Source organism: Mesorhizobium sp. WSM4846 (assembly GCF_055811415.1).
Genome location: NZ_JBVVPZ010000041.1, coordinates 1 through 57,671 on the forward strand (window position 1 = coordinate 1; position 57,671 = coordinate 57,671).

51 protein-coding genes and 1 pseudogene are annotated in these 57,671 nt (G+C 62.0%); 26 read left to right on the top strand and 26 right to left on the bottom strand.

Annotated elements, in window-relative coordinates; translation table 11 throughout:
* Positions 1-69 precede the first annotated feature (69 nt).
* The 4 genes and pseudogenes from AC0L15_RS26210 to AC0L15_RS26225 form a co-directional block, all read left to right on the top strand.
* A pseudogene (locus AC0L15_RS26210) lies at positions 70-1,041 on the top strand (nitrite/sulfite reductase domain-containing protein); the annotation flags it as partial.
* Positions 1,041-1,376: a nitrite reductase small subunit NirD gene (nirD, locus tag AC0L15_RS26215; RefSeq protein ID WP_208602492.1), complete on the top strand. Its 336-nt coding sequence runs from the start codon at positions 1,041-1,043 to the stop codon at positions 1,374-1,376. The pseudogene AC0L15_RS26210 and the gene nirD, both read left to right, overlap by 1 nt.
* Before the next feature lie 2 nt (positions 1,377-1,378).
* Positions 1,379-4,216 (top strand): nitrate reductase, encoded by a 2,838-nt coding sequence (locus tag AC0L15_RS26220; RefSeq protein ID WP_473497576.1) that lies wholly within the window; start codon positions 1,379-1,381, stop codon positions 4,214-4,216.
* Positions 4,217-4,307: 91 nt separating this feature from the next.
* A complete protein-coding gene (locus AC0L15_RS26225) occupies positions 4,308-4,793 on the top strand; it encodes a hypothetical protein (RefSeq protein ID WP_287246654.1) in 486 nt (161 codons plus the stop codon).
* A gap of 29 nt (positions 4,794-4,822) precedes the next feature.
* Here the strand turns inward: AC0L15_RS26225 and AC0L15_RS26230 are convergent, their stop codons facing one another.
* On the bottom strand, positions 4,823-5,854 hold the full coding sequence (locus AC0L15_RS26230; protein WP_473497578.1) for a hydroxyacid dehydrogenase: 1,032 nt from the start codon (positions 5,852-5,854) through the stop codon (positions 4,823-4,825).
* A 262-nt stretch (positions 5,855-6,116) separates the two neighbouring features.
* Here AC0L15_RS26230 and AC0L15_RS26235 point away from each other — a divergent pair, with 262 nt between their 5' ends.
* Positions 6,117-7,553 (top strand): aldehyde dehydrogenase family protein, encoded by a 1,437-nt coding sequence (locus AC0L15_RS26235; protein ID WP_287246956.1) that lies wholly within the window; start codon positions 6,117-6,119, stop codon positions 7,551-7,553.
* Between the two features lie 188 nt (positions 7,554-7,741).
* On the opposite strand, the gene AC0L15_RS26240 is transcribed toward AC0L15_RS26235, so the two are convergent.
* The 3 genes from AC0L15_RS26240 to AC0L15_RS26250 form a co-directional block, all read right to left on the bottom strand.
* Positions 7,742-9,082 (bottom strand): glucoamylase family protein, encoded by a 1,341-nt coding sequence (locus AC0L15_RS26240; protein WP_287246652.1) that lies wholly within the window; start codon positions 9,080-9,082, stop codon positions 7,742-7,744.
* A 45-nt stretch (positions 9,083-9,127) separates the two neighbouring features.
* Positions 9,128-9,880: an SDR family NAD(P)-dependent oxidoreductase gene (locus tag AC0L15_RS26245; protein WP_287246651.1), complete on the bottom strand. Its 753-nt coding sequence runs from the start codon at positions 9,878-9,880 to the stop codon at positions 9,128-9,130.
* Between the two features lie 224 nt (positions 9,881-10,104).
* On the bottom strand, positions 10,105-11,034 hold the full coding sequence (locus AC0L15_RS26250) for a TIR domain-containing protein (protein ID WP_287246650.1): 930 nt from the start codon (positions 11,032-11,034) through the stop codon (positions 10,105-10,107).
* Positions 11,035-11,102: 68 nt separating this feature from the next.
* On the opposite strand from AC0L15_RS26250, the gene AC0L15_RS26255 reads away from it, so the two are divergent.
* Positions 11,103-11,378, top strand: coding sequence for a hypothetical protein (locus tag AC0L15_RS26255; RefSeq protein WP_287246649.1), 276 nt, complete (start codon positions 11,103-11,105; stop codon positions 11,376-11,378).
* Positions 11,379-11,484: 106 nt separating this feature from the next.
* Positions 11,485-12,747, top strand: coding sequence for an O-antigen ligase family protein (locus tag AC0L15_RS26260; protein WP_287305641.1), 1,263 nt, complete (start codon positions 11,485-11,487; stop codon positions 12,745-12,747).
* A 135-nt stretch (positions 12,748-12,882) separates the two neighbouring features.
* Here AC0L15_RS26260 and AC0L15_RS26265 read toward each other — a convergent pair whose 3' ends face one another.
* From AC0L15_RS26265 to AC0L15_RS26275, 3 genes are all read right to left on the bottom strand, one after another.
* Positions 12,883-13,641 carry a class I SAM-dependent methyltransferase gene (locus AC0L15_RS26265; protein WP_287066174.1) on the bottom strand — a complete coding sequence of 253 codons (759 nt, stop codon included), beginning with the start codon at positions 13,639-13,641 and terminating at the stop codon, positions 12,883-12,885.
* 204 nt (positions 13,642-13,845) lie between these two features.
* Positions 13,846-15,054 carry a polysaccharide biosynthesis/export family protein gene (locus AC0L15_RS26270; RefSeq protein WP_128168406.1) on the bottom strand — a complete coding sequence of 403 codons (1,209 nt, stop codon included), beginning with the start codon at positions 15,052-15,054 and terminating at the stop codon, positions 13,846-13,848.
* Positions 15,055-15,226: 172 nt separating this feature from the next.
* Positions 15,227-15,901, bottom strand: a complete 675-nt coding sequence (locus tag AC0L15_RS26275; protein ID WP_023796749.1) for a sugar transferase — start codon at positions 15,899-15,901, stop codon at positions 15,227-15,229.
* A gap of 554 nt (positions 15,902-16,455) precedes the next feature.
* Here AC0L15_RS26275 and AC0L15_RS26280 point away from each other — a divergent pair.
* The 8 genes from AC0L15_RS26280 to AC0L15_RS26315 all read left to right on the top strand — a co-directional run bounded on the left by AC0L15_RS26280 (position 16,456) and on the right by AC0L15_RS26315 (position 24,431).
* Positions 16,456-16,776, top strand: a complete 321-nt coding sequence (locus AC0L15_RS26280) for an exopolysaccharide production repressor exox (RefSeq protein WP_287246648.1) — start codon at positions 16,456-16,458, stop codon at positions 16,774-16,776.
* A 414-nt stretch (positions 16,777-17,190) separates the two neighbouring features.
* Entirely contained in the window at positions 17,191-18,204 is a 1,014-nt protein-coding gene (locus AC0L15_RS26285; protein WP_287246647.1) for a glycosyltransferase family 2 protein, read from the top strand.
* Positions 18,205-18,465: 261 nt separating this feature from the next.
* Positions 18,466-18,864: a hypothetical protein gene (locus AC0L15_RS26290; protein ID WP_473497582.1), complete on the top strand. Its 399-nt coding sequence runs from the start codon at positions 18,466-18,468 to the stop codon at positions 18,862-18,864.
* Between the two features lie 146 nt (positions 18,865-19,010).
* Complete coding sequence (gene exoK, locus AC0L15_RS26295) at positions 19,011-19,880, top strand: endo-1,3-1,4-beta-glycanase ExoK (protein WP_287246645.1); 870 nt, start codon at positions 19,011-19,013, stop codon at positions 19,878-19,880.
* Positions 19,881-19,941: 61 nt separating this feature from the next.
* On the top strand, positions 19,942-21,273 hold the full coding sequence (locus AC0L15_RS26300; RefSeq protein WP_287246644.1) for a UDP-glucose dehydrogenase family protein: 1,332 nt from the start codon (positions 19,942-19,944) through the stop codon (positions 21,271-21,273).
* A gap of 91 nt (positions 21,274-21,364) precedes the next feature.
* The gene (locus tag AC0L15_RS26305; RefSeq protein WP_287246643.1) at positions 21,365-22,825 is read left to right on the top strand and encodes a GMC oxidoreductase; all 1,461 of its coding nucleotides are present in this window, start codon (positions 21,365-21,367) and stop codon (positions 22,823-22,825) included.
* Entirely contained in the window at positions 22,822-23,271 is a 450-nt protein-coding gene (locus tag AC0L15_RS26310) for a hypothetical protein (RefSeq protein WP_473497585.1), read from the top strand. Before AC0L15_RS26305 ends, AC0L15_RS26310 begins: the two co-directional genes overlap by 4 nt.
* Before the next feature lie 80 nt (positions 23,272-23,351).
* Positions 23,352-24,431, top strand: coding sequence for a glycosyltransferase (locus tag AC0L15_RS26315; protein WP_287246641.1), 1,080 nt, complete (start codon positions 23,352-23,354; stop codon positions 24,429-24,431).
* 64 nt (positions 24,432-24,495) lie between these two features.
* On the opposite strand, the gene AC0L15_RS26320 is transcribed toward AC0L15_RS26315, so the two are convergent.
* Positions 24,496-25,518, bottom strand: a complete 1,023-nt coding sequence (locus AC0L15_RS26320; RefSeq protein ID WP_287246640.1) for a phosphoribosyltransferase family protein — start codon at positions 25,516-25,518, stop codon at positions 24,496-24,498.
* Between the two features lie 38 nt (positions 25,519-25,556).
* Positions 25,557-27,053, bottom strand: a complete 1,497-nt coding sequence (locus tag AC0L15_RS26325; RefSeq protein ID WP_473497586.1) for a lipopolysaccharide biosynthesis protein — start codon at positions 27,051-27,053, stop codon at positions 25,557-25,559.
* Between the two features lie 234 nt (positions 27,054-27,287).
* Between AC0L15_RS26325 and AC0L15_RS26330 the strand changes: the two genes are divergently transcribed.
* The 6 genes from AC0L15_RS26330 to AC0L15_RS26355 all read left to right on the top strand — a co-directional run bounded on the left by AC0L15_RS26330 (position 27,288) and on the right by AC0L15_RS26355 (position 34,980).
* Complete coding sequence (locus AC0L15_RS26330) at positions 27,288-28,460, top strand: glycosyltransferase family protein (protein ID WP_128168342.1); 1,173 nt, start codon at positions 27,288-27,290, stop codon at positions 28,458-28,460.
* A 25-nt stretch (positions 28,461-28,485) separates the two neighbouring features.
* Positions 28,486-29,484, top strand: coding sequence for a glycosyltransferase family 2 protein (locus AC0L15_RS26335; protein ID WP_287246638.1), 999 nt, complete (start codon positions 28,486-28,488; stop codon positions 29,482-29,484).
* Positions 29,484-30,434: a glycosyltransferase family 2 protein gene (locus AC0L15_RS26340; RefSeq protein WP_287246637.1), complete on the top strand. Its 951-nt coding sequence runs from the start codon at positions 29,484-29,486 to the stop codon at positions 30,432-30,434. Before AC0L15_RS26335 ends, AC0L15_RS26340 begins: the two co-directional genes overlap by 1 nt.
* Positions 30,424-31,392, top strand: a complete 969-nt coding sequence (locus AC0L15_RS26345; protein ID WP_091592817.1) for a glycosyltransferase family 2 protein — start codon at positions 30,424-30,426, stop codon at positions 31,390-31,392. Before AC0L15_RS26340 ends, AC0L15_RS26345 begins: the two co-directional genes overlap by 11 nt.
* Positions 31,393-31,450: 58 nt before the next feature.
* On the top strand, positions 31,451-32,347 hold the full coding sequence (locus AC0L15_RS26350; protein WP_128168340.1) for a UTP--glucose-1-phosphate uridylyltransferase: 897 nt from the start codon (positions 31,451-31,453) through the stop codon (positions 32,345-32,347).
* 251 nt (positions 32,348-32,598) lie between these two features.
* Positions 32,599-34,980: a polysaccharide biosynthesis tyrosine autokinase gene (locus tag AC0L15_RS26355; protein WP_287246636.1), complete on the top strand. Its 2,382-nt coding sequence runs from the start codon at positions 32,599-32,601 to the stop codon at positions 34,978-34,980.
* 298 nt (positions 34,981-35,278) lie between these two features.
* Here AC0L15_RS26355 and AC0L15_RS26360 read toward each other — a convergent pair whose 3' ends face one another.
* From AC0L15_RS26360 to AC0L15_RS26425, 14 genes are all read right to left on the bottom strand, one after another.
* Positions 35,279-36,361: an acyltransferase family protein gene (locus tag AC0L15_RS26360; RefSeq protein ID WP_473497589.1), complete on the bottom strand. Its 1,083-nt coding sequence runs from the start codon at positions 36,359-36,361 to the stop codon at positions 35,279-35,281.
* A 134-nt stretch (positions 36,362-36,495) separates the two neighbouring features.
* Positions 36,496-38,403 (bottom strand): propionyl-CoA synthetase, encoded by a 1,908-nt coding sequence (locus tag AC0L15_RS26365; protein WP_287246635.1) that lies wholly within the window; start codon positions 38,401-38,403, stop codon positions 36,496-36,498.
* A gap of 197 nt (positions 38,404-38,600) precedes the next feature.
* A complete protein-coding gene (dhaK, locus tag AC0L15_RS26370) occupies positions 38,601-39,587 on the bottom strand; it encodes a dihydroxyacetone kinase subunit DhaK (protein ID WP_287246634.1) in 987 nt (328 codons plus the stop codon).
* Positions 39,588-39,622: 35 nt separating this feature from the next.
* Entirely contained in the window at positions 39,623-40,054 is a 432-nt protein-coding gene (locus tag AC0L15_RS26375; protein ID WP_023796729.1) for a hypothetical protein, read from the bottom strand.
* A gap of 8 nt (positions 40,055-40,062) precedes the next feature.
* A complete protein-coding gene (gene ptsP, locus AC0L15_RS26380; protein ID WP_473497592.1) occupies positions 40,063-41,649 on the bottom strand; it encodes a phosphoenolpyruvate--protein phosphotransferase in 1,587 nt (528 codons plus the stop codon).
* The gene (locus tag AC0L15_RS26385; protein ID WP_023796727.1) at positions 41,633-41,935 is read right to left on the bottom strand and encodes an HPr family phosphocarrier protein; all 303 of its coding nucleotides are present in this window, start codon (positions 41,933-41,935) and stop codon (positions 41,633-41,635) included. Before AC0L15_RS26385 ends, ptsP begins: the two co-directional genes overlap by 17 nt.
* Positions 41,936-41,956: 21 nt before the next feature.
* A complete protein-coding gene (gene dhaM, locus AC0L15_RS26390; RefSeq protein ID WP_027151568.1) occupies positions 41,957-42,346 on the bottom strand; it encodes a dihydroxyacetone kinase phosphoryl donor subunit DhaM in 390 nt (129 codons plus the stop codon).
* Entirely contained in the window at positions 42,343-42,945 is a 603-nt protein-coding gene (gene dhaL / locus AC0L15_RS26395) for a dihydroxyacetone kinase subunit DhaL (RefSeq protein ID WP_287246953.1), read from the bottom strand. Before dhaL ends, dhaM begins: the two co-directional genes overlap by 4 nt.
* 83 nt (positions 42,946-43,028) lie before the next feature.
* Positions 43,029-44,048, bottom strand: coding sequence for an ABC transporter ATP-binding protein (locus AC0L15_RS26400; protein ID WP_023796724.1), 1,020 nt, complete (start codon positions 44,046-44,048; stop codon positions 43,029-43,031).
* The gene (locus tag AC0L15_RS26405; RefSeq protein WP_287246632.1) at positions 44,041-45,153 is read right to left on the bottom strand and encodes an ABC transporter ATP-binding protein; all 1,113 of its coding nucleotides are present in this window, start codon (positions 45,151-45,153) and stop codon (positions 44,041-44,043) included. Before AC0L15_RS26405 ends, AC0L15_RS26400 begins: the two co-directional genes overlap by 8 nt.
* 3 nt (positions 45,154-45,156) lie before the next feature.
* The gene (locus AC0L15_RS26410; RefSeq protein ID WP_473497595.1) at positions 45,157-45,363 is read right to left on the bottom strand and encodes a hypothetical protein; all 207 of its coding nucleotides are present in this window, start codon (positions 45,361-45,363) and stop codon (positions 45,157-45,159) included.
* The gene (locus AC0L15_RS26415) at positions 45,360-46,310 is read right to left on the bottom strand and encodes a carbohydrate ABC transporter permease (RefSeq protein ID WP_287246631.1); all 951 of its coding nucleotides are present in this window, start codon (positions 46,308-46,310) and stop codon (positions 45,360-45,362) included. The genes AC0L15_RS26410 and AC0L15_RS26415 overlap by 4 nt, the downstream gene beginning before the upstream one ends.
* Entirely contained in the window at positions 46,307-47,254 is a 948-nt protein-coding gene (locus tag AC0L15_RS26420; RefSeq protein ID WP_128244752.1) for a carbohydrate ABC transporter permease, read from the bottom strand. Before AC0L15_RS26420 ends, AC0L15_RS26415 begins: the two co-directional genes overlap by 4 nt.
* Positions 47,255-47,380: 126 nt before the next feature.
* Positions 47,381-48,712 carry an ABC transporter substrate-binding protein gene (locus AC0L15_RS26425; RefSeq protein WP_023796720.1) on the bottom strand — a complete coding sequence of 444 codons (1,332 nt, stop codon included), beginning with the start codon at positions 48,710-48,712 and terminating at the stop codon, positions 47,381-47,383.
* Between the two features lie 403 nt (positions 48,713-49,115).
* On the opposite strand from AC0L15_RS26425, the gene hrpB reads away from it, so the two are divergent.
* The 4 genes from hrpB to nhaA all read left to right on the top strand — a co-directional run bounded on the left by hrpB (position 49,116) and on the right by nhaA (position 55,043).
* The gene (hrpB, locus tag AC0L15_RS26430; protein WP_473497597.1) at positions 49,116-51,731 is read left to right on the top strand and encodes an ATP-dependent helicase HrpB; all 2,616 of its coding nucleotides are present in this window, start codon (positions 49,116-49,118) and stop codon (positions 51,729-51,731) included.
* Positions 51,732-51,763: 32 nt separating this feature from the next.
* The gene (locus tag AC0L15_RS26435) at positions 51,764-53,089 is read left to right on the top strand and encodes an ActS/PrrB/RegB family redox-sensitive histidine kinase (RefSeq protein ID WP_287246952.1); all 1,326 of its coding nucleotides are present in this window, start codon (positions 51,764-51,766) and stop codon (positions 53,087-53,089) included.
* 63 nt (positions 53,090-53,152) lie between these two features.
* A complete protein-coding gene (locus AC0L15_RS26440; RefSeq protein ID WP_023796717.1) occupies positions 53,153-53,716 on the top strand; it encodes an ActR/PrrA/RegA family redox response regulator transcription factor in 564 nt (187 codons plus the stop codon).
* A gap of 130 nt (positions 53,717-53,846) precedes the next feature.
* Positions 53,847-55,043 (top strand): Na+/H+ antiporter NhaA, encoded by a 1,197-nt coding sequence (gene nhaA, locus AC0L15_RS26445; protein WP_287246628.1) that lies wholly within the window; start codon positions 53,847-53,849, stop codon positions 55,041-55,043.
* 226 nt (positions 55,044-55,269) lie between these two features.
* Here the strand turns inward: nhaA and AC0L15_RS26450 are convergent, their stop codons facing one another.
* Positions 55,270-55,770, bottom strand: coding sequence for an MmcB family DNA repair protein (locus AC0L15_RS26450; RefSeq protein WP_473497599.1), 501 nt, complete (start codon positions 55,768-55,770; stop codon positions 55,270-55,272).
* Between the two features lie 226 nt (positions 55,771-55,996).
* On the bottom strand, positions 55,997-56,293 hold the full coding sequence (locus AC0L15_RS26455; protein WP_287246627.1) for a hypothetical protein: 297 nt from the start codon (positions 56,291-56,293) through the stop codon (positions 55,997-55,999).
* A gap of 537 nt (positions 56,294-56,830) precedes the next feature.
* Here AC0L15_RS26455 and AC0L15_RS26460 point away from each other — a divergent pair.
* Entirely contained in the window at positions 56,831-57,013 is a 183-nt protein-coding gene (locus tag AC0L15_RS26460) for a hypothetical protein (protein ID WP_353813041.1), read from the top strand.
* Positions 57,014-57,052: 39 nt separating this feature from the next.
* Here the strand turns inward: AC0L15_RS26460 and cueR are convergent, their stop codons facing one another.
* Positions 57,053-57,475 carry a Cu(I)-responsive transcriptional regulator gene (gene cueR, locus AC0L15_RS26465; protein WP_287246626.1) on the bottom strand — a complete coding sequence of 141 codons (423 nt, stop codon included), beginning with the start codon at positions 57,473-57,475 and terminating at the stop codon, positions 57,053-57,055.
* Positions 57,476-57,671: the final 196 nt, after the last annotated feature.

Genomic DNA, 57,671 nt, shown 5'->3' on the forward strand with positions numbered 1-57,671 from the left:
AATGGTCAAGGTCACCGGTGGCCAGCGCATCGACATGCTCGGCATCCGCAAGGAGGATCTGCCGGCGGTGTGGGCCGGCTGATCAAGGCCAAGGGCCTGAAGACCATTCCCGCCGTCATGCAGGAACTGGAATGGACCACCTCCTGCGGCTGTGCCAAATGCCGGCCGGCGCTCAATTACTATCTCGTCTGCGACTGGCCGGATGAGTATGCCGACGACTACCAGTCGCGCTTCATCAACGAACGCGTACACGCCAATATCCAGAAGGACGGCACCTATTCGGTGGTGCCGCGCATGTGGGGCGGCGTCACCAATGCCGCCGAACTGCGCGCCATTGCCGACGTCGTCGACAAATTCGAAATTCCAATGGTCAAGGTCACCGGTGGCCAGCGCATCGACATGCTCGGCATCCGCAAGGAGGATCTGCCGGCGGTGTGGGCCGATCTCGGTCAGGCCGGCTTCGTCTCCGGCCACGCCTATGCCAAGGGACTGCGCACGGTAAAGACCTGCGTCGGTTCGGACTGGTGCCGCTTCGGCACGCAGGATTCCACGGGGTTCGGCGTCCGCATCGAGAAATTCATGTGGGGCTCGTGGACGCCGGCCAAGGTCAAGATGGCGGTGTCGGGCTGCCCGCGGAACTGCGCCGAGGCAACCTGCAAGGATGTCGGCGTGATCTGCGTCGATTCAGGCTACGAGATCCATTTCGCCGGGGCAGCCGGCCTCGATATCAAGGGCACCGAGGTGCTCGGCCTGGTCAAGACCGAGGACGAGGCACTGGAGCATATCGTGGCGCTGACGCAGATGTATCGCGAGCAGGGCCGCTATCTCGAGCGCATCTACAAATGGGCCAAGCGCATCGGCATCGCCGAGATCAAGCGCCAGATCATGGACGATGGCGAGAAGCGCAAGGCCTATTTCGACCGCTTTGTCTTTTCGCAGAAATTCGCGCAGGTCGACCCCTGGTCGGAGCGCGTTTCCGGCAAGGACAAGCACGAATTCCGGCCGATGGCTTCGGTCGGCTTCGCGCAGGCGGCGGAGTGATGATGATGAACTGGATTGCTGTCGGCACGCTCTCAGACATTCCGCGCCGCGGCGCGCGCTGCGTCGCCACGCCTCAAGGCAAGATCGCCGTCTTCCGCACCGCTGACGATCAGGTCTTCGCCATAGAGGATCATTGCCCGCATAAGGGTGGACCGCTCTCGCAGGGGATCGTCCATGGCGCGGCGGTGACCTGTCCTCTGCACAATTGGGTGATCTCGCTGGAAACCGGCAAGGCGCTTGGCGCTGACGAAGGTGCGGTGCGCACCATTCCGGTGCGGATCGAGGGCGAGCGCCTGTTCATTGCGCTGGAAGCGCTGGCCAGTCGCGCGGCTTGAGCATGAAGATCGACGAAGCGAGCGAGGTGAGGACCACCTGCCCCTATTGCGGGGTGGGCTGCGGCGTGCTGGCGAAGGTCGCCGCGAACGGAGAGGTAACCGTTCGCGGCGACCCTGACCATCCGGCGAATTTCGGCCGGCTCTGTTCCAAGGGCTCAGCGCTGGCCGAGACGATCGACCTAGACGGACGGCTGCTCTATCCGGAGATCCACGGTCGCCGCACGGACTGGGACGAAGCGCTCGACCTCGTCGCCTCGACTTTTTCGCGGACCATCGCCGAGCACGGTCGCGACGCGGTCGCCTTCTACGTCTCCGGTCAGTTGCTGACCGAGGATTATTATGTCGCCAACAAGCTGATGAAAGGCTTTATCGGCTCGGCCAATATCGATACCAATTCGCGCCTGTGCATGGCCTCGTCGGTTGCCGGCCACCGCCGCGCCTTCGGCTCTGACACGGTGCCGGGCAGCTACGAGGATCTGGAACTCGCCGATCTGATCGTGCTGGTCGGCTCCAATCTCGCCTGGTGCCATCCGGTGCTCTACCAGCGCATTGCCGCTGCCCGGGAAAAACGGCCCGACATGAAGGTGGTGCTGGTCGACCCACGCCGCACGATGACCGCCGATATTGCCGACATGCACCTGGCGATCGCGGCGGATGGCGACGTCGCGCTGTTCACAGGGCTGCTCGCCTATCTCGGCCAGCACAACGCGCTGGACCGCACCTATATCACGGCGCACACGACCGGCTTCGGGCAAGCCCTTTTTGCCGCCTCCGCGCTCGACCTTGCCGGCGTTGCCGCTGCCACGGGCCTCGGCGAGGACGAACTTGTCCGCTTCTACAGCCTGTTCGCCGCGACGGCGAATACGGTGACCGTCTACAGCCAGGGCGTGAACCAGTCGTCCTCGGGCACCGACAAGGTCAACGCCATCATCAACTGTCATCTCGCTACCGGCCGCATCGGCAAGCCCGGCGCCGGACCGTTTTCGGTGACCGGCCAGCCCAACGCCATGGGCGGTCGGGAGGTCGGCGGCCTGGCCAACATGCTGGCCGCCCATATGGAGATCGAAAACCCCGAGCACCGCGATCGCGTGCAGCGGTTCTGGAGTGCGCCGGCCGTCGCCGAAAAGCCCGGCCTGAAGGCGGTCGAGATGTTTCAGGCGGTAGCCGATGGGCGCATCAAGGCGCTGTGGATCATGGCTACCAACCCGGTCGACTCGATGCCGGACGCCGATGCCGTCGAGGCGGCGATCAAGGCCTGCCCGTTTGTCGTGGTGTCGGACGTGTTGGCCAAGACAGACACGGTCCGCCACGCCCACGTCCGGCTGCCCGCCGCCGCATGGGGCGAGAAGGACGGCTCGGTCACCAATTCGGAGCGCCGCATCTCGCGCCAGCGCGCCTTTTTGGCCACGCCCGGAGAGGCAAGGGCCGACTGGTGGATCGTCGCCGAAGTCGCCAAGCGGATGGGTTTTGACGAAGCGTTTTCGCATCCGTGGCCAGCCGATATCTTCGCCGAGCACGCCGCGCTGTCGGCGTTCGAGAATGACGGCGCCCGCGATTTCGACATCGGTGCGTATGCCGGGGTCGATGCAGAGACCTATGAGGAGTTGGCGCCATTCCAATGGCCGGCGCCGAGCCAAGGCACCCCCCTCTGGCCTGCCGGCCATCTCCCCCCCAGGCGGGGAGATCAGCCGTCATCGTGGCCTTCACTATTTGTGAACGTCGCAGAAAGAGCGCCGTCGGTGGAACTGCCAATCTCCCCCCTTGAGGGGGAGATGGCCGCCAGGCCAGAGGGGGGTGTTCAAGCTGGACATAGCTCAGCCAGCACCCGCTTCTTCGCCAACGGCAATTTCTACACACCCGACGGCAAGGCGCGCTTCATCCCGATCCGTCCAGTTCCGCAAATCCGCACGAACGAAAAATTCCCGCTGGTGCTCAACACCGGGCGGGTTCGCGACCACTGGCACACCATGACGCGGACGGGAAAAAGCCAGCGGCTGTCGCAGCACCTGGCCGAGCCGTTCGCCGAAATCCACCCGGCGGACGCGCAGCACTTCGGCATCGGCGATGCCGACATCGTCCGCGTCTCAACCGAGCATGGCGAGGTGCTGCTTCGTGCGCTGGTGACGGCGCGGCAGCGGCCAGGCTCGGTCTTCGTGCCGATGCATTGGACGGACCAGTTTTCCGCGCGGGCTCGTGTCGATGCGCTGGTGGCGCCCATCACCGATCCGATTTCAGGACAGCCGGCCTCGAAGAATGTTGCCGCCCGGGTGGAACGCTTCGCTGCCGTCGCGTTCGGCTTCGCGGTGCTTGCCGAACGGCCAGCCTCGATCGACGCCGACTATTGGAGCCTCGCCCGCTGCGCCGCCGGCTGGCGTCTCGAGCTTGCGCTGGAAGCCGACCGGGACTGGCCGGGTTTCGCGGCCACGCTTTTCGGGGCGGACGCGCCAGGCGAGACGCTCGCCTATCATGATGTCGCCGGCGGGCACTATCGCTTCGCCCGCTTTGCGGGCAGCCGGCTGACTGGCGCGCTCTATCTTGCGCCCAGGCCGGTCGCGGTGTCGCGCGGCTGGGCGGTCGAGCAGTTAAGTGCGGACCATGCCGATCGGCGCGGGCGACTGGCGATCGTGGCGGGGCGGCCGGGCGGCAATAGCGTCGATCGCGGTGCCGTCGTCTGCTCCTGTTTCGGGGTCGGCGCCCATCAGATCGCCGAAGCGGTGCGCGGAGGCTGCGTAAGCGTCGAAGCGATCGGCGCCACCTTGCATGCCGGCACCAATTGCGGCTCCTGCCGCGCCGAGATCAGGACCATCATCGAGGCGCGACGCCTTCACGCGGCGGAGTGAGGGCGTCCAAAGCGCGTCGCGACGCTTACCAGCAATTTACAAACCGTGGGCTACCAACGTCCTTATTCGATTCGTTCCGAGCAGGACCCTTATGAGCAAAGCCCTCACTTCATTCGCATTGGTGGCCATATTGACGGGTTTGCTGATGGCTCTCAGCCTGGCAGTGGCCAGACATGGCTATCCCTTTGGTGCGATCGGCGCAGAACGCCTGGACGACGTCGCCGATGCCGGGACGTTTATCCCACTCGCGGCCGTGTACTTCTTCAGCGCGCTGCTGATGATGATCCTGCCGATCAGGGTCGCCGGCATCGTCCTGACACATGCTGCGGATGCGATCTTCTGGACAGTCATCGTGTTGTTCGCGGCCATCATTGGCGGCCTCGCCGCCAGATGGGCTTTCGATCGAAGCAATGTCTTGCCGGCACTGCTGAATTGGCGGTTCCTGTTTGTCGTGGCCGTCGTCGGCTGCCATCTCTTCATGAACGAGCTGCGCCGCAATATCCTGCTGAGAAGCCTGTTCTTTGTCGTCTTCGCCGCAGCGACGCTCGCCTGCCTGTTCTGGTCGTTCACCATCTGAGAAACCTCGCAGCCGCTGGGCCTGACGGCTCAGTTCTTGTCGACCGGCTTCGAGCGCATGCGCGAAACGGTCTCGCGTTCGGCCCGCTTCGAACGCATTGGCGGCAGGCCGCGGTCGATCAGGTCCATGTCTTCCAGCACCATGTCGCCCATGCGCTTGAAAGCGATGTCGAGCGCGCCGGCCCGGTGGGCGGAGCGCAGGAAGCCGGGCAGCGTGCGGACAGGATGGTCCTGCGCCAGCGGCTCTTGCGGAAACACATCGCTGGCGGCGACGATATGGCCGCTGCGAACTGCATCCATCAGCGCCGGAAAATCGACCACGCCGGCACGGCTGAGCAGGATGAAGGCGGCTCCTTTGCGCATCCTGGCAAAGGCCTCAGCGCCGAGAAAACCCTGGTTTTCGCTGGTCACCGAAGCGACGACGAAGACGAAATCGCTACTCGACAAAACCGTGTCGAGGGAGGCCGGCTCGACGCCGTTCTCGATCAGGATCGAGGGCGGCAGCCACGGATCGAAGACCTTGGTCCGCGTGCGAAAGCCCGACAGCAGCCGGTTGAGCGCACGGCCGAGATCGCCGAAGCCGATGATACCGACATCCGCGCCGGAGAGAAGCCGCGCCGCCCGGTTACCCTCGCCGCCCCACAGCTCCTTGCCCTGACGAAACGCAAGATCGGCGTCGACGATGTCGCGGGCGAGGTTGAACGCCATGGCAAGACCGAGCTCGGCCACCGGCTCGGCAAACACCATGCCGGTGGTGACGACATGGATGCCGCGCGAAAACAGCGTTTCATACGGCATGTTGTTGATGAGATTGCTCTCGACATTGAAGACACAGCGCAGCGCCGGCATCCTTTCCAGCGTCTCCGGCGCGATCGGCGGCTGGCCGACGATGTAGCGCGCCTCGGCGAGCACATCGTGTGGCAGGGCCGCGACGCCTTCTGGCGACGTTTCGACGATACGGTATCTGGCGCGGAATCTCGCCAGTGCCTCGGGCGTGAAAATCAGGTCGAGCGTGCGTGGCTCGGGCGCGCTGATCACCAGCGGCAACGCGCTGTCGGACATGGCAGCCTCCTCCTGGCGCGATCCGCGTCGCGCCGCACTAGAATCATGGTTTACCACCTCGACACCCAAGCAGGCTTGCCGGGCTTCGCCTGCCGGGCTTGTGTTTGTCGCAGGTTTTTATCGGAAAACCATCGAACACTTTTCCGAAACCTGCTTAGCACATGCCTGTCGAGGAGCAGAACTTTGCCTCCGGCGGCCTTGCGGTGTGGCAGCCGGTGGTCCAGATAGACGGCAATCGAAGGACAAGGAAGACAGCGACATGATCCCGTTTCGAAAGAACCTCATCGATGGCGAGTGGGTGGGCGATGCCGGCTCCCGCAACATCAACCCTTCCAATCTCGACGACGTGGTCGGCGAATATGCGTCGGGCGACGCCGAGCAGGCGCGGCAGGCCATCGCGGCGGCGAAAGCGGCGTTTCCGGCGTGGTCCCGATCGGGCTTGCTGGCACGCCATGCGGTGCTGAGGAAGGCGTCGGACGAGATCACCGCGCGGAAAGATGAAATCGGCCGGGCGTTGGCGCGCGAGGAGGGCAAGACGCTGGTCGAGGGGATTGGCGAAACCGTGCGGGCCGCCCAGATCTTCGATTTCTTTGCTGGTGAGACGCTGCGCCTGTCAGGCGAGCTGGTTCCAAGCGTGCGGCCCGGCGTCGGTGTCGAGATCACACGCGAAGCGGTCGGCGTCGTCGGCATCATCACACCGTGGAATTTCCCGATCGCCATCCCGGCGTGGAAGATCGCTCCTGCCCTGGCCTACGGCAACACCATCGTCTTCAAGCCGGCCGAGCTGGTTCCGGAGAGCGCCTGGACCATTGTCGACATATTGCACCGTGCCGGCCTGCCTAAGAGTGTGCTCAATCTCGTCATGGGCAAGGGTTCGGTAGTCGGCCAGGCCATGCTCGACAGCCCTGACCTCAATGCCATCACCTTCACCGGCTCGGTCGGCACCGGCAAGCGCGTGGCCGCCGCCAGCGTCGAGCACATGCGCAAGTACCAGCTCGAAATGGGCGGCAAGAACCCGCTCGTCGTGCTCGACGATGCAGATCTTGCCGTCGCCGTCGACTGCGCGATCAATGGCGCATATTTCTCGACCGGCCAGCGCTGCACGGCGTCGTCCCGCCTGGTTGTGACGGACGGCATCCATGACCGCTTCGTCGATGCGATGAAAGATCGCCTCGCCAAGCTGGTCGTCGGCGACGCCCTCGATGCGAAAACCCAGATCGGACCCGTCGTCGACCAGAGCCAGTTGAAACAGGACGAAGACTATATCGCCATCGGCCGCCAGGAAGGCGCCGATCTCGCCTTCGGCGGCGAGCGACTCGATCGCGAAACCCGCGGCTTCTACCTGCAACCGGCGCTGTTCACGCAAGCCACCAACGCCATGCGCATTTCACGCGAGGAGATTTTTGGTCCGGTCGCCAACGTCATCCGCGTCAAGGACTATGACGAGGCGCTGGCGGTAGCCAACGACACGCCGTTCGGGCTGACGTCGGGCATCTGCACGTCGAGCCTCAAGCACGCCACGCATTTCAAGCGCAACTCGGAGGCCGGCATGGTGATGGTCAATCTGCCGACGGCGGGCGTCGACTTCCATGTGCCTTTCGGCGGACGCAAGGGATCGAGCTACGGCCCGCGCGAGCAAGGCCGCTACGCAGCGGAATTCTACACTACGGTAAAGACCGCCTACACGTTCGTCGGCTAAGTAAATCAAGCCAGACGAAATCGAACGGCCTTCCCAGTGAGCGCGAGTTGCTGGGAAGGCGAAAGTCTTCGTGCCCGAAACGACAGCAACCACCACTGGGCGCTAATGCATGTCGCGCACATGCATGAAACAGCAACCTAAAGCGCGTCGCAGGAGGCCGGTCAAACGCGGCGCGCTTTAGCCGTCATTCAGCAGGGGTCCTTGCGAGGAGGGCTCGCCGGCTGCGACAGCCAGCCGCCGGAGAACCCGGCCTTGCACAGGCCGCGACGGATATGCGGGCTCGACCGCATCAGGTCCCAGATCAGCCGCGAGCGGTGGTTTTCAATCATCAGCACGACGATGCCTTGGTCCAGTCCATAGCGCGCATCCGATATCCAGCCGCTCGGCCCGAACTTCCGCCGGTTCGCCAGCGTCGGGTTGAAGCCGCTCGGCATCCTGAAACTGTCGACCACCTCAGGGTGGCGTTCCCTGAGGTGGCGCAGTGCCGGCAGGCAGATTTCAGGCGCGAAGGGCAGCGATGCGAGATACGACCACGGCGCGATCGTTCCGTCATCGGGGCCGAACGGTGCGCCGCGCGCCGCATAGCCGGAAAATTTGCGCGGCCGCCGCTCGATCCGCGCGCGGAATTTGCCGGGTCCGTCACCCGCCGAAAGTCCCCAAAGTGCTTCGCCGTAGCCGTCGTAGCCAGAGGGGTTGTGCCGCGCATAATCCCGGTGAAGGTAGGTCGCGCGGCGGCTGTTTTCGAAATAGTCCGAGTTCTTGTCCCGCATGAACGCGTCGCGGATGCCATCGAAGTCGATCCAGGCATGTGAGAACTGGTGCATGAACAGCGGGCCGCCATAGAGCACGTCGTAGCCGTAGATGTTTTCCCACTGATATGTCGCCGTCCAGCCGGCATAGCTGTCGTCCGAGGCTGGCCTGTCGGGGGCGGCCATTGCCAGCACGTAAAGGATCGTCGCTTCGTTGTAGCCTTCCCAGCCATAACGCAGAAAACCGCTCTTCGGCTTCCAGCCCTGTCGCAAGGTCGGTCTGCTGCCTTGAATCCATCGCCAGTCGACGCGTCGGTAGAGCATTTCCGCCAGCTCGCGGATTTCGGTTTCGTCGTCAGTGTCGCCTGCGAAATAGGCGCCAGCCGTGAGCACGCCGGCCATCAGCAGCGCCGTGTCAACCACCGACAACTCGCATCGCCAGGCGCGCAGGCCGGTCCACATGTCGAGGAAATGGTAGTAAAAGCCTTTGTGGCCGGTGACGTCGTCGCCATCGCCTTGCCGGCTGTTCCAGAAGAAACGCAGTGCGGCAAGCGTCAGCTTCACGGCTGCGTCTCGCGCTATCCAGCCGCGCTCGACCCCGACCGGATAGCAGGAAAGGGCGAAGCCGACGACCGCGATGCTTGCCGGCCAATTTGGCCGCGACGTGTCGGCAACCAGTCCGTTTTCCGCATTCACGGTTTCCAGAAAATAGCCGAAGGCGGCGCGCTGGAAGCGGTCGAGCAATTCTTCGTCGGACAGTGGAGGTTCGACCCTAAGCAAACGACGTAAACTCCAGTCCGGCGGTTGCAAATCGTTCGAGTTGCTTCAATAGGTGGCCCGGCCGCCGGAAACGTCGAAAACGGCAGCCGTCGTGAAGGAACATTCCTCGGAAGCGATCCACGAGATCAGCGCCGCCACCTCCTCGACCTCGCCAAACCGCGCCATTGGTATTTTCGACAGCATGAAATTGATGTGCTGCTGGCTCATCTGCTGGAAGATCGCGGTGCGCACCGCTGCCGGCGTGACGCAGTTCACCGTCACCTTGGTCTTCGCCAGTTCCTTGCCCAGCGACTTGGTCAGGCCGATCACCGCCGCCTTGGAGGTGCTGTAGGCAGAGGCATTCGGGTTTCCCTCCTTGCCGGCGATCGAAGCGATGTTGACGATCCTGCCGTAATTGCGCTCGAGCATGTGCGGAACCAGCGCCTTGTTGCAGTAGAAGACGCCGTTGATGTTGATGTCGATGACCTGGTGCCAATCCTCCACCGAATAGTCCCAGGTCGTCATGTTCGGTCCGGTGATGGCCGCGCTGGTGACCAGGATATCGACCGCGCCAAGGGCTTCGATCGTCTGCCGGGCGGCCTGTGCGACCGCTACAGGATCGGCGACGTCGACGGTCACGCCGTGCAAGTCGGCGATGACAGCCTTGGCCTGCTCGATCTGGGTGGAGTTGCGATCCCAGACGCAAACGCGCCCGCCCTCTTCAACGATTCGTTGCGCGACGGCTAGGCCGATGCCTGAGGCGCCACCGGTGACCACGGCCGATCGTCCGGCAAACCGTCCCGCAAAACTCGTTGGCATATGGTCTCCCTCATTTGCCCGTCCCGACGGGCGCTGGCGACACCGCCAGCGGAGAATGTGAAGTCAACGGCGGAGAAGTTCAAGCCGGGGACTGGAGCCTCGAACAGGTTTCATGGCGGGCCAGAAGCAGGCGGTTGAGAGCCGCTCTTGGCCTCTCCATAAGATACTGAGCTGCGGTCGCGGCGAGGCGCCAGGCCCGTCCGAGCGACTCCCATCGGCGCCGTTCAAACGTTCTTGATCGACTTCCAATGGCTCAGCCGCTCCGCGATCAACTCCACTCGTCGCTGGTTGTCCCGCCCGTCCAGGATGCTCAAGTCCTCCGGTTCGGCGCGCAAGTAGATTCCTGAGGTGCGCGCGTTCAGTTTTGGCTGCGTGTCGGCGCGTGTGGTAAAGTACCCGGACGCGCGATCGGCGGACTCCAGCCGGATCTCCCCCGTCCCGTACAACTGCGACGCGTTCGCATCCAAGGGCCGTTCTCCATTCCAGAAGTAGAAGATGCCGGCAGGCTCCTTTCTCTCCTTTACCGCCTCGCTCCAGTATCTGGCTGACAGACTGCCATTCTCTTGCCATGAGCGGCCGGCCAACTCCAACGCACCGTCGCGGTCTCGCGCGATACGCAGGAGGCTCACGGCGGAAGGTTCCTTTGCGGTCCGCTCCGACAGGGAAAACTGCCACCAAAGGCCCTCTATTCGGGCGACGCGGCCTTCATTCTCAACAGCTTTTCGCAGCTTTTGGTTGACCGCTCTCATCTCCGCGGCGGTCGTCGCGTCGCCATACCTCACGGACGTCAGGCCCAGGAGATCGCTTGGAAGCTTGGAACCGTTGGCATGAAGGATAAACGTTCGGCGCATTCCAAGGACTCCGCCGAAAAGGCCGGCTTCGAAGACGACATTGTCTCGCGGAGAAGCTTGAGCGGATACAGGAGCAGATGATGCTGGCAGGCTTACACTGGTCCAGTCGTCCTGGGCGAAGACGAAAGCGGCGAAGTCGACTTCACGCGTAAGCTCGAGGAGGCGCCCCAGGGTGGTTGTCCCCGGATTGAAGGACGTCGTCCAGGGTTCCACATGCGCGATGTCTTCAAGACCGCGTGTCAGCGCCTGCAGCAGTTTTTTCTGCTTCCCCGACGAGCCCAGGAAGATTCGAGGTTTGTCCATCCATTTGCTCCAACCCAGCAGATCTGGGACGACCAGCGCCTGCCAATTGTTGGTGTGGCCATCGTCTGGTGGTCCCCGAGATAGCGTACGCGGAGGGCCTCATTCATTGCAACGAATGCCGACTGCTATTTTTCGGTCCGGTGCTGAAAGAACTGCAAAAACAGTTCCGCGCGGTGGTGATGCCGAGCCTCTCGTTAAATGCGGCGCCGATGGTTTTTGACGGCGCCGAAAGCGATGCCCAGCCCTGCGCCGGGATGTTCGGTTCTTGCCGCACGCACCGTCTGTCGTGGCCTTTTGCCGCCGTCCCGGGGCGCCTTGGGACTGTTTTTGCCTCATTTGGGTGACACGCTGCGGGGGATGGGTTATATTGCACTGCACAATAGGAAGCGTTCGCGCATGGCGCGGCGGCGAATCGGCATTGAACTGCATGGACGGGAATTCGCTACCGAGATGAAGATTCCAAAATCTCTGTTGGTCGACCCGGAGAAGAGCACGGTCTACGGCGCATTTGCTGTTGCCATCTCCATTTGGGCGTTCTCCTACTCCTCGGTTTTCGGCCCGATCCTGATCCTGGCCTATTATGCGGTCTGGCTTCCCCTGGTTCTGGTAGACTACCGGCGGCTGTTGCGACATGCCTCCAGCGCGTGGCTGCCGTTGGCGTTTGCATTCTATGTCTGCCTCTCGGTGTTCTGGTCGGACGCCCCCGGCATCACGTTGAGGACGTCAATCCAGTATTGCTCCCATATCGCCTGCGCCTACATCGCCGCGCGCACCGTCAGCGTCCGGACGTTGACGATAGGCTCACTGATCGGGATTTTTGTCGTCCTGCTCTATTCACTCAAGGTCGGGGGATATTCCTATGATATGCTCGACGGGACGTACAATTTCGTCGGCGCATTCAGCTCCAAGAACCAACTCGGCTTTGTCGCCTCCCTTGGCATCTATTTTTGCATTGTCTTCCTGGTCTTTCTCAGGCGCGGCCGGATAAGCTTTATCCTGACGGCGCCCATCTTCGTCCTATCGGCCTATCTTCTGATCATGGCGCATTCCGCCACCTCGACGGCTTCGATACCGGCAGTTCTCGCTCTGGTGGCTCTGCTTGCCATGGCCAAGAAGCTTCCACTCCGCTACCGACGGGTGATTTTCGTTGTCGGCGCATGCGGGCTGGTCGTGGTCACCGCGGTTGCCTTTGCAGGACTTCTGGATTTCGTCCTTGGCGCCTTCGGAAAGGATTCCACGCTCACCGGACGGACCTATCTCTGGGAGCAGGGCTGGGAAGCGGCGCAGCAGGCGCCGATCCTCGGCGTCGGCTACGCGGCCTATTGGGTGCAGGGGTTCGCCGAGGCCGAGCGGCTTTGGAACGAATTCTACATCACCACCCGAAGCGGCTTCCACTTCCACAACACCTATATCGAAGCCCTCGTCGAGCTGGGTTATGTCGGGGCGATGCTGATTTCGCTGATCATCGTGCGCACGCTATGGGGCCATATATCGGCCCTGATATTCAGGACATGGCAAGCCGAGTCGGTGATTCTTGGCGGCGTGATGGTGCTTCTGCTCATCCGGTCCTTCGTTGAGATCGACACCTTCAACCCCTACATCATGGGCTCCTTCCTCCTGTATTACAGCTACTTCAGGCTGGTCAGGGTGCACGTCGCCCGTCCCCGATGGACCGCGGCCGACCTCGCGGAACCAGAAACTGCGGGGCGCTAAGCAAAGGGCTAAAATATTGCCCTGATTTTTGGTGCCGCGCACAAAAACGCCGCCTGACAACGCCAAGGCCAAGCAATCATTTCCTCTCACAGGCAGCAGGCGAGCCTCGCCCGAGTTGGGTTTGCTGCCTATTGATCAGGCCCTGAGGGTCAGGAGCGCATACCATGCGAACCGCTTCACAAAGGGAAGCGTCAAAACTACTGAATCGACAGCTTTGCCAACTTTGTAGACGGTCTCCGAGATGGTCCGCGGCATCAGCGCGCTTCCTACGGAGCACAGGCCGAAATAGTCCACCTGGACATTGCTGAAATAGCGGCGGGCCAAAGCGAAGTCCGAAATTAGCAAGGGATGTTCATCAGCGGTGCGGATGAGGGGTGTCCGATTTCTGTAGGCATTCAGGAGCGGATTGTGTCCCATCGGCTCGTAGAAGGACGCCACGCCGTTCGGCTTCAGGACACGGACCACATCGGAAAAACACCGGTCCAGGTCCAGGTGATGGATGATCCCGCGTCCATACACCAGGTCGAACTTGTTGTCCTCGAACGACATGGCTTCCGCATTCATCGCCAGGAATGTAGCGTTCGTGCTTCCAAGCGTGCTCGCCCGTTCGTTCGCCTTGTTTACTGCTACATCCGAAATATCAATCCCCGTCAGAGATCGGCAAAGATCGGGCAGGTGCAGGGAATGCAGAGACCACCCCCCATCGGAGCAACCGTACTCGAGCACGTCTGCGTTTTTCGAAAGCCGTTTTATCTGCTCGTCTTGACGTTCAGCGCCGTGACGAATTGTTCGATACCACTTGTCCAGGCTTCCTCTTGGATCCTCCTCCTGACTGAATCTGAGATTGTGAAATTCTCTTTCTCGACTGACGATTTCGTCCCTTTCACTGTGCACGACAAAGTCCTCCTCGGATTTAAGTTGCAACTAAAGCACAACATCTCCTTGCGCTGCAATTACTCACGTCCCGAGTTGGCGGTAGGCCAGCTTGTCGGGGCGGCGAGCACAGTGTCGACGAGTTCAAGGTCGAACTCGTCCGGGTCGAACTCCTTGCAGATCGAATCTGTACGGCGCGGTCGGATCGGCCGATCGCTCCAATGCCTACTGGCTTGCCATTGGCACCAGCTTCACCTTGATCACGTCCCCAGGCAGCACGGGCGTATCTTCGCTGGCAGCGATTTCGCTGGTCTTGCCGTCGACAACCCGAACCAGGCCAAACGACATCGTTGGCTCTTCGCCGTCGCGATAGCGTTGTAGCGCCGGGCTCCCCGACATGGCTTCGGCCATCAGGCCGGTGTGCATGTTCATCTTGAGCATTGTTTCGCTGAGATCGGCTTCTGCCTGTTGCCGGCCGGTGGCGAGATCCGCATTCTGGGTGTTCTCCAGGTCGATGGCGTCCTGGTCGGCCTTGCTGATCGACTGCCTGGCGGTGAGGATAGCCGTTTCGTAATCCAGGATTTTTCCTTCCAGGTCGGCGATCGTTTGCTGCGAAGTCAGAACCCGAGTGTTGACGACAAGGCCCTTTTGCGCAAGCGAACCGATGCCGCTGAGCTGTTCCTTTGCTAGGTCGACCTGCCGCTGCTGGTTGACGATCTTTTTCTGCAGCGAATCGATCTCGCTCTGCAATAGCTTCTTCAAATCGTCGAGTGCCTGAAGGCGCAGTTTGAGATTCTTTTGATCGGCCGTCAGGATCGCCATCTCGTCGGCAACGATGCTTGCCAGCTTCGGATCCTCGGCCACCTCCTTCGGCACGTCGAATGTCGGCTTGTCGGCGATCTGCGCTTCGATGCGCGCGCGCCGAACGATCAGTCGGACCCGTTGGTCCTGGAGAACGTCAAACTCGCCCTTGGCGTTGATTATGTCGCGGGCGTACCGCTGTCCTTCGGGGGCCCGCCGGACGCCGCCGGCGATGCTCATCGCCCTCAGGACGGTCAGGCCGGGCACGTAGGGGTACTGGCCCGGCGTCTGGACCTCCCCGGAAATGTAGAACGGCCTGTACTGCGCCATTTCGACGGAGGCTTCCGGCCGGTCCGCCAGAGCGAGCTTGCGCTGGAGCGCCTGGCTGATCGCTGCCGCGATCTCGGATGTGGTCTTGCCGGATGCCGGCATTTCGCCGGCGAACGGCACGGACAATGTTCCAGACGGACCGACCGTGTATTCTCCGTTGACGGCCGTCCAGTCGCGGAACGTGCCTTCAACGGTCTGCCATTCGGCCACGCGGATGGTCAGCTTGTCCTGGGATCCAAGCCGGTACTCGTCGGCCGCGGCGAGTTGGGGAACGGCGAGCGCCAGCGCGAGGCAAGTGGTCATAAGCCGCATCCGTCGCATGCGATTGCCAACCGTGCCGGCCCAGGAGATGTCGAAGATGTTTGTTTTCAACTGTACGTTTTCCGATTCGCTTTAGCCCGGCCCGATGAAGCTTGCTGCAGAATGCTTGGCGCCGGGACAGTCACTCCTCCGCACACAACCGGCTCCCCGCCCGTCAATAGCAGCCCCGCGACATCCAGACGGCAGGCACGGTCTTGATGATAATGCGAATGTCCTCGAACAGCGACCAGTTCTCGACATAGTGGCGATCGAATGCGACGCGGCTGTCATAGGAAACGTCATTGCGGCCGCTGACCTGCCAGAGCCCGGTCAGGCCAGGGCGCGATTTCAGGTAATAGACGGCCGAACTGCCATAGATTTCGAGCTCGTCGCGCACCACCGGGCGAGGACCGACAAGGCTCATGTCACCCTGAAGGATATTGATGATCTGCGGCAGTTCATCGAGGCTGAGCTTCCTCAGCACGGCCCCGACACGCGTGACGCGTGGATCGTTCTTGAGCTTGCGGGTGGCTATCCATTCGGCCTTGGCTTCCGGGTTGGCGGCAAGGTATGCCGCCAGCACCTGTTCGCCATTCTGTACCATAGTGCGAAACTTGAGACACGGGAAAATCCGTCCTCCCCGCCCGATCCGGCTGTGACCATAGAAAATCGGCCCGCCGTCGGAAAACTTGACAAGCAGCGCGACCATCACAAACAGCGGACTGAGAGCAACCAGGCCAATCAGTGAACCGGCGATATCGAAGCTGCGTTTAAGCAGGCCGCCGATTGGTGGAAAGTCGATACCGGCCTGCGGAAAATTCGCGTCGGCCGGCTTGGCTACGTCCCTCATGCGTAAACTCCATACGTTGAACGGATGGTTTGCCGCACGATATCAAAAAAATGCTGCATCGCAACACACAATTCCTTGAGCGCCTGAAATAATCACGTCATGCATTGATTAAATAATGAACCGATCATGCGCAAATTTTGGCTTTTTGTGGCGCGTTCGTGACCAATTATGGGCAACCTTGGAAAATTTAGTGCCTTTTTAGGGCTGATTTTGGGCGTATCGCTCTTTGTGCCGCGTGGTTGAGAAATATCGCGCTGTGGCTTTGTAAAATATAGAACGCTATTAAAGTAAAATACTGACTAATATTGTGGCTATTACTGAAGTGAGTCCATACCGGGTGATTGGTCGTGATACCAGGTGTGCATTGCAGCATGGTAGAGTCGATCCCCCGAACTTATCCAAAATAATTTGCGGTTGGCCTTGCCCGCTATTGCACACCTTAATAGAGTTGCAAATTGTTTCTCTCAGAGTATGGACAGCGTGGGAAGGCCGGAAGCAACCGGCTAAAAAAGCGGGTGGCCTCAACAAGCTCGCATGGCGAAGGGAGGCTCGGGGTGGTCAATCATCGATTTTCGCCCGAGCAGGTTGACGGGCTGTCGGGTATGTCGCTACCAAAATTCATTATTGGCATGATTTTCTCGCTGGCGATCGTGGTCGCCTGGTCTTATCTCGACGGTGCTTCGCTAGGCACGACGCTTTTTCGCGCTATAGCCTGCGCCATTGTCATTCAACTGGGCTACTTTCTGCTCGTTTTCGCCATGGTTGCCAGAAATACCCCGACGTCGGCTGATAAGATTCGCGACGCCGAACGAAGGCTGAGTTCGACCGAAGCGGCCGATGGCGAGAAGTTCAGTGCCAGGAGAAGCATCCACTGACCTGACGGCAGGTAGCGTCGGCCCCTGGCGGACTGCTCGCCCGACAGCATCCTGGCAACCGGCTTGCGGATTTCCCCTTCAGCCTCGGATCCTCTGACTCAGCCACCACTGCCTAAACTCTGTCGATCGACCTGGTGATCCGCGATTCGAGTGCGCTGACCCCCCATCCAGAATGGGCAGGGACGGTGTGCGAAGCGATCCGTCTATCCGCGGGCATTTCACCACCCATCGATTTGCGCCATGACGACATCGAAAGGAAAGACTGGACGGACCGAATGATTTTAACGATGCTTCGCAGGTGCAGCATAAGCGCCGGCCGATGTTTTTCGTACAGCCGGTCAGTCAGTGAGAACGAGGGCTGAATTGGACATCAAAAGGGGGAATTCGGAGCTACTTGTGCAGTCGAACGAATTGATGACAGAACCGGAAGTCTGCGTGATCATCGCCGCCCGCAACGCGGCGCGGACAATTCCGGTTGCCATCGCATCGGCCTTGCGCGAGCCGGAGGTGGCCGAAGTCGTCGTCGTCGATGACGCCTCCACTGACGATACCGCGAAAGTCGCGCGGGCGGCCGACGATGGCAGCGGCAGGCTTTCCGTCATCCGGCTCGACGTCAACGGCGGTCCTTCCTTCGCCCGCAACGTCGCGATCGCCAGCTCTAAATCGCCGTTCATCAGCATTCTGGACGCCGACGATTTTTTTCTCGAGGGCAGATATCGCGAGTTGTTCGCCAGCGCCGATTGGGATTTCGCTGCCGACAACATCATGATGATCAGGGACGATGCGGCGACCGACGTTTCGAAAATCACCGCTCCGCGGTTTTCGGCCGATCCGGAATTTCTCGATTTCGAGCGCTTCATCCAAGGCAACATCTCCAGTCGTCGTGTGCAGAGAGGTGAGTTGGGTTTCCTCAAACCGGTGATCAGCCGCGCTTTTCTGGACCGGCATGGGCTGCGCTATGACGAAAACCTGCGGCTGGGCGAAGACTATGAACTCTACGCGCGCGCGGTTGCTTGCGGGGCGCGCTTCAAGGTCATCAGGTCCTGCGGCTACGGCGCGATCGTTCGCGCGGATTCGCTGAGCGGCCAGCACAAGACGCAGGATCTCAAGCGTCTGGCCGACGCGGATCTGGCGCTGCTGGCGATCGACAGTTTGCCGGAAGGTTCCAAGGCCGCCCTCAGAAAGCACGAACGGCAGGTGCGCGACAAATATCGGTTGCGAAACTTCCTCGACCTGAAGAACGAGAAAGGGCTGACAGCGGCTGCGGCCTACGCCCTGGCCAGCCAATCCAATCTCATCCCCATCGTTCGCGGCGTGGCCGCCGACAAGCTGGATGCGCTGTTTCGCCGCGCCGGCTTTGGCTCGAAACAGCCTGTGCCGCCGCGGCGCTTTCTCATGGCCGCAACCACCCCGGTCGGCGAGGCTTGAGCTGGGCCCGCCGGCGCCATGCCGATCATGTCAACAGGTCCTTACCCTGCCTCAAAGCGATGCGAATTCCGATTCGCCGCACTAGGTGGTTGCCTACTCGCTTTGGGAATGGCATGTATGTTGCGATGCAGCAATTTTGATTGGCTGTTTGAATCGGCCGAAAACGTCCGCCTGTCAGAGCTGGACGATGCGACAAGAATTTTTTTGGCCCGGCCGGGCACAAGGGATAGCTTAGGCCGGTTATGACAGGAAACTGAGCGCATGGCCTCGATATTTGGCTTCAGATCAAGGGATCCGGCTCGAGACAGGCAGACCGATATCTCGCGCCTTGACCGCCTGGCAAAGCTGCTTGACCAGATCGCAGCCGAGATCGAGGCGGAGAAAAACGGGCTTGAGAATCGCTACCGCACGAAGGCCACCAACGCAGCCTTCCTGGTCGAGGCGATGGAAAATGGCGCGGCCTCCTCCAGCAGATCCTCCGAGGTCAGCGAACTGACGAAGTCGATCCTGAATTACGAGCGGCGCATCGCGGCGCTCGCCCGCCAGAACGAATTGATGAAGGGTCTCCGGCATTCGCTGGATGCTATCTTCGACGAAAGCGCCCAGCCTAGCTCGACCATCAAGGCTGATTTCGCCAACCCGGCCGCCGGCGCGGGGTGAAATTTCAAAGATCCTCGGTGGCGCCACTGGGCAACAACCAAGCAACCGGGGAAGCTACCGGCAGAAGGTCAAGGTCAGCTCGTTTCGTCATGGTTTTGAACATCGACTTTGGGTTGGGGGGGCGCGCAGCACAAGGTGAGTTTGGTATGAACGCGGATTCGAAAAGCACGTCCACCCCAGCAACCGGCGACCGGCCGTTCACGCATTTGATGAGGCAAGGGAAACTGAGGCAGCTATGTTCGGGCGGTGCGTTTCTGCTGGTCGCACTCGGCAGCCTGGTTGCGGGTCCGACCCCTTCCCGTTCGCAGGACATCCCGACTGCGCCATCGTTCGTCGATGATTTCACCAGCTTCGACCGGGCGCGTTGGTACATTGCCGACGGCTGGGCGAACGGCAAGTATCAGAACTGCATCTGGTCCAAAAGACAGGTCAAGCTTTCCAATGGCATGCTGACGCTCGGTTTCGAAAAGCAGAAAGTGAAGGATCGCGACTTTGCCTGCGGCGAGGTCCAATCCAAGCAGCGCTTCGGCTATGGCACCTATGAGGCGCGGATGAAAACCGATTCGGGCTCTGGCATCAACGCCTCCTTCTTCACCTACATCGGCCCCACCGATAAGCAGCCGTGGGATGAAATCGACTTCGAGGTGCTGACCAAGGACACCTCCAAAGTGCAGGTCAACGCCTACATCGCCGGCAAGGGCAATAACGAGAAAGTGGTGGATGTAGCTGGCGGCACCGACAAGGCTTTTAACGATTACGCCTTCGTCTGGGAGAAGGACCGGCTGCGCTGGTACGTCAATGGCGAGCTGGTGAACACGATCACCGATCCGGCAAAGCTGCCCAGCCATGCGCAAAAGATATTTTTTAGCCTCTGGGGCAGCGACAGGATGAAGGAATGGTTGGGGCCGTTTTCGGATCCGGGTCGCAAGCTTACCTTGCAAGTGGATCGCGTCGCATTCACGGCGCTCGGCCAGCCATGCCAGTTTCCGGAATCGCTGGCATGCAGCATTAAGTAAAGACCAATCTGAACCGGCCGGGCCGAAAGCGCTCCGAAGCCTTGAACAGGAATGAAATCACATGAATTTGACGGTCTTTGGAATCGGCTATGTCGGTCTGGTGCAGGCGGCGGTGCTTGCCGAAGTCGGCCATCAGGTAGTATGCGTCGACATTGACGTGAAAAAGGTGGAGCGGCTCAATCAGGGCCTCATCCCGATTTTCGAGCCCGGGCTCGAAAACCTCGTCAAGGAGAACCATGCGGCCGGCCGCATCAAGTTCACCACCGACGCCGCGGCCGCCGTCAAGCATGGCCAGATCCAGATGATCGCTGTCGGCACGCCTCCGGGCGAGGATGGTTCGGCCGACCTCAAATATGTGCTGGCCGTTGCCGAGGCCATCGGCCGGGAGATGGCCTCGCCCAAGATCGTCGTCGGCAAGTCGACCGTTCCGGTCGGCACCTGCGAAAAGATAAAGGCCAGGATCGCCGCGACGCTGAAGGCGCGGGGCCGCGAGGATCTTACTTTCGACGTCGCCTCCAATCCGGAATTCCTCAAGGAAGGCTCTGCGGTGGCCGACTGCATGAAGCCCGACCGCATTATCGTCGGCACCGGCAGCGAGGACACTGAGGCGGTGATGCGTGAGCTTTACGCTCCATTCAACCGCAACCACGAGAAGATGATCGTGATGGATGTGCGCAGCGCCGAGTTCACCAAATACGCGGCCAATTGTATGCTGGCGACCAAGATCAGCTTCATGAACGAAATGGCCAATTTGGCCGAGGAACTCGGCGCCGACATCGAGGAGGTCCGCAAGGGCATCGGCAGCGATCCGCGCATCGGCTACCACTTCATCTATCCGGGCCTCGGTTATGGCGGCTCGTGCTTCCCCAAGGATGTGCGCGCCCTGATCAAGACCGCCGAAGGCGTCAAATTCGATGCCAAGCTGCTGCGCGCCGTCGAGGAACGCAACAACGATCAGAAATCGGTCCTGTTCGATAAGGTGAACCGCTATTTCAAGGGCAGTCTGAAGGGCAAGACTTTTGCGCTGTGGGGCCTGGCCTTCAAGCCCAATACCGACGATATGCGCGAGGCGCCGGCTCGGGTTCTCATGGAAGCGCTCTGGATGGCCGGCGCCAAAGTGCAGGCTTACGATCCCGAGGCGATGCAGGAATGCCAGGCCATCTACGGACTGCGCGAGGATCTGCTCTTGTGCGGGACCAAGGAGGCAGCACTGCGTGGCGCCGATGCGCTTATGATCGCCACCGAGTGGAAGAATTTTCAGGCACCCTCGTTCGACGCGGTCAAGGATGCGCTGATCACGCCGATCATCTTCGACGGCCGAAACCTCTACGACCCCAAGGTCATCGCTCGCTACGGCATCGAATATCACTCGATCGGCAGGATGGCGGCGTGAGACCATGCGGGACATGCCGGCCGGCTAGCACATCAAGGATAGTCGCGAAGGCTTCGATGAACGCGCTCGTGTCAACAAGGGGTCTTCTCTGATGGTGCTCGGCATCAGGCCGGAACAGATCGCCAACGAGCATTTCGATCTTGTCGCTGTCGGTTCCGGTTTCGGTTCGGCCTTCTTCCTGCATGCGTTCGCCAAGCAGCGAAAGGCACGCATTCTGGTTCTGGAATGGGGCCGGCACAACACGCATGAATGGCAGCTCGAGCAGAACGTCAACACCGAGATCGAGGACCAGACCACCTACAAGACCAACTCTGACAAGCCGTGGAACTATACCATCGGATTGGGTGGCGGAACGAATTGCTGGTTCGCGCAGACGCCGCGCTTTCATCCGAACGACTTCAGGCTGAAAAGCCTCTACGGCGTCGGTAACGATTGGCCGATCAGCTATGACGAGCTTGAGCCGTTCTACTGCGATGCTGAGGACGTCATGTCGATTTCAGGCGATCCCGACATGGCGGCGATGATGCCGCGTTCCAGGCCATTTCCCCAGCCACCGCATCACATGTCGACGCCGGACCGGATGATGAAAGCGGCGCAGCCGGACCAGCATTTTGTCATGCCGACAGCCCGGGCGCGCGTGCCGACCGCGCAGCGGTCTTCGTGCTGCGCCAACTTGCGGTGCGGATTATGCCCGGTCGATGCCAAATTCACCGCCAACAATGGCCTGATGCACGTCTTCGAGCATCCCGACGTTTCGGTCTGCCTTGGCGCAGAAGTGCGCCGGCTCGACCATGTCGGCGGTTCGGTCCGTTCGGTCGCTTTCGTGCATGAGGGCAAGGAATATTCGGTCAGCGGCGATCTTTTCATACTGGGTGCCAATGCCATCCAGAGCCCGGCGGTCATGTTGCGGTCCGGCCTGTCGGGCGAATTCGTCGGGCGCGGCCTGCACGAATCCTACGGATGGAATTTCGAAGCCTATCTCGACGGTGTCGACAATTTCGACGGAAGCACCATCACCACGGGCTTGAATTTCGGCCTTTATGACGGCGCTCACAGATCAGACCATGCGGCGGCGCTGGTCTATTTCGAAAACCGCTGGCAGCACGGGATGCGCCCCGAAAAGGGACGTGTCCGTCAGACGCTTCCCCTCATCATTGTTACCGAAGACCTGCTCGACCCGGAAAATCTCGTGATTCTCGACGAGGATGAAAACGCCTTCGTCAGTTTCGCGGGAGCATCCGACTATGCCGTCAAGGGCATGGCGCGGGCAAAGGAGAAATTGGCGGCGCTTCTGGCGCCGCTGCCGGTCGAAGAGATCTTCGATCGCGGCATCCGGCGCACTGAGTCGCATGTCCAGGGCACGTTGAGGATGGGCGTCAGCCCGGGGGATTCGGTCGTCGATCGGGACATGATCCACCATCGGCTCAGGAACCTGGTTGTCGTCGGCTCGAGCACATATCCAAGCTGCTCCTGCGCCAACCCGAGCCTGACGGCGGCAGCCCTCTCCCTGCGGGCGGCGAGCCGGATAGCTGGAAGGGAAATGGCCGGATGACCAAGGTTTCGCGACGCGCGGCACTGGCCATCATGGCTGGCGGAGTTGCTTCGACCGGCATCGCCTACGCCACTGTTTCCTCGCTTTCGGACGAGGACCTGGTGCGTGTCACGCTCGAAAGATATTTCGGCAGGCTGAACATGCGCATCGAGCATTTGCAGCAGTTCGTCCTGGAATTTCAGAAGCGGAACCCCTGGATCTTTCCGAACACAAAGCTGGGCGATGCTGTCACTCTGCTTGAGGCGCTGAAATTGGGCGCCGCCCGCCGGTTTCTGCCCGAACGGAAAAAAGAGGATCTGAGACATTTCGACCGCTGGGTCATTGCCGAGTTCCATATGCTGACCGACTACGCCCGGCGCAGTTCGCCAGCCGACCCGGTCCGGTTCACTGGATGGCAGCCATGCACCAATCCGTTCGCCAATTTAGAGACGCAGCAGGATGCTTGAAGCGGGTCGCAAGCCAGCGTCCGTAAATAAGCCGTGCGTCATTGCCAGAAAACTTGAGAATGCGACAAGGAGCCGAAACCATGAAAGTGCTTTTTGCAGGCGGTAACGGTTACACGCCCCAGTTCAGCGGCGGTGTCCAGTCCAGCACTCATCATCTTGCCGAGCAACTAATCGAGCGCGGACATGAGGCGTCGGTGCTCGCCGCCCTGTTCGGCCAGGGCGTCTTCGGCTACAAGGCGCGCGCCAAGATGAAGCTTCTGAGGCAGCGCGCGGTCATCGACAGCTATCCGGGTTATCCGGTCGTGCGGGCTTGGTTTCCCTGGGAGGCGGCGGGTTTTGCCGTCGAAAAGCTGAGGCCGGACGTCGCCGTGGTCCAGTGCCACAAGTCGGTTCCGATCGGCAAGGCGCTGCAGGCCGAAGGCGTACCGCTGGTCGTGTATCTGAGGAATGTCGAGTTTCATGAATTGGGCGGCGATCTGCGCGAGCTGCATTCGGCGCTTTACATCGCCAATTCCGAGTTCACGGCGCGCTCCTACAAGGCAAAATTCGATATCGATTCGACGATTATACCGCCGACCATCAATCCCGCACTCTACAGCACGCCGACGACGGGTGCGTTTGTCACGCTGATCAACCCCTATGAGGAAAAAGGCTTCGAGCTTGCGGTGCGCATCGCCGCCGCCTGCTCCGAAATCCCATTCCTGTTCGTCGAAAGCTGGAAGCTCGATGACGATCATCGAGCCCGGATCGAGCAGACGATCGCGCCGCTCGGCAACGTTTCGCTGGAGAGCCGGACCAACGACATGAAGACGGTCTACGGCCGCACGAAAATCCTGCTGGCTCCCAGCAAATGGGAAGAGGCCTGGGGCCGGGTGGCGTCGGAAGCCCATTGCAGCGGCATTCCAGTCGTCGGCTCACGTCGTGGCGGCCTGCCCGAAGCGATCGGCTCCGGTGGCGTGGTGCTGGATTACGATGCCCCACTCGCCGACTGGGTGGCAGTGGTCAGGCGTCTGTGGACCGACAGCCAGGAATATGGGCGGCTCTCAGCGGCGGCGCGTGCATTCTCCGAGCGCCCGGAACTCGATCCGGCGGGTCAGTTCGCGACCTTCTTCTCGATGCTCGAGAGGGCGACACGACAGCCTTCGCGGCAAGCCGCCTAACGCATGTCGCGCAAAAACGCGCGTCGCGTGACGCGCTTTAAGCGCTTTAAGTCCCGAACCAGGTTCAAGCCGGTCGTTTGACCCGGCTTTTGAGCGTCTCGTAACCGCGTTCGCCAAGCAGCGTGCGCGCGACGGTCTTGATTGCCGTCTTGCGCCCGTCAGACGAACTGATCTGCCGCAACCTGCCCGGAAGGTTGCGCGCCGCCTGTCCAAGTGCCGGAAGTGACAGCGTGTCGGGATAAATTACCAGATGCGTTTCCACGCACAGCACCGGCTTGCCGGAAAGCTCGGCGATCTTGAGGGCCTGCTGGTGCTCGCTTTCGATGAACAGGATGGCATCGGATTTGCGGTAAAAATCGGCCTTGAAACTGCCATGCACGCCAAGCCGTTGCCGTTCTGCCTTGCTCGGCAGGTCAAGCATGATCAGCTTGTCGTATTCTATGCCGTGCTTTGCCAGCCATGCTTCGGTAAGCGCGCGGTATTTCTCAAGCCGGCTGGTGACGAGCCAGCCGATCTTGCGAGTCGGGCCAAACAGAGGCAGCGCTTCGCCCAGGAATTTCTCATAGGCGGGGCCGTCGTCGTTTTCTGCTTCGGTCGGGTCCAAGCAAAGCACGCCGTCAATGTCGACGCAGCTTTGCGCGAGGAATTTGTGGTGCATGAAGTTCCATTGGAACATCCTTGGATGCGGCACGACCTCGAGGACGATGTCGGTTTCCTCGTGTTGGGGTAGCAGGCCGAACACCGCGGCAAAGGTGAAGTCCGCCTTGATGCCGGCGGCCTCTACCCGGCTGCGCGCCTCTCTCATGGCAGCGCCGCCGCTGACGCTGTCGTCGATCACCAGGACCTTGCGCATATCGGTCGCTTGTCGGTCGAGCGCGGCGCGGCGTTTGGTGACGCCCGAAGAATAGATCTTTCCGGCCAGGAAACTGTCCAGGTCGGTCATCGGAATGTTCGCCGTCAGGCTGAGCAGGGTGGCGGCGAGAATGCCGCTTCGCGGGACCCCGACCACCAGGTCGATGTCGCGCGGCAACCGGTGAAGGTTCCTGACAATCGCGTCATTCATGTCGGAGATCGATCGGTAGTGCATGGGATCAGACCTGGTCCTCGTATGGATGTCCGTGCAAGTTACTTTGCCTCGCTTGGCGCTGCCTTAGGCGCCCGTGCCGGCAGCAGTTTTAGGGCCTCCCGCAACGCCTCGCGGCCGGAAGCAAACGCCAGCGCGGTCATGACCGTGATCATGTAGGACAGCGCCACCGCGCTCGCCATCGCGAAGATGTGCTGTTGCGGCAGCAACGGCTTGGCGAACCAGATCGCGGCAAGCGCCAGATGCGCGCCAAGCACGAAGGGCGTTGCCGCGCGAAGCATATGGCTTGCCCGCAGCGGCCCGGTCTTTCCGATATACAGCCACAGAAAAGGCGTTCTGAGATACTCGCTGACCGCATAGGCGATCGCCACGCCCAGCGCGCCATAGGGCAGGCCGATCAGGAAGGCCAGCACCGACGTCAAGGCTGTTATGATGCCCCAGCGCATGAAATCGCCCGAGCGGCCCTGGCTGATGAAAAGCCATCCCGCCGGGTTGTTGAGCGGCTGCAGCAGACCGGCAAAACCGAGCGCCAGGAAGATGCTGGAACTCTGCCGCCACTGCTCGCCGAGCACGAACGGTATCAGCACGTCGGCCATGGCGATGGCGAAGGCGACACCCGGAAGTGCGACCAGCAATATCAGCGGCATGACGCGAAGATAAGCACTGCGGTAGCGATCCGGCTCGTCCTTCAGCCTGGAAAGAGCCGGCACCATGACCTTCGACAGCGGATTGGTGATCTGGCTCAACGGAAACAGAAGCAGCTTGTAGGCGCGGTCATAGAGTCCAAGCTGCGCTTCGCCCCAGTATTTTCCGATGAGCACATTGTCGAGATTTCGGGCAAAGAAGTTGGCGAAGTTGAACCCGGTGATGCCGGCGCCGAAATTGATCAGCTCGCTAATGCCGTTGACCTTGCGCGGCAGGCTGGGGCGCCATCGCGAGTTTGCCCAGTAGCAAAGCGTGGGCAGTACGGCTGCTGTCAGGGTGCCGGCAAAAAGCGCCCAGTAGGAACGGTCGATGAAAGTCCAGGCAATCGATACGGCAAGGCCGGCAATGGCACTTGCGACGTCGATGATGGCCAAACGGGCGAACTGCATTCGGCGTGTCAACAGCGCCAGATGCTGGGCGCCCAGCCCATAGGCTATGATCTGCAGCCCGAGTGCTGCCACCAGACCAGACACCCGCGGTTCGCCATAGAAGGCGGCGACCAGAGGCGCCGCGCCGGCAAGCACGCAGGCGAGCAATGCGCTAACCGCGACATTGACCCAGAAGAGGTAATTGACCTCTTCATGCTTGATATCGCTTTTCTGAACCGTCGCCTGGGTCAGGCCGAAATCCTGGAACAGCGCGATGAAAGCCAGCACGGGCGCGCACATCGCCACGACGCCGAAGTCCTGCGGCGAGAGCAAGCGCGACAGCACGATGACGGAGACGATCTGCGTCGCAACCCGCACCGATTGCGCCAAAGCCGTAATGATAGCGCCGCGTCCGACCGATCTGCGGAGAGAGCCCTCTGGCGGGTCGAATGCATTGGCTTGCAAATTCAGGGTCCCTGATTTCGTGCCGGTCCCGGAGTCCCGACCCATGCCCGATGCTGCCATCAAACTACGGCAATAATTTTGCAGCGCAACAAAAAACGTCGACACAAAAACGTCGATCCCTGCTACGCTGCACCAAAAATGTTGCGATGCAGCACGAGCTGTACAAAAATGTTGCGATGCAGCACGAGCTGTACTAGGATTCTTTCGGGTGGGCCAACAGCGGTCGAGTTTTTCATGCTGCATGTCTTGTACTTGGTACACGACGTCTCCGACCCGGCAGTGCGCCGGCGGATCATAATGCTCAAGGCAGGCGGCGCCCAGGTCACACTGGCGGGCTTCCGTCGGACTGTAAGCCCGATCGCCGATGTCGAGGGCTTGCGGCCGATCGATCTTGGCGCGACGCGCGACGGCCGATTCGCCCAGCGTCTGGCAGCAGTCACAAAGGCAGCGGTCTCGATCGGTTCGAAACTAGGGTCGATGCCAAGACCCGACCTTATCGTCGCACGCAATCTGGAAATGCTGGCGCTTGCCCGGCGTGCCAGATCGGCGTTCCAGGCAACGGTGCCGATCGTCTATGAGTGTCTCGACATCCATCGTCTGATGCTTCGCGACGACCTTCTGGGCAGGGCCATGCGCGGCGCGGAACGCTATCTGGCCAGGGATGTAAAGCTCCTGGTCACCAGTTCGCCGGCCTTCATCGCCAATTATTTCAAGCCATTCGGGCAGATTGCTGCGCCGGTCGAACTGCTCGAAAACAAATATTTCGAGCTTGCCGCGGTTTCGCTGGATGATCGCATAGCGGCGGAGGGCCCCATCCCTCCACCTTGGCGGATCGGCTGGTTCGGCGCACTCCGATGCCGCCGCTCCCTGGAGCTTCTGGCCGAATTTTCCCGACGGCTCGAGGGCCGCTTCGAAATCATCCTCAGAGGCCGTCCGGCGCTTTCCGAATTTCCGGATTTTCACAGTTTCGTTGAATCTGAGCCCTGGCTCGCGTTTGGCGGCCCCTACCGGAATCCCGAGGATATGGCTACGATCTACCGTGAGGTCCATTTTTCCTGGGCCATCGATTTTTTCGAGCAGGGGCTGAATTCCGAATGGCTGCTGCCCAACCGCCTCTACGAGGGCTGCCGCTTCGGCGCCGTGCCGATCTCGATGGGCCACACCGAAACCGGCCGGTTCCTCGACCAGCAGGGAATCGGTGTCCTTTTGCCTCAAGCCACGCCCGAGGCACTCGAAGCCGCCTTGGGCGAATTGGAGGAGCATCGTTTCGGGAAATTGCGGGCGCGTGTTCTTGCCCGCAATCCGCGAACCTGGAGCCACGATCGCAGCGATTGCCGGGCGCTTGTCGAAAAGCTTCGCGGGTTGACGGCCGTGCCCGATTCATATGCTGCCAAGGCACTGGCTTAGGATGGTTATGGATGGACATGGGCCGATGATGCAGACCAAAATTCTTCCGTCCAACCTGATCGTGATTCCGTGCCTGAACGAAGCGGCTCACATCGGTGCGCTTGTTCACGAGCTTCGACCGGCCGCCGAAAGGCTCGGCGCCCGGATCATCGTTGCCGATGGCGGTAGCACGGACGGCACCAGGGCGATCGTCGAAGAGATCGCCGGGAAGGATCCGAGGATCATCCTTCTTGACAATGAAAAGCGCCTCCAGAGCGCGGCGATCAATCTCGCCATCGCCAGGTACGGCGATGGGGCTGAATATTTCATTCGCATCGATGCGCATGGCGGCTACCCACCGGATTATTGCGACCGACTAATCGAAGAGGCGCTGGCCACCGGCGCCGATTCGGTCGTCGTCTCGATGCTGACCAGCGGCAGCGGCACAGTGCAGAACGCGGTTGCGGCTGCACAGAATTCCAAGCTCGGCACGGGCGGCTCCAAGCACCGGCATCTCTCGGCGGGAGAGTGGGTCGACCACGGTCACCATGCGCTGATGCGGATTTCGGCGTTCAAGGCGGTGGACGGCTATGACGAGACGTTCAGCCACAACGAGGATGCGGAGCTCGACTACCGGCTGCGCAAGGCCGGCTACCGGATCTGGATGAGCGGCAAGACGCAAATGATCTATTACCCGCGCTCGTCGCTCGCTGGCCTCTATTTCCAGTATCTCGGCTATGGCCGCGGCCGGGCAAAGAACGTTCTCAAGCACCGCATGATACCGAAGGTCCGGCAGATGGTGCCGCTCCTGGTGTTCCCTGTCGTCCTGCTCTCTGCCTTTTTCTTCGTGCATTGGCTGGCAGTCATGCCGATTCTGGTGTGGGCGTCGGTTTGTCTCGGTTATGGCGTGTGGATTGCGATCAGCCAGCGCAATCCGGACAGCGCCCTTGCCGGGATTTCGGCAATGGTCATGCATTTCGGCTGGTCCGTCGGTTTCTGGCTGCAACTGCTTGGACCGCGATTGCAACGTAGAAGGGTGGCGTGATGGATGTGGCCGAAAAAAACCGCAGCGTCGACATCTGCGTCTGCACGTTTAGGCGGCCGGAGCTTGCCGACACGCTTCGCTCGGTAGCCGCCCTGGACGTGCCTTCGGGATTCGACATCCGCGTCATCGTCGCCGACAATGATGACGGGCCAACGGCCGAACTGCTGGTGGCAACGCTGGCGGAGACGCTGAAGCTGCCGATCAGCTATCGTCATTGCCCGGCACGCAACATCTCAATCGCCCGCAATGCCTGCCTCGACGCCAGCACGGCGGATTTCGTCGCCTTCCTCGACGATGACGAAACCGCATCCTCGAGATGGCTTGTCGAACTGGTTGCGACGGCGGACTTGAGTGGCGCTGCCGCCGTGCTCGGGCCAGTGCGGGCGCGCTATCGGCCGGATGCGCCCAACTGGATGCGCCGCGGCGATTTTCACTCCACCTTGCCCGTTTGGGTGGGCGGCGAGATCCGCACCGGCTACACCTGCAACGTCCTGCTCAGGATGGGCGCCGACAGCCTCCGCGGCCGGCGATTCAGCCTGGCGCGTGGTCAGACCGGTGGCGAGGACACCGAATTCTTCGACCATATGGTCAAGGCCGGCGGTCGCATCGCCTTTTCGCCGCAGGCCTGGGTCGATGAAGTGGTGCCGCGCGCCAGGGCGGCTTTCGACTGGCTCCGTCGCCGCCGGTTCCGCGTCGGGCAGACGCATGGGCACCTGCTGGGGCGCGACGCGCATGGCCTCGCGTTGGTCAGGCAAGTCGGCCTCGCCTCGGCAAAGGCGGTTTTTTGTTTCGCATCGGCAATCCCGGTCGCCATCAGTCCCGTGCGCAGAAACCGCAGCGTGCTTCGCGGCATCATGCATGTCGGCGTCGTGAGCGGTCTTGTCGGCGTGCGTGAAATCCGCCAATACGGCCTGCCCTCGCCGCAGGAAGGGGGCAAGCGTGCAGCCTGACGTCACCTTTGTCATTGCCGCCTACAATTCGGAGCTGACCATCGAGCGGGCGATCGCCAGCGCCATCGCCCAGCGCGATGTCAGCGTGGAGGTGATCGTCGTCGACGACCAGTCGCGCGACCGGACGCTCGATCTGGCGCGATCCTACCCCGAAGACATCGTCCGCGTCGTCGCACTTGAGCAAAACCGCGGTCCAGGCGGCGCCAGGAATGTCGGCCTTGAGCTTGCCCGCGGCAGGTGGGTGGCGGTCCTCGATTCCGACGACGCGGTCTATCCCGGGCGGATCTGCACCATGATTGACCGCGCCGAGAAAGCGGGCGCCGCGATCGCAGTCGACAATCTCCAGGTGGTTCGCGAGGACGGTGTTGCCGAAGAGACGATGTTCCCGGCCGACTATCTCGAGGGTTTGAGTGAAATCTCGCTGGCGGACTATATTGCCGGCAATGTGGTCTTCGAATCCAGGTTCAATCTCGGCTATCTCAAACCGATCTTCCAGCGCCGGTTTCTGAACGAAAACGGGCTTCGCTATGACGAAAGCCTGATCATCGGCGAGGACTACATCCTGCTGGCCAGTGCTCTGGCCAAGGGCGGCAAGTGCGTGGTCGAGCCGACGACCGGCTATGTCTACCATATCCGGACCGGCTCCATTTCCCGCGTGCTCGAACTTCATCACGTCGAGTCGATGCGTAAGGCCGACCTCGTTTTCGCCAGAGCCCATTCGATGGACGCAAAGGCCGCAGCCGCTTTCGCAAGGCGCACGCGCAGCCTGCGCAAGGCGGCGTCGTTCCTTTCTCTGGTCCAGCACATCAAGGCGCGATCCCCACTCAAGGCGGTGTGGACGGCGCTCAGCGATCCGGCGGCGGTTTGGCATATGGGCATGCCGATCGCCGTTCGGCTGCGAAGGTTGGCGGCGCAATTTGCCGTGGGTGCGGGGGAGGTGAAGGGTGCAGGCAGCTGAAAAATAGTTTTCGCGACCTGCGACAGGTTGAAGTCGATCTCCTCAGAAGGAATATGCAATGAAGAAAGTCAGGAAGGCAGTCATACCGGTAGCGGGGCTTGGAACGCGATTCCTGCCGGCGACCAAGTCGATGCCGAAGGAAATGCTGCCGGTCGTCGACAGGCCTGTCGTGCAATATGCGGTGGACGAGGCGTTCGAAGCCGGCATCGAGCACATTGTCTTCGTGACGGGCCGAAACAAGGCGGTCATCGAGGATTATTTCGACCTGCATCCAGAATTGATCGGAACTTTGGAGCAGACCGGCAAGACGGCGCAGCTTCAGGCGTTGGAAAGCCTGCTTCCCGTGGCTGGTGCGACGAGCTTCATCCGGCAGCAGTCACCGCAAGGTCTCGGCCATGCGGTATGGTGCGCCCGGGAAGTCATCGGCGATGAGCCCTTCGCATTGCTGTTACCGGACATGGTGTCCTTCGGCGGTCGCGGATGTCTCGCTGAAATTGCGGACCTCTATGCGCAGACCGGCGGAAACGTCATCGCCGTCGAGCGCTGCGACCCGGCCGAGACCAGCAAATACGGCATCGTCGGCTGCGGCGCCGATGTCGGCTCGGGCTTCGAGGTCACCGCCATGGTCGAAAAGCCGGCTCCGGCGAATGCGCCGTCGAACTACTACATCAACGGCCGCTATATCCTGCAGCCTGAAATATTCGGGCTGCTCGGCAATCAGCAGCGCGGCGCCGGCAATGAGATCCAACTGACCGACGCCATGGTCCGCCTTGCGCAAAGCCAGGCTTTCTTCGCGCAGCCCTTCAACGGCCGGATGTTCGATTGTGGCTCGAAGGAAGGGTTCATCCAGGCCAATGTCGCCTTCGCGCTGGCGCGCGACGACATGAAGGGACCGATCTTCGAGATGCTTCAGGAGTTCGTCCGGTTGCATGAGCGCCGGGTGGAAGCCGCATAAAGCCCATTTTTTGGGAGCAAGCATATGAATGGTGACGCAAGGCATGCCGATATGTTTGACTGCCCAGGTCTCGCGGTGGCTGGCATGAAGCTTGCGTTGGGCATATGCTGATGCTCCCGCTCTAGCGCCTGCAAACGAGAGCAGCGGACCCGAGTGGAGACAGGGTTTCCGAGGCTCAAACAAAAATAGAGCGGCGGCGCGTTCGACTTGAGAGACCGCCGCTCTAGATGCAAACTTGAATTGGACCGAAGATGAATTATGCCAATTTTCCTCTCGACAAGAGGAAACCATTGCCGAGTTCGGACCCAGTCAGCGCCGACGATTTTATCGATGTCGAGCGCCTGCTCGGCATGGCAGCAAGGCAGGCAAAGGTGGTTGCGGCATGCGCTGCCATCGGTCTTTTTCTGGGCGTGCTCTATTTGCAGACCACGCCTCCCACCTACATGGCGACGAGCCGTGTGCTGATCGACGAAGGGTTGAACAAGGTCGTCGACGAGGTCTCGGCGGCGTCGGTCAGCATGCAGACCGACTCCGCCATTCTGAGCCAGATCGAAATACTCCACTCGGCGAGACTGGCGGCGGTAGTCGTCGACAAGCAGAAACTCGATCAGAACGACGCTTTCATGGACCCTCCGACGTCGGCCGTGTCGAAGGCTGCCGGTTTTGTGCGCGGCGTGGTCCGGTATTTCCGTCCCAATCCCGCCGTGGGTACGGCCGACGTTACTCAGCTTGACCCGGCGACGCGTGACGCGATGATTGCCTCGTCACGGCGCGATTACGCAATCCTCAAACTGCAGGACGAGGTGCAAGCCGAGCGCATCGGTCGAAGCTATGTGATCTCCATCGCCTACCAGGCGACGGACCCCGCACTTGCGACCGCGGTCACCAAAGCCTATGCCGACGCCTATCTCGCCGATCAGCTCGATGCGAGCTTCGATGCGACCGAGCGGGCGGCGGTCTGGCTGCAAGGTCGGCTGACGGAGCTTCGCGAAAGTTCCCAGGCAGCGGCGCTCGCCGTCGAGAAGTTCAGGGCCGAACATGGGCTGGCCGTCGATGACGGCCAGTTGATCAGTGACAAGCAACTGTCGGACCTCAATGGCCAGCTCATTGAGGCGCAGGCCGATACCGCCCGCGCCAGCGCCCGCTACCAGCAATACAAGTCGATCGTCGAAAGCGGTTCGGACAACGCATTCAGGGACGCCGCGATATCCGCCGACCAGCCGAGCAACTCGATCATTTCAACACTCAAGACCCGCTATCTCACTGTCGCCAAGCGGCAGCAGGATATCGAAGCCAATTTCGGGGCTGAGCATCCCCAGGCGGTCGCACTTGCCAAGGAAAGGGCCGACATATCGGCGCAGATATTCGGCGAGCTGAAGCAATTGACCGAAAGCTACCGCAACGAATACGAAGTCGCTCTCGCGCGCGAGACGGCGCTCCGTGCAAATGTCGCGTTAGCGGCTGGCAAGAGTTCCATCGACAACCAGTCGCAGGTCAAGCTGCGCGAACTGGAGCAGAAGGCAACGGCGCTCTCGACGCTCTATCAAACGTTCCTTGGCCGCTACGAGGAAGCCTCCCAGCAGCAATCCTTCCCGGTCGGCAAGATCCGCGTCATCTCGGACGCGACGCTGCCGAAGTCCGCGGCAACCCCGCGCACGTCCATAGTGCTGGGACTTTCGCTCGTGCTTGGCGTGATGTTGGGAGCCGGGGTTGGTGGCCTGAATGAGTTCAGGGAGCGGTTCTTCAGGACCGGCGAAGACGTTCGCGATCGCGTCGGCCTCAAATTCCTTGGCTACCTGCCGATCATTGGCAGCAAGGTCGCCAAGGACGACAAGCGCGATGACGGTCAGGCGGATATCAAAACCGCCCAATCAGCGTCGGCGGCTGAAAGACGCGCGCGCATGCGGGTGAGCATCGACGCCCCGGCATCGATGTTTTCCGAGACGCTGCGCAGCGCCAAGATTGCCTTCGACGTGGTGATGGAAGGGCAGGGCAGCCGGGTCATCGGCGTAATCTCGGTCCTTCCCGGCGAGGGCAAGTCGACCGTGGCGGCGAATCTGGCCGGATTGCTTGCCGCCAACGGGTCGAAAACGCTGCTGGTGGACGGCGACCTGCGTAACCCCGGCCTCAGCCGCAGCCTTGGCATGGAAGCCGAGCAAGGCCTGATGGAAGCGGTGGTGAGCGGGCAGACCTGGCAGTCCGTCGGCAAGATCGACCGGCAGACCAAGCTGGCGATCGTCCCCGCCGTGCCGCGCGGTCATTTCTCGCACACAAGCGAGCTTCTGTCGTCGGCCGGGATGCGGCGTTTCATCGACAATGCCAAGGAGACCTTCCAGTACATCGTCGTCGATCTGCCGCCGCTCGGCCCCGTGGTTGATGCCAAGGCCTTTGCGCCGCTTGCCGACGGCTTCGTGCTCGTGACCGAGTGGGGGCGCACGCCGCGTGCGATGGTGCAATCCATATTGAGTTCGGAATCCTATATCGCCAACAAGATCGTCGGCGTCGTCCTCAACAAGGTCGATTTGAAGAAGCTGGCGAAGTATGGATCGATCGGCGGCTCGGAAAAATTCTTCGACAGATATTCGTCATACTATCTGGAGAAGTCGGAAGCGCGGACGAAGGTGAACAGCTGAGGCCGGTCTGTAGGACCGATATTGAGCAGATCGTCGTCTTGCGCCGTCAGGCCGATACCGGGCCGAGGCCGTCGTGAGCGAAGACGAATGCCCCTCGAACAGACCATGACAGGCAGCCTGTGCACGAGCCGGTAGGGTCGGTGGCGAATGACGTTCCTTAGGGTGCCGGTCGATTTCCTCGCTTGATCAGGTCGCCGAGCCGCGACGGGTCGCGCAAAAGCGTTCGCACCCTGCTTTGTGCCGGACATTCCACCGTAGGATGTTTGCAGCCAGGAACCGGCGTGACAACGCTGGCGCGTTACGCCGCCTTGAGACGGTAGCGGAAGATGGTGTGGTCGAGCAGAAGCCGGATGCGCGGTTCGGCCTCGATCGCAATCAGCCAACTCGCGGCGATCATGGTTGCCCCGACGATGACCACCGAAAGCAGGTATGGCACTCCCGCACGCATCAAGGCGCCGAGAATGGCTGCGCCGACGACATTATGGATCAGATAGAGAGGGTAGGTCATCAGGCCGATCCGGCGCCAGCCGCGCCAGGACAGGTCGAGCCGTAACGACCACGCCATCAGCGCCATGGCAGCGAGGAACAGGACGATCGGCGGCCCGTAGGGCATCGCGGCTTCGACCTTGATGCTGCGGACGTCGACAGCACTTATGATCTGCAGCACGCCGCCAGCCAGGAACAAGGCGCAGAAGACAAGGCGGGCGGGCGTCACTGCCTTGAAACGCATCAGCCAGAACAGCACACCTGTCGCGAAAAAACATCCGTGATGCACCAGGAGCAGGTCGAGCCAGCGCGCCTCGGCAAGGTCCGTCCAGTCGAATGGATAGTACAGGCACCAGAAAAGCGTGCTGATCGCGCCGAGCGCAACTGCCACCGCTTCCATCAGGTCGAAGCGGCCGAGCCGCAGCAGGATCCAGACGACGGCGTAAAAGGCGATCTCGATGCCAAGGGTCCAGTAGACGCTGTCGACCCAGGGGTTGAACGGAACGAACAGGGCGGTGCGTATGAGCGTGGTGACAGCGTCCGTCGGCCAACTGAGATCGACGAGAAGCAGCACCATCGCGGTGACTGGTGCGCTGATCCAGGCGGCCGGCGCCAATCGTTTCACCCTTGCCTCGAAAAACCGCAGCGGTGTGGAATGCTCGGCGCTGAAGGCGATGACGAAGCCGCTGATGACGAAGAATATCTGGACGCCGACCCATCCGAATTGGACCAGTCCGCCTATTTCCGGATGCGGCGGGATGCCGCCCGTCGCACGCGCCGAAACGCCCTCGGGGAACGCCCACACCCAGAAGCCGTAGTGGTAGACCATCACGAGGACAGCGGCGACAAAACGCAGGATGTCGACGCCGCCGAATGTTGTTTTTTGCTGAGCCATGCCGTGCCTTCGGAATGGCCCCCCACGCAAAGGTTTAAGGGCAACTGCTGCATTGCACAACAGACGATTGCAGTGCAGGATGAATTTGTGAATTCGTCCGAAGCCGCGATCCGCCTGCCGCGCTCCGAAAGCAGCTAAAGCCCGATTCCGCGTCCCTTCAGCGCCGCGGTGATTTCGTCGAGAATGACCGGATCGTCGATGGTCGCTGGCATTGTCCAGTCTTCCTTGTCGGCAATCTTCTGCATGGTGCCGCGCAGGATTTTGCCGGAGCGCGTCTTGGGCAGGCGCTTGATCGTGACCACCGTCTTGAAGGCGGCGACCGGGCCGATCCGCTCGCGCACCAGCGTGACCACCTCGGTCTCAATAGTGCCGCTGTCACGCGTGACACCGGCATTCAGCACGACGAACCCGAGCGGAACCTGGCCCTTCATAGCGTCGGCGATGCCGACGACAGCGCACTCGGCAACGTCCGGATGCGCGGCCAGCACCTCCTCCATGGCGCCGGTCGACAGCCGGTGGCCGGCGACATTGATGATGTCGTCGGTGCGGGCCATCACGAACAAATAGCCGTCCTCGTCCATCATGCCGGCATCCGCCGTCTTGTAGAAGCCGGGGAATTCCTCGAGATAGGCTTGGCGAAACCGGTCATCGGCATTCCACAGCGTCGGCAGGCAGCCGGCCGGCAGCGGCAGCTTGACCACGACATTGCCCAACGTGCCGCGCGGCACTTCGTGGCCGGCATCGTCGAGCACACGGATATCGTAGCCGGGCATCGGCACCCCGGGCGAGCCGTATTTCACCGGCAGTAGCCCTAATCCGGCTGGGTTGATCGTCATCGGCGAGCCCGTCTCGGTCTGCCACCAATGGTCGATTACCGGCACGTTCAATTTCTGCTCCGCCCATTTGATGGTTTCCGGATCGGCGCGCTCGCCGGCGAGGAACAGCGTGCGGAATTTCGACAGGTCGTATTTCGGGACGAATTCGCCCTTGGGGTCCTGTCCCTTGATGGCGCGGAATGCGGTCGGCGCGGTGAACAGCGCGACCACGCCATGCTCTGATATCACCCGCCAGTAGGTGCCGGCGTCGGGCGTACCGACCGGCTTGCCCTCGAACAGGACGGTCGTGCAGCCATGCAGCAGCGGGCCGTAGACGATGTAGGAATGGCCGACCACCCAGCCGACGTCGGAAGCCGCCCAGAACACCTCACCCGGCTTGACGCCGAACTCGTTCTCCATCGACCATTTCAGCGCAACCATGTGGCCGCCATTGTCGCGCACGATGCCCTTGGGCTGGCCGGTCGTTCCGGACGTGTAGATGATGTAGAGCGGGTCGGTGGCGAGCACCGGAACGCAGTCGACATTGGCGCCCGCGGCCCGCTCGCGGGCGACGGCGTCGGCATAGTCGATGTCATGGTTCTCCTCTAGCTCGCAGCGCAGCTGATCGCGCTGCAGGATGAGGCAGGCTTCGGGCTTGTGCCGCGACATCTCGATCGCCTTGTCGAGCAGCGGCTTGTAGGCGACGACGCGCCCGGGCTCCAGGCCGCAAGAGGCGGAAATGATCAGCTTCGGTCTGGCGTCGTCGATGCGCGTGGCGAGCTCGTGCGAAGCAAAGCCGCCGAAGACGACCGAATGCACGGCGCCGATACGGGCGCAGGCAAGCATGGCAAACGCAGCTTCCGCCACCATCGGCATGTAGATGATGACCCGATCGCCTTTTTGGACGCCGCGGTTCTTCAGCACTGACGTCAGCGCGACCACCTCGCGTTTCAATTCGGCATAGGTGAATTTCCTGACCGTGCCGAAAATCGCGCTGTCATGGATCAGCGCGATCTGATCGGCGCGGCCACCCGCCACGTGGCGGTCGACGGCGTTGAAGCAGGTGTTGCAGGAGGCGCCGCCAAACCAGCGCCCATAGACGCCGGCATTCGCATCGAAGACCGTTTCGAACGGCGAGAACCAGTCGATGGCCTTGGCCGCATCCGCCCAGAATTTTTCCGGATCGCGTTTCCAGCCGTCATAGACCTCGTGGTAGCGTGACGCCATCCAGCTTTCTCCCAGGAATGTTTCTGTCCTTGGAAATAGCGTATGCTGTTTTTGCAAGCACGTGCAAATTCGTCTTGGCGACCTCGCTTTGGTCGAAATGGACGTGACCGCCGCTTTATCGCCGCAACCGGCCAGCTCGTAGAAAGCGCCTGCTTGCTTAATACTGTTGCTATAGCCCTGGCGCGGTGTTGGCCGTGCTACATCCCCCGGCGCAGCGCAGCCGTATGCACCGGTGCGTCCCACAATGCGGTCGTCTCATCGTCGAACATGGTCAGCGTGATCGAGCAGCCGGCCATGTCGAGCGATGTCACATAGGACCCGACCAGTGAACGGGCGACCGTCACGCCGTTTTTCTCGAAGATTTTCCGGGCGCTGTTGTACATCAGGTAGAGCTCCATCAGCGGCGTGCCGCCGAAGCCGTTGACGAAAAGCAGCGCCGGGCCTTTTGCCCTGTCACCGAGATCGCCAGATATCGCCGCGCAGATCTCCTCGGCGATGGCGTCGGCGCTCTTCAACGCGTCGCGGCGGCGCCCGGGTTCGCCATGGATGCCGACGCCGAATTCCATCTCGCCGTCGCCGATATCGAAGGTCGGCCTGCCGGCGGCCGGTACGGTGCAACTGGTCAGCGCAACGCCCATCGAGCGCGTCGCGCCATTGATGCGTTCGCCAAGCGCCTTCAACGGCTTCAGCGCCATGCCTTGCTCGGCCGCGGCGCCGAGGATCTTCTCGACCACCAGCGTGCCGGCAACGCCGCGTCGGCCAGTGGTGTAGGAGGAGTTCTCGACCGCGACGTCGTCATTGGTCACCACTTGCATCACACCCTCCGACATTTCAGCAGCCATGTCGAAATTCATCACGTCGCCCTCGTAGTTCTTGACGATGAACAGGCAGCCGGCACCGGTGTTGACCGCCTCCGCGGCCGCCATCATCTGGTCCGGCGTCGGCGAGGTGAACACCTGGCCGGGGCAGGCGGCATCCAGCATGCCATGCCCGACCAGCCCGCCATGCAGCGGCTCGTGGCCAGAGCCGCCCCCGGAAATCAGCGCTACCTTGCCGGGCTTGAGTGTCCTGCGGCGCACGAATTTATGCCCGTCGCCAAGCACAAGGATGTCGGCATGGGCGGCAACGAAGCCGTCGAGGCTTTCGGTCAGCACCGTGTCCACAGAATTCAGAAACTTCTTCATGGCCGTCTCTCCCGAAATAGCTGAACGTGGCGCGACTATGTCCCGCCCTTGCCGGCGATGCTGGTGATCTTCTGGATGAAATCGTTGACCGCCCTGTCGAGCGCCGCGTTCTGTTTGTCGTCGCCGAAATCGGGAACGATCAGCGAAACATGCCGCGTCTTGCGCATGCCGGATGCCAGCGACATTTTTCCCGGATGCGCCTGATGGTAGGCGGCAAGAAAATGGTCGCGTTCGGCCGGGCTGAAATGGCAGACGGCGAAAATAGCCGGCAAATGTTTTGACGGGATCGGGATCGAGTAGGCCGGACTGGAAATCTGGGTGACGAAGCTGCGATGCTTGCCCAACGCGTCGGCGAGGCGCTGGCGCATGCCGGACGGGCGCTGGTCGAGGACCTGCGACAGGATCGTCTTATAGGCGCGGATCGCCTCTTCGGAACCGGCTTCAGGCGTCTTCTTGGTTTCGGCCATGCCGGTGCCTAGATCGAGACGTCCGCAATGGCCACCTTGGTCATTGCGAGCTGGGCGGGAACCACGGAAAGGTCGCGCAGACCGCCCTCAATCAGCGCCGGGATCGCCGCAGGATCGCCGCCGGCGTCGCCGCACAGGCTGACCGGAATCTTTTGCGCGCGGCCGAACGCCGCAACCGAGGCGATCAGCCGAAGCACGGCCGGGTTCCTGATCGAATTGAGATGCGCGACCGAGGCATTGTCGCGCGCCGCCGCCATCACATACTGGGTCAGGTCGTTCGAGCCGATCGAGAAGAAGGCGACCTCGGCAAACGCCTCAGGAGCGATCGCCACCGACGGCACCTCGACCATGATGCCGAGCGGCGGCATTTTTTGCGCGACGCCGCGCGCGGCAAGCGCGGCCTGCTCTTCGGCGAAGAGCGCGGCTGCTCGCTGATACTCGTCCCACACGGCGACCATCGGGAACATCACCTTGAGATTGCCATGCAAGGCGGCGCGCAGCAGCGCCCTGATCTGCACCCGAAAAACCTCCGGTCTCGCCAGCGATAGCCTGATGCCGCGCAGGCCGAGAAACGGATTACCCTCCTCGACGGTGAATCCCGGCACCGGCTTGTCGCCGCCGGCGTCGATGGTGCGGATGGTCACCGGTCTGTCGCCGGCCCATTCGAGCACCTTGCGGTAGGCGCGATACTGCGATTCCTCGTCCGGCAGCGTCTTGCCGAACAGGAACTCGGTCCGCATCAGCCCGACGCCATCGCAGGTCGAGACATCGATACCGTCGACATCGGACGGATCGGCGATGTTGACCTGCACCCGCACCGCAGTGCCGGCTTTCGTCACCGCCGGCCGAGCCAAAAAAGTTTCCGCCCTGTCGCGACGTGCCGCGAAAGACGACGACGATTGCCGGAACGCCTCGACCTCTGCCCTTGTTGGCCTCAACACGATGCCGCCGTGCTCGGCATCGAGCAGGGCGACGCCGGCAAGATCGGCCGGCGAAGCACCGAGCCCCACGATCATAGGCACGCCGCGCGAGCGCGCCAGCATGGCGACGTGGCTGGCGGTACTGCCCGCCTTCAGCGCAATGCCGCCGCCGGCGCTCCAGTCGGTTTCGAGAAAGCGCGTCGGCGCAATGTCCTCGCCGTAGAAGATGGCGCCTGTCGGCGCGGCAGCCGCGCTGCCCGCTGTCAGCGCGCGAAGCACCTGGTCTCTGATGTCGCGCATGTCGGCGGCGCGTGCCCGGAAATAATCCTGATCCGACGTTTCATAGCCGACAATTTCGGCGTCAAGCGCCTGCCGCCATGCCGCATCGGCCGGCTGGCCGGCGGCAATCGCGGCAAAGGCCGGGCCGGTCAGCGCATCGTCCTCCAGCATGGCGAGCTGGAATTCGAGAATGTCGGCGGCATCGCCGTCGGTTGCCTGGATCAGCTTGGCAAGCCGGCCTGTCGCTGTGCCGATTGCCGTTTCGAGCGCGAGCCTCTCGTCAGCGGCGGTCGCTTTACCTTTATAGCGCGCGACGACCGGGTCGAGGTTGAACAGCGGCCCTTCGGCATAGCCGGCCGAAGCCGGGATCCCCTGCAGCTTAAGCGGTTCGGGCATGGTCCACGCCCTCGTCGAAGTCGCGCCGCACCAGTTCGACGAGCGCGCCGACCGCCTCGCCGGCACCGTCGCCCTTGGCTCTGATATGCAGCACCGTGCCTTTCGGCGCCTTGGCCGCCATCACCTTGACGATGCTCTTGGCGTCGAACCAAGGACCGTTGGCGGCGAGCGCAACTTCGACTTCGGCCGAAAACGTCTTGGCGAGCTTGGTGAATTTCACCGAAGGGCGCGCATGCAGGCCGACCTCATGGGTGATCAGAACGGTGGCTTCTGCGGATGCGGACATTGAGTCAAAATTCCTGTTCATTCACGATGGCGACAATTCGTGTGCCGTCGCCACCACTTCCCTGAGCGAGGCGCCGCCGGACGCCTCCGTCGCCGCCATCACCGCGCCCTCGACGATCGGCGCGTTGCAGACGATGATCTTGTGCGCGCGCGGCTCGCCGATCATCTCGACCGCCATCTCGCTGTTGGTTTCGGCGCCGCCAAGATCGACAAGTATAGCGACACCTGCCTCCGACCAGGCCTTGTCGATCGCGCCCATGATCGCCTCGACATTGGTTCCCAGCCCGCCATGGCCGTTTCCGCCGCACCATGCAAGCGGCACTTCGTCGCCGACCATCTGGCGCACCATGTCGGCCGTGCCCTCGGCGACCAGCGGTGAATGCGATACGATGACGATGCCGACATTGCTCATGCTTGCCCCACGATGGTCTCGGTGACAGCCCGCACCAGAAGCGCGGTCGAGCGTGCCCCGGCATCCATATGGCCGATGGAGCGGTCGCCGAGAAACGAGGCGCGCCCGCGCAAGGCCTTCATCGGCACGGTGGCATCGGCAGCACTGTCCGCGACATCGGCGATTTCCGATCCGGTCTTTCCCTGCAGCAGGGCGTCATGAACCGGTTGCAGCACGTCGAGCATGGTCTTCTGCCCGACCTGCGACTTGCCCCTGGCTGCCACCGCCTCGATCGCCTTGCCGAACGCCGACATCAGGTTGGCGCGATCCGGCTCTACGGAAATTTCCCTGCCGAGCGCCATGAACAGCGTCCCGAACAAGGGGCCCGAAGCCCCGCCGACGGTCATTACCAGCTTGGTGCCGATCGCCTTCAGAGCGTCCGGCAGCGGCTTTGTCGCGAACGTGTCCGCCTCGGCGCGCACTGCCTCGAAGCCGCGCTTCATGTTCAGCCCATGGTCGCCGTCGCCAATTGCCTGGTCGAGCTTAGTCAGCTCTTCGGCGTGAGCGGCAATCGTGTCGGCGGTGACTGATATCAGCGTCTTCAGGTCAAGCTTGTCCATCGTCCCGGTCTTGTCCAGTGTCGCAGTCTCGTCCAGTGACCCGCTCTTTTCCAGTATCCCGTTCTTTTCCAATGTCCCGGGGCTCATCGGTTTGCAATCCTGTTTCCGGCCTGGTCGAAGAACAGCGGCGCCCGGTAGCGGATAATCACCCTGTCGCCTTTTTCCAATTGGATGTCGGGTTCGGTCAGCGTCACCAGCTTTCTGCTTCCCACCGTCACATGCAGGTGGTTCTGGTCGCCCAGATGCTCGACCCAGTTAACAACGCCGTCGGCGGGGCCATTCGATGCCTTGCCGATCGACAGATGTTCTGTACGCGCGCCGATCGTTTTGGTTCCCGCCGGCATGTCGCCATCCGGCAGCAGGCCGGTCGGCAGCAGATTGATCGCCGGCTGGCCGAGCCTTGCGGCTACATGAACGTTTGCCGGCTCCGAGTAGATGGTGCGTGGCGTGCCGATCTGCGCCAGCACGCCGTCGGCGAGAATGCCGATGCGATCGGCCATCGTCATCGCTTCGATCTGGTCGTGCGTGACATAAAGCATGGTGGCGCCGACCTCGGCCTGGATGCGCTTCAGTTCGAGCCGGAGATCGGCGCGCAGCTTGGCATCGAGCGACGACAGCGGCTCGTCCATCAGATAGATCGAGGGCTTGCGCACCAACGCGCGCCCGATGGCGACGCGCTGCATCTCGCCGCCGGAAAGTTTGGTGGAGCGGTTGTTCAGCTTGTGGTGGATACGCACCATCTTGGCCACATCCTCGACGCGGCGGCGCACCGAGTCCTCGCTCAGCCGCCGCGCAGGCGAGCGCAGCGGAAAGGCCAAATTGTCGAAGACCGACAGATGCGGATAAAGCGAATATTGCTGGAAGACGAAGGCGGTGTCGCGCTCGGCCGGCGACAACATTGTCGCATCGCGGCCGCCGATATGGATCGAGCCCGTATCCGGCCGTTCCAATCCGGCGATAAGTCTGAGCGTCGTCGTCTTGCCGGCCCCGGTCGGGCCGAGCAGCACGACGAATTCGCCGTCGGCGACGTGCAGATCGAGAGTGTCCACGGCGACATGTTCGCCGAAGCTCTTGGTCACGCCTTTGATCTGCACGTCAGCCATGATGCGCTCTTCCCTGGGACGCCCCGTCATGGATTGCGGTTCGCACCGCGCGGCCGGAGCCCTTCTCGAACAGCGACAGCCGTGCGCTGCTCAGCGCCAGGCCGACATGGTCGCCCGCATTGAGCCGGATTTCGGCCGGCACCCGCGCCTTGATGATGCCGCCGGATGTCTCCACCGCAACGATCTGCGTGGTGCCGAGATACTCGGTGCCATAGATGGCGCCGCGCAGCTTCGAAGCGTCGTCGAAGCGGATGTGTTCCGGTCGGATGCCGAGCGCCATGTCGGCCGGCGCGATGTCCTCGCGCACCTCCGGCACTGCCACCTTGGCGCCTTGCACCAAAATCTCCTTGGCGCCCTTTGAAAGCCCGCCGCCGAAGCCGAGAAAATTCATCGGCGGCGAGCCGATGAAATCGGCGACGAACATCGTCGCCGGCCGGTCATAGATTTCGCGCGGCGTGCCGAACTGCTCGATTACGCCGTGGTTCATAACCGCGATCTTGTCGGCCATCGACATCGCTTCCATCTGGTCATGCGTGACATAGACCGTGGTGGCGTGGATGCGGTTGTGCAGTTCGCGCAGTTCATGCACCATGAGATCGCGGAATTCGGTGTCGAGCGTGCCGAGCGGCTCGTCCATCAGGAAGCATTTTGGCCGCCGCACGATGGCGCGGCCGAGCGCCACGCGCTGGCGATCGCCGCCGGCAAGACCGGAGACCGATTTGTTGAGCAGATGGTCGATGCGCAACAGCTTCGCCGTCTCTTCGACGCGCCGGCGGATTTCGATGCCTGGCGTGCCCTGCGCCAGCAGCGGGAAGCCAATGTTCTTGCGCACGTTCATATGCGGATAGAGCGCGAACAGCTGGAAGACGAAGGCGATGTCGCGCTCGCGGGCACGCCGCATGGTAACGTCCTCGCCACCGAGCAGGATCTTGCCGCCGGTCGGCAGTTCGAGCCCGGCAATCATGCGCAACGTCGTCGTCTTGCCGCAACCCGACGGCCCCAGCATGACGAAGAACTCGCCATCCCCGACGACGAAGTTGGAATCCTGCACGGCGACGAAATCGCCGAATGCCTTTCTCAGATGCTCGACCCTGATCTCCGCCATCGTCTACTCCGGAAACTTTGAGACGATGATGAACATCGCCGTGCCGGCCAGCATGGTGATGAACGAATAAGTGTAGAGCGACAGCGCGAACGGCTGGAACAGCATCAGGAAGCCAACGGCAATGATCACCGTGGCGATATTCTCCATCAATCCGCGCCTCGCCCAGACCGGCCAGCGCGACTTGCGTTTTGCGGGTTGGGTCATGCTCATTTGCGCACCGCGCCGAAAGTGATCCCGCGCAGCAACTGCTTGCGAAGCAGGATGGTGAACACCAGGATCGGCACCAGGAAGATCGTCGTGCCCGCGGCGACCGCCGGCCAGTCCTGGCCGCCTTCGCCGATGATGGTCGGGATGAAGGGCGGTGCGGTCTGCGCCGTGCCCGAGGTCAGCAGTGCGGCGAAGGCATATTCGTTCCAGGCGAAGATCAGGCAGAAGATGGCGGTCGCGGCAATGCCGGTGGTCGCCTGCGGCAGCACGGTGCGCCAGAAGGCCTGCAGCCGCGTATATCCGTCGATCATCGCCGCTTCTTCGTACTCGCGCGGGATTTCGTCGATGAAGCCCTTCAGCAGCCACACGGCGAGCGACACATTGACCGCCGTATAGAGCAGGATCATGCCGAGCGCGGTGTCCGACAGGCCAATCTCGCGATACATCAGGTAGATGGGAATAGCGACCGCGATCGGCGGCATCATGCGCGTCGACAGGATGAAGAACAGCAGGTCGTCCGCCAGCGGCACCTTGAAGCGCGAGAAGCCATAGGCCGACAATGTGCCGAGGAACACCGCGCAAAAGGTCGAGCCGAAGGCGATGATCAGCGAATTGACGAAGCGCGGCATGAAATTGGACGGGCCGGCGATCACCATGTTGCGCTTGCGCACTGTCTCATCGCAGATGTCCGTCGCCGGTCCCAGCCCGTTGATGTATTCCGGTGTCTGCCGGGTACGGGTCGAGAACAGATTGCAGTAGCCCTCGAGGCTCGGCTGGAACAGGATTTTTGGCGGATAGGCGATCGAGTCCGGCGGCGTCTTGAAGCTGGTGGCGAAGATCCACAACAGCGGCACGATCGAGATCAGCGCGTAAAGCACGATAATTGTGCCGGCGACGCGCTTCGAAATCGCGGAGGGTGCGACAACAGAATGGGCTGACGTCAGGCTCATCTCTGCTTCACCTTGTTGAGCGCCTTGACATAGATGTTGGCTAGCCCGAACACCGCAACGAACAGGATTATGGCGAAGGCCGAGGAATAGCCGGTCCGCCAGCTTTCGAAGGCCTGCCGCTTCAGCGTGATCGAGGCGACCTCGGTGGTCGATCCCGGTCCGCCGCCGGTCAGGAGGTTGACCATGTCGAACATCTTGAAGTTCTCGATGCCGCGGAACAGTACCGCCAGCATGATGAAGGGCAGTGCCATCGGCAGCGTGATCGACCAGAACTGCCGCCAGTTGGAGGCGCGGTCGACCTCGGCAGCCTCATAGATGTATTCGGGGATCGAGCGCAGGCCGGCGAGACAGATCAGCATCACGTAAGGCGTCCACATCCAGGTGTCGACGATGACGATCGACCACGGCGCCAGCGACACGTTGGAGAGCATGCCGATCTGCGTTGCCGGAATGCCGGTGGCGAACGAGATGGCATAGGCGAACAGCCCGATCTGCGGCTCGTAGAGGAAGCGCCAGAAATTGCCGACCACTGCCGGCGACAGCATCATCGGCACCAGAATGATGGTCGTCCAGAAGGCGTGGCCGCGAAACTTCCGATCGATCAGCCAGGCCAGGGTAAAACCGATCAGCGTTTGCAGCAGGATGGTCCAGAATACGAAATGCGCCGTCGTCTGCATGGCGATCCAGATGTCCTGGTCGCCGAGGATGCGCTTGTAGTTGGCAAGGCCGACGTTCCTGACCACCTCGTTGGGACGGTTGGCGCGGTAATTGGTGAAGGACAGATAGATCGCCCAGAACAGCGGGAAGATGTTGACGGCAAGCAGCAACAGGATCGTCGGCGAGATGAACAGCCAGGCGAGGCCCTTGTCGCTGATACCTCGGACCTTGCGGGCCAACGGCTCAGGCGTAGCCCGGGCGACGCTGTCCGCAGTCCGATTGAGCATGGTCAGTCCCGCTTCGGTCACTTGGGTCGTCTCGACAGTGGAATTTATCTGAGCTGTGTCCCGTGCCAAGGGTGGCACGGGACACGCGGTCGTGGCTCGGGAGGAGCCGATTGGATACTGCCCCAACTACATCTTGCCGTCGTCCTGGAAGACCTCGGTCCAGTCCTTGACCAGGCCATCAAGTGCATCCTTGGCCGAACCCTGGCCGGCGACGACGTAATCATGGAAGCGCTTCTGCGACGCCTGCAGCAGCGGCGCATAGCTGGGCTCTGCCCAAAAATCCTTCACGATGGCCATGGAGTCGAGGAAGGTCTGCGCATAAGGCTGGCTGGCTGGGAAGCCTGGATCCTTGACGACCGCGTTGAGGCAGGAAAAGCCGCCGAGCGACCACCATTTGGCCTGAACATCCTTGTTGGCGAACCACTTGATGTATTTGAGCGCAGCCTCCTGCTTGTCGGAGTAAGAGACCACCGAGATGCCCTGGCCGCCAAGCTGGGCGAATTGATCGCCGTCGGGCCCCTTGGGATTGGCGAAATAACCTATCTTGTCGCCGCCGACATTTTCGTCCTTCTGCAGGCCTGGCCAGGTAAAGGCGAAGTTCATGTGCATCGCCACCTGGCCGGATTTGAAGGCGTCGACGCCTTCGCCCATGTAGCTGTTCGAGGCTCCAGGAGGCGTGCAGCAGTCATAGAGCGCCTTGTAGAACTCAAGACCCTTCACCGATTTCTCGGAGTTGACGAAGCCGTCCATCTCGTATGGCTTGTCGGGATTCTCATATTTGAAACCGAAGCTGTATAGCCCGTCCATGGCACCCATGGTGATGCCTTCGGAGCCGCGCTCGGTATAGATCGATGCGCCATAGACCGTCTTGCCGTCGATCTCGCGCTTCTGGAAAAACTCGGCGATCTGCTTCAGCTGGTCGAAGGTCGTCGGCGCTGCGAGATCCCAGCCGTACTTTTCCTTGAATTCCTTCTGCAGTTCCGGCTTGGAGAACCAGTCCTTGCGATAGGTCCAGCCGACGACGTCGCCCATGGCCGGCAGCGCCCAGTAATTCGGCGAGTTCTTCGGCCATTCGGAGTAGCCGACGACGGTCGCTGGCACGAAGTCGTCCATGCTGATCTTCTCCTTGTCGAAGAAGTCGTTCAGCTTGACGTAGTGGCCGTTCTCGGCCGAGCCGCCGATCCACTGGCTGTCGCCGATGATCAGGTCGCACAGCTTGCCCTTGGAATTCAGTTCGTTGAGGAAGCGATCGGCATAGTTGGTCCACGGCACGAATTCGAATTTCATGCCGATGCCGGTTTCCTTGGTGAAATCCTTGGACAATTCGACAAGCGCGTTGGCCGGGTCCCAGGCTGCCCAGCAAAGCGTCAGATCTTCAGCCTGCGCGACATTCGAAACGGCGGTCGACGCAAACATCGCCGATGTCAGTCCCAACGTCAGTTTCAAGGTCGATTTCATGCCTTCCTCCCATTTGCGAAACGCGCCCGGATGACGGTTTCAAATAACCTCAAAACCCCCTCCTCAGGGGTCTAAACATGACGACGCGGTTAAGCGGCGGATGTTTAGTAATTTGTTTAGTGATGCAATTTTTACTAAACAACGCAAGCGAATTCGTCGCTGCGCTGCAGCATAATTCGCTTGTATCTGGGCGGTGGCCCTGGCCGCGCCGTTCTATTAGGAAATATCCCGACTTCCTGTCGCTCCTCGGCCGCGTCATCCTCGGTGGCTTCCGCCTTTGACTATGGCGAGAGGTGGACCCGCTTTGAGTTGGTCCGTTGCCCAGTTGCGCGGCGACCGCTACCGCTGATATGCGGGGCGCGACCGACCTGCCGCGAGATTGGGTGGATGCATCCCTGAAACAATGACCAGAAAACCCTTGCCAGAGCTTCCGGTCTCCGCCGTCCTGCCGGCGCTCGGTGAAGCGCTCGGCCATGGCAACAGTGCCGTGCTGGTGGCGCCGCCCGGCGCCGGCAAGACGACGCTGGTGCCGCTGGCGCTGCTCGATGCGGCTTGGCTCGGCACGGGGAAGATCATTCTGCTCGAGCCGCGCCGGCTCGCTGCCCGCGCAGCCGCCCGCCGCATGGCCGAACTGCTCGGCGAGGAGCCCGGCGAAACGGTCGGCTATGCCATGCGGATGGAGAACCGCACTTCTGCGAGGACCAGAATTCTTGTCGTCACCGAAGGCGTGCTGTCGCGGATGATCCTCGACGATCCGGAGTTGCCCGGTGTCTCGGCGGTATTCTTCGACGAGTTCCACGAGCGCTCGCTCGACGGCGATTTTGGTCTGGCGCTGGCGCTCGACGTGCAAGGTGCGCTGCGGACCGATCTGCGATTGCTGGTCATGTCGGCGACGCTCGACGGCGCGCGCGTCGCTCGGCTGCTTTCCGGCGCCCCGGTGATCGAGAGCGAAGGCCGCGCCTTTCGCGTCGATATCCGCTACGACGAGCGGCCGGCCGGCATCGCCATCGAGGACGCGATGGCCAAGGCAATCCGCGCGGCCCTTGCCGAGGAGAGCGGCAGCGTGCTCGCCTTCCTGCCCGGCCAGCGCGAGATCGAGCGCACCGCCGAGCGGCTGCAAGGCCGCGTCAGTGCCGACACCGACATCGTGCCGCTCTATGGCATGCTCGACAACAAGGCGCAGGACGCCGCGATCAAGCCGGCGCCGTCCGGCCGCCGCAAGGTGGTGCTGGCGACCTCGATCGCCGAAACCTCGATTACCATCGACGGCGTGCGCGTCGTCATCGATTCCGGCTTGTCGCGCCTGCCGCGCTACGAGCCGGCCAGCGGCCTGACGCGGCTGGAGACGGTGCGGGTCAGCAAAGCCTCCGCCGACCAGCGCTCCGGCCGCGCCGGCCGCACGCAGCCCGGCGTCGCCGTCCGGTTGTGGCGGACCGAGCAGACCGCGGCACTTCCCGCCTTCACGCCGCCGGAAATCCTCGAGGCGGACCTTTCCGGACTTCTGCTCGATTGCGCCGCCTTCGGTGTCGCCGACCCGTCGAGCCTCTGCTTCCTCGATCCGCCGCCGGCCCCGGCACTCAACGAGGCAAGGGCGCTGCTTCGTGCGCTCGACGCCATTGACGAGGCAGGGCGACTGACGCAATCGGGTGCTGCGATGCGCAGGCTGGCACTGCCTGTGCGGCTGGCTCACATGGTCGCCGAGGTGGCAAACACCGGCCGGGCGTTCGAAGCGGCCATGCTCGCCGTGCTGCTCACCGAGCGTGGCCTGGGCGGCGACGGCGCCGATCTCGAACGGCGGCTGCTTCGGTTCCGATCCGAAAGATCGCCGCGCGCCACCGCCGCCCGGCAACTCGCCGAGCGGCTGGCGAAACAGGCTTCACCCTCCCCTTCGAGGGGGACCGAAGGACGGGCGAGACCCGTGGTTCGCCCCGGTATGTCGATCCGCGAAGCGGATCGGGGTGGGGTTGGGTCGGGCACGTCATCGCCGACCCCACCCCGTCTCCCTCGCCTCGCTGGGCAAGGCTCACTGGCCGACCCTCCCCTCGGGGGGGAGGGCAGCGCCGGCGCTCTCCTCATCCACGCCTGGCCGGATCGCGTCGCCAGGGCGCGCGGAGAGCGCGGCCGTTTCGTGCTGGCCAACGGTTCAGGCGCCATGCTTGACGCCGCCGACCCGCTGGCGGGCGAAACCTGGCTTGTCGTCGCCGATCTGCAGGGCAAGGCGCAGAACGCCCGCATTACGGCAGCGGCGGCGATAGACGAAGCCGACATTCGCGCTTCGCTCGCCGACAAGATCGAGACAAACCGCGAAACCAGTTTCGACCGCGACAGGCGTGCGGTGCGTGTGCGTGAAACCGTTCGCCTCGGCGCCATCACCCTGTCCGAACGGATGCTGCCGGCGCCGGCCGGCATCGCCGCCGATCGCGCCATCCTTGACGCCCTGCGCCAACACGGGCTGTCGCTTTTGCCGTGGGGCAAGGAGGCCGAAACGCTGCGCCAACGGCTCGGCTGGCTGCATCGCGGTCTTGGCGCGCCCTGGCCGGATGTTTCCGATGAGGCGCTCATCGACCGCCTCGACGACTGGCTGCTGCCCTTCCTTTCCGGCGCGGCGTCCTTTGCCGCGATCGATCCGGGCGTGCTTTCGGCCGGCCTCATGGCATTGGTGCCGCACGATCTGCAGCGCCGGATCGAGGTGCTGGCGCCGACCCATTTCGACCCTCCATCCGGCAGCCGCGTGCCGATCCGCTATGACGGTGAATGGCCGGTGCTGGCGATCCGCGTCCAGGAGCTGTTCGGTCTCGACCGGCATCCCGCGATCGCCAACGGCGCGGTGCCGCTGACGCTCGAGCTATTGTCACCGGCGCACCGACCGATCCAGACGACGCGTGACCTGCCCGGTTTCTGGCGCGGCTCCTGGGCCGATGTGCGAGCCGAGATGCGTGGCCGCTATCCCCGGCATGTCTGGCCGGAGAACCCGCTTCTCGCCACCGCCACCAGCCGCGCCAAACCGCGGGGGACCTAGCCTTTCTCCTTTTCCGGCTATAATCCTTGGCCATGATAAACATCCTGCGGGCGCCCGACTTCCAGCAAAGCCAGCGGCTGCGCCTCAACACGCTGATCAGGCTGCGCTGGCTTGCCATTGTCGGCCAGAGTCTGACGGTTCTTGTCGTTGCCTACGGGCTGAAATTCCCGCTGCCGGTCAGTCTCTGCTTCGCGCTGATCGCCTGTTCGGCCTGGATGAACCTGTTGCTGACCTTCCGTTATCCGGCGGCGCATCGGCTGACCCCGCTGCAGGCTTTCGCCATCCTGACCATCGACAGCCTGCAGCTTGCCGGTCTGCTCTACCTGACCGGCGGCCTCACCAACCCGTTTTCAGTGCTGGTCACCGTGCCCGTGGTCATCTCGGCGACGTCGCTGCCGCTGCGCCTGACCGCCATCCTCGGCGCGCTGGTGATGGTGACGGCGAGCCTGCTGGTGTTCTTCCATCTGCCGCTGCCCTGGTACGAGGGCGCGCCGCTGGAGATGCCGTTCATTTACGTCGCTGGCATGTGGATGGCGGTGTTTTCCTCGATCGCCTTCACCGCGATCTACGCCTTCCGCGTGGCCGAGGAAGCCCGGCTGCTCGCCAACGCGCTTGCCGCCACCGAGCTGGTGCTGCAGCGCGAACAGCATTTGTCGGCGCTGGACGGCCTTGCCGCCGCCGCCGCGCATGAGCTCGGCACGCCGCTCGCCACCATCACGCTTGTTGCCAAGGAGATGGAGAAGGCGCTCCGCAATGACCCGAAATACGGCGAGGACGTGACGCTGCTGCGCTCGCAGAGCGAGCGTTGCCGCGAGATCCTCAAACGCCTGACCAGCCTGTCCTCCGAGGGCGAGGCGCATCTCTCCCGCCTGCCGCTGACCTCGCTGGTCGAGGAGATGACCGCCCCGCACCGCAATTTCGGCATCTCGATCAAGCTTCTCCCCGGCGAGCGCATCGGCCCCGAACCGGTGGGACGGCGCAATCCCGGCGTCATCTACGGCCTCGGCAATCTGGTCGAGAACGCCGTCGATTTTGCCCGCAAGAGCGTCACCGTGCGCTGGAGCTGGAACGAGGCAACGGTCACCTTCTCGATCACCGACGACGGGCCGGGCTTTCCTCCCGAAATCATCGATCGTATCGGCGAGCCCTATATGTCGACACGCCAGGGCACCGAGGCCGGCGGCGGCCTCGGACTGGGGCTGTTCATCGCCAAGACCCTGCTTGAACGCTCGGGCGCCACGCTCGATTTCCGCAATTCAAACGAGCCGGGCGAGGGCGCCGTCGTGCGGATATCGTGGCCGCGCAGCGTCTTCCTCAATCCTGAATCGGCTTCGGCCACCATGTTTGACACGGCTTGAATTGGACAATAGCGCTCCAAAACTATATCTGCGTAAAATTCGGGCAGCAGGAATGTCAAGACGATGAATGGCGACGAAACGATTGGCGCAATGGTTGAGGGCGAGGACACCTCGCTGCTGATCGTCGACGACGACAGGCCATTCCTCACGCGCCTTGCCCGCGCCATGGAGACCAGGGGTTTCGTGGTCGAGACGGCCGAGAGCGTCGAGGAGGCCGTGGCCAAGGCGCGCGCCAATCCGCCAGCCTACGCGGTGGTCGACATGCGGCTCGCCGACGGCAACGGCCTCGACGTCGTCGCCGCCATCCGCGAGAAGCGCGACGACGCCCGCGCCGTCATCCTCACCGGATACGGCAACATCGCCACCGCGGTTACGGCGGTGAAGCTGGGGGCCATCGACTATCTGTCGAAACCGGCAGATGCCGACGAGGTTTTCGCGGCTCTTACCCGCACTGCGGGCGAACGCGCCGCACCGCCTGAAAACCCGATGTCGGCCGACCGCGTGCGCTGGGAGCACATCCAGCGCGTCTACGAAATGTGCGACCGCAACGTCTCCGAGACGGCCCGCCGTCTCAACATGCATCGCCGCACGCTGCAGCGGATACTCGCCAAACGCGCGCCGCGCTAACGCCTGACCGTCCTTTGCGCGCGCCAAGGTCGCGTGGCACTGTAAGAACTGCCCTGCCATCGGCGGTTGCGCATCATCGCACAGGGTGATGTTGTCCCTGCCGGCTGGTAGGCGACACGACGGAGACGACATGCAGGATCAGAAGCCGCGGCCGACTTCCACCTTTCGCGAATTCCTGGCCAGCGAGGCGACAGGCGGCATCGTCCTGATGGCAGCCGCGGCCTTGGCGCTGGTCGTCGCCAATTCGCCGCTGGCCAAAACCTATTTCGACGCCCTTCACGCCTATGTGGGACCGCTCAGCGTATCGCATTGGATCAATGACGGCCTGATGGCGGTGTTTTTCCTGCTGGTCGGCCTGGAGATCAAGCGCGAGATGCTGGACGGCCAGCTCTCGACCTGGCCACGCCGCGCTCTGCCCGGCATCGCCGCTGCCGGCGGCATGCTGGTGCCGGCGCTTGTCTATGTCGCCATCAACCGCGACAATCCAGCCGCCCTGTCCGGCTGGGCGATCCCGACCGCCACCGACATCGCCTTTGCGCTCGGCGTGCTGTCGCTGCTCGGCAGCCGCGTGCCAGGGTCGCTGAAGGTATTCCTCACCGCGCTCGCCATAATCGACGACCTTGGCGCCGTCATCATCATCGCGGTGTTCTATACGAGCGGCCTGTCGCTCGCCTATCTCGGCGCCGCCTTCGCGGTCATCGCTCTGCTCATCGTGCTCAACCGCATGAAGGTGCTGACGCTGCTGCCCTATCTCCTGCTTGGTGTCGTGCTGTGGGTGCTTGTGCTGAAATCGGGCGTCCATGCCACGCTCGCCGGCGTGGCGCTGGCCCTGACCATACCTTTGAAAATCACCCCCGGCATCAGCCAGGATTCAGACCAGTCACCGCTGCACCGGCTCGAGCACGGCCTGCACAGGATAGTGCCCTTCGTCGTCGTCCCGATCTTCGGCTTCGCCAATGCCGGCGTCCCGCTCGCCGGCCTCAGTGCTGCCACCCTGGTCGAGCCACTGACGCTGGGCGTCGCCGCCGGCCTCGTCGCCGGCAAGCTGGTCGGCGTGTTCGGTTCTTCTGCGCTTGCCATCCGGCTCGGCCTCGCCGATCTGCCGGTCAATGCCGGCTGGCTGCACATGGTCGGCATTTCGCTGCTCTGCGGCATCGGCTTCACCATGAGCCTGTTCATCGGCCTGCTCGCCTTCGCCAGCAATGTCGAGCTCCAGGACGCGGTGAAAGTCGGCATCCTCGCCGGCTCCTTCATCGCCGCCATCCTCGGCGCCGCCGTGCTGCTGATCGCGCCGGCAGCGGATGGGATGGACCAAGAGGAAGAGTAGCCGACGAACGTTGCGCCGCCCCTCATTGCAATGCCCGAGCATTTCTCCCCGTATAGTGACGGGGAGAAAGACGCCTTCGCAAAAGATTTCGCCAATCTCCAGCGTTGCAGAAAGGGTGCAGAGGTTGCGGCCAGCGCCCCTTCTCCCCGTTCACGGGGAGAAGATGCCGGCAGGCAGATGAGGGGCAGCGCAAACGTCGAAGGTTACAGGGGGATCCGAAAACCCTCTACTCGCTCTCGCCCTCCAGCGCCGGCACCGCCACGCCGGCAAGTTCCGCCGCGAGCAGCCGCGCTGCTCCGGCCCGCGCGATCCTCAGCATCAGCGCCTTGCGCGTCGCCGCCGCCATGCGGTGCTCGGGCGCATCGCGCAGGATTTCGGCGCCGTAGCCGTCGGAAAGGATAAAGCCGCATTCCTGCGGAAAGATCTCCGACGGCACGCCGGGATAGGTGGCGAAAAAAAATCGGTCGGAGTGCAGCCGGTAGTCCGGCCATTTGCGGTCGACCCTGAAATCCTCGATCGAGGATTTGATCTCGATGATCCAGATGTCGCCCTGGCGGGTCAGCGCGACGAGGTCGGCGCGGCGCCCGGTCGCCAGCGACAGTTCCGGCAGCACATGCGCGCCCATCTCCCTGAGCAGCCGCTGCACGCCACGCCGAACCAGCATCGCGCGCTCCGACTGGCGGCCGTCGATCAGCGGATTGAGGGGTACAGGTGAGATGATTGGCATGGGCTCACCATGCCAGACTTTGTTCACGGTTTGAACCCGTTTCTTGATGGCAGCTGTGCATTTGACAACCTGTATTGCAGAACGGGGCGGGGTTGGCGTCCTGCTGGCAGGTCGATTTCCCCGCGACTTCGTGCCCAGGTTAAGCCAGGGCGGGAATACGCAATCGCAGCTATCGTCGTGCTAATTCTAGGAGCTATCAAATGGCTCCTTTAGGAGCCATCGTTTCCTAAGCGCTACCCCTGCCATTCCCCGATGGCTGGGTCGCGCTGTCGGGTAGGGGCGTTTCAAGCTCTGCCTCAACTTTCAGAACGCCGTCAACCAGGTCATTGAACTCCTCAACGCTTAAACTGCACAGGGCCTCGGCCGCACCGTAATGGCAAAATTTGAATTCTACGAATTTCTTGTTGTCGGCTCTATCCAGCTTGATGAAGAACCTAAACGAATGGGCTCCGCGAAGCGACACATAAACATAACCCAAGTCGACGGCCATGAACTGCCGTTTGATGAACTGCCAAAGCCCCATAGTCGCCCCGCCTTTTCCTACGGGTATCTGTTGCCTCCAAGCTGCCTAGCGCGGCCAGCGGCAGTTGGTGATTTGACAGTTAGTGGGCCGCACATTATCCGCTCTACGCCCGGTGTATTTATATAATAAGCCCGCACGCAGTATTTATTTGGAGTGTCTGGCAGGCAAAGTTCACGCTTTTCACCTGTCCCTGGCTCAACATAAATTCGACAGGTTTTTTTACTCGTATCATAAGGAACGTTCGCCTGACTGGTGCATGCCGATGCACCGACGGCAACGGCTATAGCGGTGGATATGCGGATCATGTGTTTCCCCCAAGACAACCGCACTTGAATCATGATTTGTTGCCGGTGCCAAGGCGTATTGTCGAATAAATAAGCGCCTTTCCTAAGGTGATTGTATATTTGATCAAAGACCCGACAGTTTAGCGCGTTCGACTCAGTGAGCGGACAAAGAGAACAATGGTCCCTAATTCACGTCTTCATACATTAGTAATATGAGATATTGTGCGAATGCGGGTGAGTTTAGGGAGTTTGGATGATGAACGCGGACGAGATGCAGGCGGTGGCCGACGCCTATCCGGTCGTGACGCCTGACATGGCACCCAGGCAGTTGATCAAAGCGGCCAGGAACCCGAACGCGTCAAAGAAGGAAGTCGCCCGTGCGGCGTTCTTCTCGATTGTCGCCTTGAGCGTATCGATGGTGCCGATTGATCGCTGAAACCTAACCTGGAAAACGGCTGGTGACGCCACGCAACCTTCACACCTGTGTGGGAACGACTTTGCCAGATGGCAAAACCGCCCCCGCGATATCGTCCAGGATCGGGCAGTCCGGCCGGTCATCGCCGTGGCAGGCATGGATCAGCTTCTGCAAGGTCGAGCGCATCGACTGCAATTCGCGCACCTTCTCCTCGATCGCACTCACATGCGCGGCGGCGATCTCGCGCACGTCATGGCTGGCGCGGCTGCGGTCCTGGTAGAGCGCCATCAGCTGGCGGCAGTCGTCGATGGAAAAGCCGAGATTGCGCGCGCGGCGCAGAAACGTCAGCCGGTGGATGTCGTCGCCCGAATAATCGCGGTAGCCGTTGCCGGCCCGCGCCGGACGGATCAGGCCGATCTCCTCATAGTAGCGAATGGTCTTGGCCGGTAGGCCGGAACGCTGGGCGGCATCTCCGACATTCATGATTGGTTCCCTAACTTCGGGCGGCCTGGTGGATCGCCCCATTGAATTTCCTAGATAATCTTATGAGAGCCGTTGCCGAAAAGCCACAGCTACGGACTTACCGGCATGTAAGCCCCTGCATATAGGCATCGCCCGCTTGGCAAGCAAAGCAAATGCCAGCATGAATGATAGCGACAAGGCGGCCGTCTCGTGCCGC

Bases quoted from the DNA above. Each gene is read 5' to 3' on its own strand.
- nirD (WP_208602492.1), top strand. From the start codon at position 1,041: ATGATGATGAACTGGATTGCTGTCGGCACGCTCTCAGACATTCCGCGC.
- AC0L15_RS26220 (WP_473497576.1), top strand. From the start codon at position 1,379: ATGAAGATCGACGAAGCGAGCGAGGTGAGGACCACCTGCCCCTATTGC.
- AC0L15_RS26225 (WP_287246654.1), top strand. From the start codon at position 4,308: ATGAGCAAAGCCCTCACTTCATTCGCATTGGTGGCCATATTGACGGGT.
- AC0L15_RS26230 (WP_473497578.1), bottom strand. From the start codon at position 5,854: ATGTCCGACAGCGCGTTGCCGCTGGTGATCAGCGCGCCCGAGCCACGC.
- AC0L15_RS26245 (WP_287246651.1), bottom strand. From the start codon at position 9,880: ATGCCAACGAGTTTTGCGGGACGGTTTGCCGGACGATCGGCCGTGGTC.
- AC0L15_RS26250 (WP_287246650.1), bottom strand. From the start codon at position 11,034: ATGGACAAACCTCGAATCTTCCTGGGCTCGTCGGGGAAGCAGAAAAAA.
- AC0L15_RS26260 (WP_287305641.1), top strand. From the start codon at position 11,485: ATGAAGATTCCAAAATCTCTGTTGGTCGACCCGGAGAAGAGCACGGTC.
- AC0L15_RS26270 (WP_128168406.1), bottom strand. From the start codon at position 15,054: ATGACCACTTGCCTCGCGCTGGCGCTCGCCGTTCCCCAACTCGCCGCG.
- AC0L15_RS26275 (WP_023796749.1), bottom strand. From the start codon at position 15,901: ATGAGGGACGTAGCCAAGCCGGCCGACGCGAATTTTCCGCAGGCCGGT.
- AC0L15_RS26285 (WP_287246647.1), top strand. From the start codon at position 17,191: ATGACAGAACCGGAAGTCTGCGTGATCATCGCCGCCCGCAACGCGGCG.
- AC0L15_RS26290 (WP_473497582.1), top strand. From the start codon at position 18,466: ATGGCCTCGATATTTGGCTTCAGATCAAGGGATCCGGCTCGAGACAGG.
- exoK (WP_287246645.1), top strand. From the start codon at position 19,011: ATGAACGCGGATTCGAAAAGCACGTCCACCCCAGCAACCGGCGACCGG.
- AC0L15_RS26300 (WP_287246644.1), top strand. From the start codon at position 19,942: ATGAATTTGACGGTCTTTGGAATCGGCTATGTCGGTCTGGTGCAGGCG.
- AC0L15_RS26305 (WP_287246643.1), top strand. From the start codon at position 21,365: ATGGTGCTCGGCATCAGGCCGGAACAGATCGCCAACGAGCATTTCGAT.
- AC0L15_RS26310 (WP_473497585.1), top strand. From the start codon at position 22,822: ATGACCAAGGTTTCGCGACGCGCGGCACTGGCCATCATGGCTGGCGGA.
- AC0L15_RS26315 (WP_287246641.1), top strand. From the start codon at position 23,352: ATGAAAGTGCTTTTTGCAGGCGGTAACGGTTACACGCCCCAGTTCAGC.
- AC0L15_RS26320 (WP_287246640.1), bottom strand. From the start codon at position 25,518: ATGCACTACCGATCGATCTCCGACATGAATGACGCGATTGTCAGGAAC.
- AC0L15_RS26330 (WP_128168342.1), top strand. From the start codon at position 27,288: ATGCTGCATGTCTTGTACTTGGTACACGACGTCTCCGACCCGGCAGTG.
- AC0L15_RS26335 (WP_287246638.1), top strand. From the start codon at position 28,486: ATGATGCAGACCAAAATTCTTCCGTCCAACCTGATCGTGATTCCGTGC.
- AC0L15_RS26340 (WP_287246637.1), top strand. From the start codon at position 29,484: ATGGATGTGGCCGAAAAAAACCGCAGCGTCGACATCTGCGTCTGCACG.
- AC0L15_RS26350 (WP_128168340.1), top strand. From the start codon at position 31,451: ATGAAGAAAGTCAGGAAGGCAGTCATACCGGTAGCGGGGCTTGGAACG.
- AC0L15_RS26355 (WP_287246636.1), top strand. From the start codon at position 32,599: ATGAATTATGCCAATTTTCCTCTCGACAAGAGGAAACCATTGCCGAGT.
- AC0L15_RS26360 (WP_473497589.1), bottom strand. From the start codon at position 36,361: ATGGCTCAGCAAAAAACAACATTCGGCGGCGTCGACATCCTGCGTTTT.
- AC0L15_RS26365 (WP_287246635.1), bottom strand. From the start codon at position 38,403: ATGGCGTCACGCTACCACGAGGTCTATGACGGCTGGAAACGCGATCCG.
- dhaK (WP_287246634.1), bottom strand. From the start codon at position 39,587: ATGAAGAAGTTTCTGAATTCTGTGGACACGGTGCTGACCGAAAGCCTC.
- AC0L15_RS26375 (WP_023796729.1), bottom strand. From the start codon at position 40,054: ATGGCCGAAACCAAGAAGACGCCTGAAGCCGGTTCCGAAGAGGCGATC.
- ptsP (WP_473497592.1), bottom strand. From the start codon at position 41,649: ATGCCCGAACCGCTTAAGCTGCAGGGGATCCCGGCTTCGGCCGGCTAT.
- AC0L15_RS26385 (WP_023796727.1), bottom strand. From the start codon at position 41,935: ATGTCCGCATCCGCAGAAGCCACCGTTCTGATCACCCATGAGGTCGGC.
- dhaM (WP_027151568.1), bottom strand. From the start codon at position 42,346: ATGAGCAATGTCGGCATCGTCATCGTATCGCATTCACCGCTGGTCGCC.
- dhaL (WP_287246953.1), bottom strand. From the start codon at position 42,945: ATGGACAAGCTTGACCTGAAGACGCTGATATCAGTCACCGCCGACACG.
- AC0L15_RS26400 (WP_023796724.1), bottom strand. From the start codon at position 44,048: ATGGCTGACGTGCAGATCAAAGGCGTGACCAAGAGCTTCGGCGAACAT.
- AC0L15_RS26405 (WP_287246632.1), bottom strand. From the start codon at position 45,153: ATGGCGGAGATCAGGGTCGAGCATCTGAGAAAGGCATTCGGCGATTTC.
- AC0L15_RS26410 (WP_473497595.1), bottom strand. From the start codon at position 45,363: ATGAGCATGACCCAACCCGCAAAACGCAAGTCGCGCTGGCCGGTCTGG.
- AC0L15_RS26415 (WP_287246631.1), bottom strand. From the start codon at position 46,310: ATGAGCCTGACGTCAGCCCATTCTGTTGTCGCACCCTCCGCGATTTCG.
- AC0L15_RS26420 (WP_128244752.1), bottom strand. From the start codon at position 47,254: ATGCTCAATCGGACTGCGGACAGCGTCGCCCGGGCTACGCCTGAGCCG.
- AC0L15_RS26425 (WP_023796720.1), bottom strand. From the start codon at position 48,712: ATGAAATCGACCTTGAAACTGACGTTGGGACTGACATCGGCGATGTTT.
- hrpB (WP_473497597.1), top strand. From the start codon at position 49,116: ATGACCAGAAAACCCTTGCCAGAGCTTCCGGTCTCCGCCGTCCTGCCG.
- AC0L15_RS26435 (WP_287246952.1), top strand. From the start codon at position 51,764: ATGATAAACATCCTGCGGGCGCCCGACTTCCAGCAAAGCCAGCGGCTG.
- AC0L15_RS26440 (WP_023796717.1), top strand. From the start codon at position 53,153: ATGAATGGCGACGAAACGATTGGCGCAATGGTTGAGGGCGAGGACACC.
- nhaA (WP_287246628.1), top strand. From the start codon at position 53,847: ATGCAGGATCAGAAGCCGCGGCCGACTTCCACCTTTCGCGAATTCCTG.
- AC0L15_RS26450 (WP_473497599.1), bottom strand. From the start codon at position 55,770: ATGCCAATCATCTCACCTGTACCCCTCAATCCGCTGATCGACGGCCGC.
- AC0L15_RS26455 (WP_287246627.1), bottom strand. From the start codon at position 56,293: ATGGGGCTTTGGCAGTTCATCAAACGGCAGTTCATGGCCGTCGACTTG.
- AC0L15_RS26460 (WP_353813041.1), top strand. From the start codon at position 56,831: ATGATGAACGCGGACGAGATGCAGGCGGTGGCCGACGCCTATCCGGTC.
- cueR (WP_287246626.1), bottom strand. From the start codon at position 57,475: ATGAATGTCGGAGATGCCGCCCAGCGTTCCGGCCTACCGGCCAAGACC.